Here is a 48,014-nt window from a genome sequence, read left to right as displayed (position 1 = left end):
GGGGGAGCTGGGGCGGGGGGCGTCCACGCTCACGCAGCAACTGGCCAAGAACCTATGGCTGTCCTCGGACCGCAGCCTGGTGCGCAAGCTGAAGGAGCTGGTGCTGGCGCACCGGTTGGAGGAGGCGCTGACGAAGCAGCGCATCCTGACGCTGTACCTCAACGTGGTGGAGTGGGGGAACGGCGTGTATGGGATTGAGGCGGGAGCGCGGGAGCACTTCGGCGTGTCCGCGTCCCAACTCTCCGTGGCGCAGGGCGCGGTGCTGGCCGCGATGCTGCCGTCCCCGCGCAAGCGCTCGCCGGCCAGTGGTTCCCGAGCGCTGTGGAAGCACGCGCACCACGTGGTGGACGCGCTGAAGACCTACAAGCGCATCAGCGCGGCGCAGGCGGAGAGCGCGCACGCGGAGGTGGACCAGTTGCTCGGCCGGGCTCCCGCGGACAGCGGCGGGGACGACGCGGAGGACGACGGTTCCTGAGGAGGGACCGTCGCCGCGGTACTACAGCCGGGCCCCTCCATGGGAGGGCCGCCCCATGGGGGCCCGGCTCCGGCCCTGATTTCCCCGTCAAGGACGTCCTCCTGTAGTGCGTGGGAGCGGCCGGATTGGATCCATTCCCCGTGCACTTCCACCCGGGGGCGGTGCACTTCCTCACAGCCCGTCCCTCCAGGAGGGCCTTGTCTCCTCGGGCGGCTTTGGCTGGCGGGGGTGCGCCATGGGACGTAGTTTGAACGCAAACACCATGGCCGACCCCCACCAGGACCCCGCAGGCGACCCGCGCGAGCGGGTGCTGGCGCTGCTCAAGCACCACGGCTGGAACGCGACGTCCTTCCAGGTGCTGCAGCCGGGCTTCCAGTACTGGTTCTCTCCGGAGGGGGACGGGTGCATCGCCTACGTGGACACGGGCGGCGCGTGGGTGGCGGGAGGCGGTCCCATCGCCTCGCATGAGCGCGTGCACGACGTGGTGGAGGCCTTCCACCAGGCGGCCCGGAGCGCGGGCAAGCGCGTGAGCTTCTTCGCCACGGAGTCGCGCTTCTCCCGCCTCGTCCCGTTCGAGGAGCTGCCCATTGGCGAGCAGCCGGTGTGGGACCCGACGAAATGGGAATCAGTGGTGAAGGGCAGCCGCAGCCTGCGCGAACAGCTCCGCCGCGCGCGCTCCCACGGCGTGCGCGTGCGCGAGGTGCCCGCGGAGGTGATGGAGACGGAAGGCCACCCGCTGCGAGCGGCGGTGGAGGTGCTTGCCGAGCACTGGCTCGCGTCGCGCCGCATGGCGACCATGGGTTTCCTGGTGGGACTGGCCCCTGGTGCCTTCGCTCGCGAGCGCCGCGCCTTCGTGGCGGAGGTGGAGGGCCGCGTGGTGGGCTTCCTGTCGGTGACGCCCGTGTACGCGCGCGACGGCTGGTTCCTCCAGGACCTGCTGCGCGAGCCCACCGCGCCCAACGGCACGGCGGAGACGCTGGTGGACGCCGCGATGCGCGCCGCCGCGTTGAACGGGCGCCAGTACGTGACATTGGGCCTGGCGCCGCTCGCGGGCCCGGTGCGGCCGTGGCTGCGGTTCGCGCGCAGCGCCGGGCGCCCGCTGTTCGACTTCGAGGGCCTGCGTTCCTTCAAGGCGAAGTTCCGCCCCGACGCGTGGGTGACGCTCTATCTGTCCCACCCGAAGGACGAGCCAGCGCCGTGGGCCATCTACGACGCGCTCCGGGCCTTCGCGCGAGGAAGCCTGGTGAAGTTCGGGCTCGTCACGCTGCTGCGCCGGCCACGCTTCTTCGTGCGTGCGCTGACGGCGCTGCTGGTGCCGTGGACGGTGCTGCTCGCGCTGCCCATGAGCGCGCACTGGTTCCCCTCGCCGTGGGTGCAGCACGGCTGGGTGGTGTTCGACGTGGGGCTCATCGCGGGCCTGCTGCTGCTCCTGCGCTGCTGGCGCGACGGGCTGGCCACGCTGCTGGGGCGGCTCACCACCGCGGATGCCTGTCTGACATTGGTGCAGGCGTTGGCTTTCAACGCCGCCAGGGCGCGGGGGCCGTGGGACTGGAGCATCATCATCGCGTCGGTGCTCGCCCCCGCGACGGCGTCCGCCATGTTGCTGCGCTCACGCGACCTGCGCGTTCCGGAGCCTTGAACTCGTGGGTCGGGCCGTCGCGAGCCTCGCGTGAGCCTCGGTCCGGGAGCTCCGTGCAGCATACGGCCCGGCCTCCTGGCTCCAACAGGACGGAGGGGGTTGGCCCCCAGCTCAAGACGTCCCGGTGCGGCTGGGGTGACGGAGGGGGGACGCGGTCCGAGACAGGGGGTGGCGTAGAATGGACGGAGTCCCAGTCATCCCCGTCCCCTCCGGAGATTGGATCCTCGCCACCATGCCCTTGGTTCCCAAGTCCGCCAATCCATCCTCCACGCCGCGTCCGGAAGGAGTTCGTTCCCCCGCGACCTCTCCGAGGACGCCTCCCCCCCTCTCAATCGTCGCCAGCCAGGGTATGAGCCCCGAGTCGGTGAACCCGCCGGCCAGCGCTCGCGACACCTCCCGCCCGGACGACGGGCCCCGTTCGCCCCGGGCCAGCACCCCGTCCGCCGTCCAATCCCACCAGGGCGTCAGCACCTTCACCAGTCCGGCGCCCGTCGCCACGCTGGCCGCGAGCAGCAACGGCGTCCGGTATGAGCAGGGCCGCTGCCCTGCGCTGGCCCCGGCGGATCCGAGACGTCAGACGGCCCTCAATCTGGACGACGCCGCCTGCCTCACCCATGGCATCTCCCCGGAGCACGTGCAGACCGCCCTCCTGCAGGGCCAGCTCAACTCCGCCTACACCCGGCTGGGCAAGGACGGCATCTACTCGCGGACCGCGGACAAGAACGGCGGCGGAGCGCTGGCCGTCTACACGCGCGCGGTGGGAATCGAGCAGACCTCCTGGAAGGCCCAGGGCAGCGGCGTGGGAAGCAATGACAGCAAGGTGCAGATGATCCTCAGCACCGCCGTGCTGGAGAACCCCGCCCACGGCTGGCGGGCGTCCTCCACGGACAACATGGGCAAGGTCCCGGGCTCGACCGTCGTGCATCAACGGGGCCTCCCCAGTAACGATCCCCTCGGCCGCGCTCCCCTCTGGCGCTGCCAGACCGAGTCGGCCCGCAACAGCGCCTTCAATGCGACCGTGAGCGGCAGGAGCCCCCAGGCGAACAACGAGCAACTGCACTGGCAGAGCGTCCCCCTCGAGGGAAACCTCAAGGGGATGGTGGTCACGTCCAGGTCCAGCTTCGACATGCTGATGGCGCTCCCCGGCGCTCAGTTGGACGAGGGGGCGCCGGGCAGGGGCACCGTCCGGTTCGGGGAGCAGGACATCCCCGTCCTCCTCACGGACGGCAAGAACCCGTTGCTGGCCGTGCTGAAGAGGGCTGGCATCGCGGACTCCGACGGAAGGGTCCGCTGACGCAGGCTCGGGACGCGCACGGGCGGAAAAATGAAGCCCGTGCGTGTCTTTCCTTGTCTCGGTGGGTGGAGCGTGACGTCTGACGTTCCAATCCCAGACACTCGCCCTCCCCCTGGACCGAGGGACCGTTGAACAGTTCTCACGGGTTGCGTGAAATGCCCGGACCAGCCTCGGACCCGGGCGGATGTCCCGCCGCGGCTCCAGAGAACGGGTAGGAGGCGTTCATGCGGCTGCCCTCGGGCGTCGTCACGATGCTCGCCGTGGTGCTCAACTCCGGCGTGGGACTGGCAGCACCTCCCCCTTCACAATCCGCGAACGCGACACCGCCGCAGCTGCCGCCGGGCGTCTCCGCGACGCTGTGGCGGCTGTCGGTCCCCAAGGGCATGGAGCCCACGCCGGAGCGGGTGGCGCTGGGCGAGAAGCTCTTCCGGGAAAAGCGCCTGTCGGTGGACAACACCGTGGCCTGCATGACGTGCCACGAGCCGGAGCTGGGCTTCACCGACGGCAAGCCGCTGTCAGAAGGCGTCAAGCAGCAGAAGGTGGCGCGCAACAGCCCCACCGTCCTCAACGCCCTCTTCAACGCCACCCAGTTCTGGGACGGCCGCGCGGCCACGCTGGAGGACCAGGCGAAGCTGCCCATCCTCAACCCGCGTGAGATGGGCATGCCGGACCCGGACACCGTCGTGAAGAAGGTGCGCGGCATCCCCGAGTACGTCACCGACTTCCAGAAGGTGTTCGGCCGCGAGCCCAACTTCGACGACCTGGCCGTCGCCATCGCCGCGTTCGAACGGATGCAGTTCTCCGGCGACGCGCGCTTCGACAAGTTCATCACGGGCGACAGCAAGGCGCTCACCGCGTCGGAGAAGAACGGCTGGGCGCTCTTCAACGGCAAGGCGCGCTGCAATTCCTGCCACGCGGGCAACGCCGTCTCTCCGCTGTTCAGCGACCAGAAGTTCCACAACATCGGCGTCGCCGCGCACAAGCAGGACTTCGTCACCCTGGCGCGCAAGGGCGTGCAGGTGGTCCGCACCGGCGACGAGAAGCAGATCGACGAATTGGCGCTCAACTCGGAGTTCTCCGAGCTGGGCCGCTTCCTCGTCACCAAGCAGGAGAACGACGTGGGCTCGTTCAAGACGCCCATCCTGCGCAACGTGGGCATCACCGGCCCGTACATGCATGACGGGTCGCTCACCACGCTGTGGGACGTGATGGACCACTACAACAAGGGCGGCGTGGCCAATCCCTACCTCGACGGGGGGATGCAGCGGCTGGGGCTCACGGAGCCGGAAATCGACGACCTGGTGGCGTTCCTCTTCACCCTCACGGACACGAAGTTCGACAAGCTCAACAAGGAGCAGCTGGCGAAGCAGCGCGCCCGGAAGAACACCCGGCCGGAGCGGGACAACGCCATCGCCCTGGGCAAGAAGGGCAACCTGGGCGACCTGGCTCCGAACCCGGACCTGAACGTGAAGAACCCGGCGGACCTGGGCTTCTACGGCGACGTCACCCCGGTGACGAACACCAAGCAGCGGTAACGGAGGCGCGCCATGGCAAACAAGTTCCAGAGCATCGAGACAAAGCACTACGCCGAACGCGACGCCTTCTTCGAGGGCCTGAGGAAGCTGGACCGCCGCGCCTTCATGCGCGTCGCCGGCATCTCCGCTGGCATTGTCGCGGGCATGGGCAAGCTCACGCCCAACAGCTTCCAGTTGGTCAACGTGGCGGAGGCGCAGGGAGAGAAGCCGAAGTTCTCCTTCGCGTACATCTCCGACACGCACCTGTATGAAAACAAGCTCAACGACCGCTTCGTGCGAGCCATCCTCAAGGCCGTGGATGACGTGAACGCGCTGGACCCCCAGCCGGACTTCGTCCTCTTCGGCGGAGACCTGGCGCAGCTGGGCCAGGCCGGCGAGCTCAAGCTGGGCGCCCAAATCCTCAAGTCCGTGAAGGCCCCCATCAAGATGATGGTGGGCGAGCACGACTGGTTCCTGGACATGGGCGAGCTGTGGCGCGACCTGTTCGGCGCGCCCAACTACTCCTTCGACCACAAGGGCGTGCACTTCGTGGTGCTCAACTCCATCCTGGAGAAGGACTTCTGGACGGAGCGGAAGCTCTCCCCCATGGAGCGCATGAAGATCGTCGCCGGCCTGGACAATGGCATCCAGTCCCGCTTCGAGGTCGGCGCCGAGCAGCGCCAGTGGCTCCAGAACGACCTGGCCAAGGTGGCGAAGACGACGCCCGTCATCGTCTTCAGCCACTCGCCGCTCTACAAGTACTACAAGCCCTGGAACTTCTGGACCGACGACGCGGACGAGGTGCAGGCCATCCTCAAGCCGTACGAGAAGGTCACCGTCATCCACGGACACACGCACCAACTGCTCAGCAACCGCATTGGCAACATCTCCTTCCACGGGATGCTGTCCACCGCGTGGCCGTGGCCGTACGCGCCGGAAGGCCTGCCCTCGCTCACGGTGCCCATGAACCGCGCGGATCCGTTCAGCCAGTTCGACGGCTGCGGTGACGGCCGCATGGACGTGCTGGAGTCGGGGCTCGTGGACAAGGTCTACAACCTCTGGCAGCGCGACCCCATCACCGTGCGCGCCAGCTACCTGGGCTCCGGTGGCAAGCAGTCCGCGCCCCCCAAGCCCAAGCTGCCCACCTACTAGGACCGGAAGAGGAACTCCCTCCCATGAACCTGCGAATGAAGTTGCTCGTGGTCCCGTGCGCGGCCCTGTCCTTCGCCGGCGGCGTGGCGCTCGCCACGTCCCCGGAGTCGAAGGCCGAACCGCTCCCCAAGCACGTCCTGCCCGCGTCCAAGGACGGCAACCTGGTGCTGGGCCTGTGCGACGGTGAGACGTCCATGGAAGTGCAAGGCGTGAAGGACGGCCAGAAGCTCACCCGCGCCCAGGCCATCACCGCCACCGCGCAGTTGATGGATGACTGGCGCAAGAAGAACCCGGACGCGAACTGGGACGACGTGCCCGGCCCGGTGCTGGCGCAGGCCGCGCCCCCGGCCACGAAGAAGTCCCCAACGCCCGCGCCCCAACCCAACCCCGGCTCGAAGCCCTCGGGCAACGACGTGCGCCAGGGCGGCGTGGGCGCGGAGACGGGCGCCAAGGCCGTGCCCCAGCAGCAGAAGGCCAACCTCCAGACGGGCCACACCTACGGCGCGTATTCCGAGCGCGACGAGCAGGTGTGGGCGGACTCCGTGCAGGCGGCCGTGAAGGAGGGCCACCGCGTGTTCCACGACGCGGACGCGCTGGGCGGCACGGTGGGCGTGTCGTGCGACATGTGCCATCCGGACGCGGCCAACACCCACCCGGAGACCTACCCGAAGTACCAGGTGCAGCTGGGCCGCGTGGCGCTGCTGCGCGACATGATCAACTGGTGCATCGAGAACCCGGTGCGAGGCAAGCCGCTGGCGGACGGCGATCCGAAGATGCGCGCGATGGAGGCGTACATCTATGCGCAGCGCAAGGGCGTGAAGCTGGAGTACGGCAAGCACTGAAGCCCGGGCGGGACCTCGGGCCCCGGGCGCTTCGTGCGCTCAGGGGCCCAGGTACAGGTTCAGGGCGGTGTAGGCCGCGCAGAACGGATACGCGAACAGCAGGCTGTAGGTGATTTGCAGCGGCGTCAGGTGCCGCCGGTCGATGACACCCTTCGTGGGGCCGCGTTCATCCCGGCGGCGCAGGTATGCCCCCAGCGCGAAGGACACCACCCCCGACACGAGCCACGGGTTCATGGGGGAAAGCATCAAGCGTGCTCGGGATGGGGCGCAAGCCAGCCCCCGTCACATCCGGCTGAGGAAGAAGCGGACCAGGGTGAACAGCGTCATCGCGTAGGCGTACCCCAGCAGGACTCGACCGGCGATGCGCTGCGGCGTCGGTTTGCGCGGCTCGGCCTCCGGAGGCGGCGCGCGGCGCTGGTCGCGCGTCACGAGGAAGCGCCCCAGGCCGAGCGCGACGATGACGGAGATGATCACGAGGTCGAAGGCGCCCATGGCGTGGGAGCTTCGGACAATGGCCTGACGGGATTCAAGGCAAGTGGCATGCCGCACCCCGCCAGTGGCGCACCGAACGAACCGGTCCAGCGGATTTCCACTGGCCCGATGCGGTGCTCCCCTGGCCGCGGTTGTCTCCGAACTTGTCCGACAGTCGGACAGGTTTCCTCGGCTCGGATGGCGGAGGCTCTCAGCCATCCACGGTGGCCCAAAGCTGTCCGACAGTCGGACAGGATTCCGCGCTCGGATTGAGCGGAGGCCCGCCAACCAAGATGGTCCAAAGCTGTCCGACAGTCGGACAGGTTTCCGCTGGCCGGATGGATGGAGGTCTTGGCCGCGGTTGCCCCGAACTTGTCCGACAGTCGGACAGGATTTCTCGGCTCGGGTGTCGGGGACCCTGGATGCGGTGGTCCAAAGCGGTCCGACAGTCGGACAGGTTTTGGCCGCGCGCCGCCGCCGGGGGCTCGGAAGGGCTCTTACCTGCTCATCGGTGGAGGCAGCCTTCAGGCCTTGAGGCCCGGCGCGACGATGGATGCTGGTGGCCCTCTTGAGGTCGAAGGCATTCGTGGCCTGGCCGCTTCGGGCCATGGGCTGACCGGATTCAGGGCTCGGGGGCTTGCCTTCCCCCCGCCGGGTCCCGGTTGAATGCGGGCCATGTCCCTCGTCCCTGTCACGGACCCCAGCGGTTTGCTGGAGCGCGCGCCGCGTCTGGCGGAGCTCCTGCCGGATGCCGCACTGTCGGAGGCGCTCGCGCGGGGTGATGCGTGGGCGGTGCACGCGGTGCTCTTGCGCCGGCTGGAGCACGAGCCGCCCGGGCCCACGCGAGAGCTGCTGGCTTCGCAGGTGGAGGACCGGGGCGCCTTCGTCATCGCCGCCCGTCCGCCGTCCGCGTCCTCCGTGCTGGGGACGGGTGTCCGGTGGAGGGGCGTGCCTCCTCGCGACGCCGCCCCGAACGCCCCCTTCGTCGCCGAGCGCACGGTGACGGTGCTGGGCGTTCCGGTGTGGCCCCTGGAGGGCTACCTCGTGCGCGCGGACGGCAAGGCTCCGCTCCAGGTCATCGGGCAGGTGCCGCCCTCGCCGGGCAGGTCGCGCCGCCGCGCGGTGTCCCTGGCTGGGGTGGCGCTGGGGCTCTGCGGCCTGGTGGGTCTGGGCGCGGTGTGGCTGGACGCGCGCAGCATGCGCGCCGTGACGGTCGTCAACGGTCTGTCGCGCCCCGTGGACGTGCGCATCGGCGGCGAGCACTGGGTGGTGGCGCCCGGGACGCAGGAGCAGGGGCGCGTGAGGATGGGAGATGGACCGCTCCATGCGGTGACGACCTGGCCCGGCCAGGAGTCCGTCATCGAGGACGTGACACTTCCGGTCCAGGGCGAGCACATCCTCTACAACGTGAAGGGCGCGGCGATGCTGGAGGCGGTCCCGGAGGAAGGGGTCGTCTCCGCGGGCCCCTACGCCAGGTCCCTTCCGGAGATCGCCTCGGTGCTCCAGCCGGGCGAACAGCTCTCAGTGCAGTCCGCGAAGTGGGAGTCCGCCGCGCGCCTCTACGCGGAAGAGGGGCGCTGGCAGGCCGCGGGCCGCGTGGCGTCCGCCGTGGCGGAGGTGGAGCCGGGCAATACCGTCGCGCGGGAGATGGCCGCGCGCGCATGGCTCTTCGTGGACACGCAGGTGCCTACGAACCTGCCGGCCGACCTGCGCTGGCGCAACACGCGCGACTTCGCGGCGATGCTGATGCACACCTGGCAGGAGGACCCGGCCGCGCAAGCGCTGGCGCTGTCGTTGATGCGCCACATCGGCCAGGGGGCCCAGGCCCGCGCACGCTACGCGGAGCACGCGCAGCAGCATCCGGACTCACCGCTGGCGGCCCTCTACCTGCAGCGCGCGAGCCCGCCGGACCTGGGCTCCGCGGACGCCGTCGACGCCTACTCGAAGCTGGCGGCGCGCTTCCCGGACTCGCCCGACGTGACCCGCGCGTGGTTGGAGGCGCGGTGGCGCTTCGAGCTGGAGCACCCGTCGGACGCGGGCCGGGGGAACGACGTCGGACGTCCGCCGTACGAGGTCCAGACGGCGGAGCTGTTGAAGCCCTTCGTGGAGAAGCACCCGCCGGAGACACTGGAGGCGCTGGAGCTGGACGTGCGCATCTTCTTGCGCGCGCGGCTGCGAGACGCGGCCACGGGGTTGGTGCGCCGCTACGGCCAGGACCCGCGCCGCAGGACCTGGGACTTCCTGGTGCTGGCCGGACGCACGGCGGAGGCCGCCGGGCCCGAGCACACGTCCTACGTGATGCGCGACTGGATTCCCGCCGACCTCGCGCGGCAGCCGGCGCGGATGCTGCTGCTGGACCTGCTCACCGGACAGCGCTCGCCGAAGGACGCGGAGCTCGCCGCGCTGGCGTCCCCCGAGGACCGCTCCATGCTGCGCCTCACCCGGGACGTGCTGGTGGATCCGAAGCGCGCGCTGAAAGAGGCCGACGGAGACCCCCTGGTCGTGCTGCCCCGACTGGATCCGGAGATCCTCGCGCTGCTCGCCCTGGAGTTCACGCGCACCGGCGATGCCTTTGGGAAACGGCTCTTCAGTGTCTCGCTGCCGCTGATGCTCGCGCGCGAACCGCTGCGAAACCACGTCCTGTCCGTCTCGGGCGTCCCGGGACCGGACTTCCACCGCCTGCCCCCGGGCCTGCGCGCCGCCGCCACCCTGGTCCACGCCCGGCGCGAGGCGAAGGAGGGCTATCCGGTGTTCACGGAGCGGTTGGACGGTCTTGCCCGCATGGACGCGCTGGGGGGCTTCTCGGTCCGCGCCGCCGGCCCCTGGATGCGGCGCGCGTTCGACGCCTGCATGGACACGAAGGTGGAGCAGTCCCTGCCCCAGGGCATCCTCTTGAGGGGTGACCTTGTGAAAGAGCAGGCCCGCCAGGAGGACGACCGGGAGGGTCGCCGCCCCAACTGCGAGGCGCGCATCGTCAGACCCACGGGGCTGCCGCTTCCCCGGACCGCCGCCACGACGACGCCGTAGAAACGCGAACGGCGCCGACCCCTGAAACCGGGTCCGGCGCCGTCACGGTGCAGCGGGGGAGGGGAACCTCAGCCCGGCTGGCAGACCTGGCGGAGGATGTCCAACGACTCCAGCGCCTTGCCCGCGCCAATCACCACGGCGGACAGCGGGTCCTCCGCGAGGAACACCGGCAGGCCCGTCTCCTCGCGCAGCAGCGTGTCCAGGTTCTTGAGCAGCGCGCCGCCACCGGCCAGCACGATGCCCCTGTCGGCGATGTCACCGGCCAGCTCCGGCGGCGTGCGCTCCAGCGTCAGCTTCACCGCTTCGACGATGCCGTTGACGGGCTCCGCGAGCGCGTCTCGCACCTCGTCGCTGGACACCGTCAGCGTGCGCGGCACGCCGGCCACCAGGTCGCGACCCTTGATCTCCATGGTCATGACCTCGTCGGTCGGGTACGCCGTGCCGATGCCCATCTTGATGAGCTCCGCCGTGCGCTCACCGATGAGCAGGTTGTACTTGCGCTTGACGTACTGGATGATCGCCTCGTCCAGCTTGTCGCCGCCGATGCGCACGGACTTGGCGAACACGATGCCCGCGAGGCTGATGACCGCGACGTCGGACGTGCCACCGCCGATGTCCACAATCATGTTGCCGCTGGGCTCCGTCACCGGCAGGCCCGCGCCAATCGCCGCGGCCATGGGCTGCTCGATGAGGTAGACCTCGCGCGCGCCCGCGTTGGCGGCCGCCTCACGCACCGCGCGGCGCTCCACCTCCGTGATGCCGGACGGGATGCCGATGATGATGCGCGGGTTCACCAGCGTCTTGCGGTTGTGCGCGCTCTGGATGAAGTAGCGCAGCATCGCGGCGGTGATTTCGAAGTCGGCGATGACGCCGTCCTTCATGGGCCGGATGGCCACGATGTTGCCCGGCGTCCTGCCGAGCATCTCCTTGGCCTCCTTGCCCACGGCGAGCACCTTCTTGCCGCCGCGCGAGTCCTGCTGCACCGCCACGACGGAGGGCTCGTTGGACACGATGCCCTGGCCGCGGATGTAGATGAGCGTGTTCGCCGTACCCAGGTCGATGGCGAGGTCGCGCGAAAACAGGGTGTGGAGCCAGTCGAACATACGGGGACGGAAACTTTCGGAAGGGTCGGGAAACTCTCCGCCCTTCAGACGGAGTGCGTTGTCGAAACTACTACGCGCCGCAATACGGAGGAAGAAAAGCCGGAGCCCCTCTCAGGGCGCCGCTCGCTGGACAACCAACCGCACCCGCCCGTCTGTTCCCTTGTCCGCATTCGGACCGCGCTTTTCCTGAAGGACCCCAACCCGCGTCCTCCCCAGGCCAGCAGCCGGGCGGACGTCCGGGCTTCTCAGCGCTTCAGCGAGTACTTCCCGATGGCGTAGAGGGCGCGCACGCCGTCCTTCCAGCCAATCTTCTTGCCCTCCTCGTAGGTGCGCCCATGGTAGCTGATGGGCACCTCGAAGACGCGCCAGTTGCCGCGCGCCACCTTGGCGGTGATTTCGGGCTCGAAGCCGAACCGGTCCTCTTCCACGTGCACGGAGCGGATGACCTCCGCGCGGAAGGCCTTGTAGCAGGTCTCCATGTCCGTGAGGTTCAGCCCGCTCGTCATGTTGGAGAGCGTGGTGAGCAGGTTGTTGAGCACGGTGTGCCAGTAGTACAGCACCCGACGTGGCGACCCGATGAAGCGGCTGCCGAAGACGACGTCCGCGTCGCCGTCCAGGATGGGCTGGATGACCCGGGGGATGTCCCGGGGGTCGTATTCCAGGTCCGCGTCCTGCACGAGGACGATGTCCCCCGTGGCCTCGGCGAAGCCCCGGCGCAGCGCGGCCCCCTTGCCCTGGTTGTTCTCCTGGAAGAGCACCCGGATTTCGTTCCGGTTCTTCGGCGAGCCCCCCAGGACCTCCAGGCCCTGTTCGGACAGCTGGCGCAGGAATTCGCGGCTGCCGTCCTTGGAACAGTCGTCCACCAGGACGAGCTCCTTGGGGAAGTCCACGGCGATGCAGCGCCGGAGGATTTCCGCCAGGGTGGGAATCTCGTTGTAGACGGGGATGACGAGAGAGACGAGCATGGCGGCCCCGCCCTATCGCATTTCCCCCGCCAGGGCGACTCCCTTGCACACAAAATTCAGGGCCGGGCCGCGCTCCGGAGCGCGGCCAGCAGGGCTTCCAGGTCCGCGTCCCCGGTGAGCGGGTGGATGAGCGTGGTGCGCAGGTACACGCCCCGGGGCAGCCGCGTCTGCACCAGGTAGAAATCTCCACGGGAGACCAGCGCTTCACGCAGGCGGACCTGGAGCGCGTCCCAGCCCTCCGGCGGCACGTGCGCGGGGGTGTGGCGGAAGCAGACGATGTTGCAGTCGGGCTCCAGGGCCAGCTCGAAATCCGGGGCGGCGGTGAGCATCCCCGCGAAGCGCCGGGCCTGGTCGTAGGAGGCGGTGACGGCCTCCTCGAAAACGCGCGTGCCCAGCACGGACAGGCACGCGTAGACCTTGAGGGGCATCATCTCCTTGGTGCACTCCAGCGTGCGCAGGCCCACGTCGCTGTAGGGGCGCGCGTCGTCGCCGTCGCCGTGGAAGAGGTAGTGGGCCTCCTGGGAGAAGGCGTCGAAGGAGCGCGCGCCGTCGCGGAAGAGCACGGCCGTCACCAGCGCGGGCATGAGCAGCCCCTTGTGCGCGTCCCACACCACGGAGTCCGCCCGCTCGATGCCCTTCACCTGCGCGCGGTACTTCGGGCTCAGGGACGCCGCGGCCCCGTGCGCGCCGTCCACGTGGAACCACAGGTCGTGCTTCTGCGCGAAGTCCGACACGGGCTCCAGCGGGTCGAACGCGCCGGTGGCGGTGGAGCCCGCGCTGGCCACCACGGCGATGGCCTTGCGCCCCGCGCGGGTGGCCCGGGCGAGCGCGTCCTCCAGGGCGTCCGGCCGCACGCGGAAGTGGTCGTCCACGTCCACCGGGGTGAGGCCGCCCTCGCCCCAGCCCATGATGCGGACCGCGCGGGCCAGGCAGTAGTGGGCGGAGCGGGGGACCAGCACCGTCAGGGGCGGGCCCGCGTGTGCACCGCCGTTCCACGCGTCGTAGCCGGCCTTCGCCTGACGGGCGGCGAGCAGGGCGGTGAGGTTGCCCGCGCTGCCGCCGGAGGTGAGCACGCCCCGGGCGCTGGAAGGCAGGCCCAGCTTCGACGCCATCCATGCGAGCACGTGGTGCTCCATCGCGGTGGCGACCGGGCCCATCTCGTACACGGCCATGCCGTTGTTGAGCAGCGACGACACGGCATCGCACAGCGCGGCCAGCGGTACGGGCGCCGTCACCTGATGTCCCACGTAGCGCGGGTGGTGCAGGTGGTGCGAACCCTCCAGCACGCGCGCCATCAGTGACGCGAAGGCCTGTGAAAGCTCTGGCGCCGGCTCCTCCGGGAAGGCCGTGGCGAAGCGCTCCTGGTTCACCGCGGGCGGCGCCCAGGGCAGCACCGGCATCTCGCCCCCGGCGAGCGCGGCCTTCAGGTAGTCCGCGAGCTGATCCATCAAGGCGTGGGCGGTGGCCCGGAAGGACTCCGGTTCATAGGCGGCGCGCAGCGGAGGGAAGACAGGGGTCGTCATGGCGGGCGCACGCTAACGGGAGCGCATCTTCCGGGCGCGGGAAACCGGGGCACGAGGGGCCGGACGGGCTCCCGGCCGGCCGACGGAACCCTTCCGCTCCCGGAGGGACCGGGCGGGCAGGGGCCCGGCGAAGGGGCGGGCGGCTCGCGGCGCCGCCAGGCCATCCCCACCTTTCCGGCGCACAGGAGGAGACGACCGATGGCTTTCGACGACACGCCGTCCGAACGGCGCTCCATCATCAGCGGCATGCGCGTCCGCTCGGCGGACGGGAAGCTCCTGGGGTACGTGGCCCTCATCGGCCAGGAGCACCTCTACGTCCGGCGCTCGCCCTTCGTCCGTCATCGCCACTGGAAGGAGGCCCCCCTGTCCGCCGTGGGCAGGGTGCTCCAGGGCGCCGTCATCCTGAAGGAAGGCACGGGCCCGCTGACTCACGCGGACGCCATGTTTCACGGAGAAATCCCGACACAGACCCTGCCCCTGGCGCTGGGGCTCGAACCGTCGCACGCGTGAGGCCGTCCGGCGGTGGACATTGAGGAGGGCGCGGACACCTGAAGTGTGATTCAACCCGGCGTCATGGCGACATCCCTCGAAGAGCTCTCCCAGCGGGTGTCCGCGGCGTTCGCGGACCGGGCGAAACTGAAGGACGCGGACACGGTGGCGGCGGTGCACGAGACGCTCGCGCGGCTGGACACCGGGGAGCTGCGCGTCGCGGAGAAGGGCCCGGAAGGCTGGCGGGTCAACGCCTGGGTGAAGGAGGCCATCCTCCTGTTCTTCGCCGTGTCGGAGATGAAGGTGATGGAGGTGGGCCCCTTCGAGTTCTACGACAAGGTGCCCCTGAAGAAGGGCCTGGAGGCGGCGGGCGTGCGCGTGGTGCCGCCGGGCACCGTGCGCTACGGCGCCTTCGTGGAGCGGGGCGCGGTGGTGATGCCCGGGTACGTGAACATCGGCGCGCGGGTGGGCGCGGGCACCATGGTGGACACCTGGGCCACGGTGGGCTCGTGCGCGCAGGTGGGCCGCAACGTCCACCTGTCGGGCGGCGTGGGCCTGGGCGGCGTGCTCGAGCCGCCCACCGCGTCTCCGGTCATCATCGAAGACGGCGCCTTCCTGGGCAGCCGCTCCATCGTGGTGGAGGGCGTGGTGGTGGAGGAGGAGGCGGTGCTCGGCGCCAACGTGGTGCTGACCGCGTCCACGCAGATCATCGACGTCACCGGGACCCAGGAGGTCATCCACAAGGGCCGCGTGCCGGCGCGCAGCGTGGTGATTCCGGGCATGCGGGAGAAGCAGTTCCCCGCCGGGAAGTTCATGGTCCCGTGCGCGCTCATCATCGGGCAGCGCAAGGCGTCCACCGACCAGAAGACCAGCCTCAACTCCGCCCTGCGGGACTTCGCCGTCGCGGTGTGAGCCTGCGACAAATCCGGCGCGGGCGGGGTCGCGTATAGGAGTTGTTACGCGACTTGTTACGTCCGCGTCGTTTTCAGGAGAGCATGGAACACCTCGACGACATCCTCCCCGAGTGGCTGCTCGGGACCCTGGAGCCGGCCCGGCGCGACGCCGCGGCACGGCACCTGGACGGCTGTGCGCACTGCCGGGCGGAGCTGACCCGGCTGACGCCCGCCGTGGATGCGTTGGGGGCGCTCGTGGAGCCGGTGGCGCCCCCCGCCGAATCGCTCCAGCGGCTGATGGAGCAGATGGAGGGGCCCGGCCGCTTCGCCCGCCAGGCCGGGAAGGTCGCCGCGCTCCTGGACGTGGCGGAGGCTCGGGCCCGAGAGCTGCTGGAGTCCATGTCGGAGCCGTCCAACTGGATGCCCGGCCCGGTGGAGGGCGTGGAGCTGATGCCGGTGGAGACGGGCCCGGCGCGCGAGGGGATGATGGCCGCCATCGTGCGCCTCCAGCCCGGCGCCCGCTACCCGCGTCACACGCACCTGGGCCGCGAGTGGAACCTGGTGCTGGAGGGCGGCTTCCGCGAGGACTCCGGCCACGAGGTATGGCCCGGGGACGAGCTGGAGAAGGCGGACGGCTCGCTGCACGACTTCACCGCGCTGCAGGGCCCCGCGTGCATCTGCGTCTCGGTGTTGGATGGCGTGACGTCCTTCGAGGACCTGGCGGACGGCGCCTGACGGGACGATGTCCCGGGCCCGGGCGGGGAGTATGGTGCTTCGCGCATGTCCTCCACCGACCTCGCCACCCGACTCGCCCAGACGACGCTCGAGCTGTGTCGCATTGAAAGCCCCATTGGCTACGAGGGTCCCATCGCGGACCACGTGGAAGGCTGGGCGCTGAAGCACTTCCGCCGCGAGGAGGTCTTCCGCGTCGGACACACGCTGTTGTTGGGCTCGCTGGAGGACCCCCGGCCCACGGTGGCGCTCATCGGCCACCTGGACACGGTGCCCATGCACCCCGGGGACGTAGGCCGTGTGCCGCGCATCGAAGGGGAGCGCGTGCACGGGTTGGGCGCGTCCGACATGAAGGGCGGCGTCGCGGTGATGATGGCGCTGGCGGAGGACCTCCAGCGCGACGCGCTGCCCGTCAACGTGGCCTTCCTCCTGTACGAGCGCGAGGAGGGCGCCTACGCGGAGAGCGGCCTCATCCCGCTGTACGCGAAGCGGCCGGACCTCTCCCACGTGAAGTTCGGCATCGCCATGGAGCCCACGGACGGCGTGGTGCAGGTGGGCTGCGTCGGCAGCATGCAGGTGACCGTCCGTTTCACGGGGCGCAGCGCGCACTCCGCCCGGCCGTGGCAAGGGGAGAACGCCATCCACAAGGCGGGGCCGCTGCTCACGGAGCTCTTGGGCCGCGAGCGCGTGGAGGTCAACGTCGCGGGCTTCCCCTTCTATGAAGTCATGAGCGCCACGCTGGCCAAGGGCGGCCGGGCGCGCAACGTGGTGCCGGAGGCGTTCGAGCTGAACCTCAACTACCGCTTCGCGCCGGGCAAGAGCGTGGCGCAAGCGAAGGAGGACGTGCTGGCGCTGGTGGCGGGCCGCGCGGAGGTGGAGTTCACGGACGCGTCCCCCAGCGGGCCGGTGGCCGCGGGCAACCCGCTGTTCCAGCGGCTGATGTCGCTCACGGGGCTGCCCGCCGCGTCGAAGCAGGCGTGGACGGATGTGGCCCGCTTCGGTGAGTGGGGCGTGGACGCGGTGAACTTCGGACCGGGTGAGACGGCGCAGGCGCACCAGCTCCACGAGAGCGCGCCCATCCCTCCGCTGGCCGTGGCGTACGAGAAGCTGGCCGCGTTCCTGAAGGGCGCGGCTTAGCGGCTCGCGAGCGTCGTGCGCTCCGGGGCCGGATTCTCGGCCTCGCGCATTCGTCAGGTGGCGTGCATCTGCGCAGGGGGGCATGGATGCAACTCCGGCGGTTGCGCTTACCCTTGCAGGGTCGTCATCCCTGGAGGTTGTTGATGCACGCCGAGTCGAACATGCAGGACCCGAACGAGACCCCGTCGTCCAACACGATCCTGCCGGTCGGTGAGGCGACGCCCGCCAGGACGTCGCGCCGCCGTTCCTCCGGCGCTCGCAAGGCGTCGTCCCGCCGCACGGGGGCCGCGAAGAAGGCGACCTCCAAGCGCACCACCGAGAAGAAGGCCGCGGGCAAGCGCACCGCGAAGAAGGCCACCGCGAAGCGCGGCACGGCGAAGCGCGGTACGACGAAGAAGGCCACCGCGAAGCGCGGCGCCCGCAAGGCTCCGGCCCGTCGCGCCGCCGCCGGACGTACCGCACGCAAGACGTCCGCCCGTGGCAAGTCCGCGCGCAAGACGACGGCTCGCAAGAGCCCGTCGCGCCGCTCCACGCGCCGCTAACAGCCCCCGTCGCTGGCGGAAACACCCCCCATCACCGGGTTCCCGCCAGTGACCCGGGGGCGGGTCATCTCCCATCCCCGCGCCCTCTTATTCGCCGGATTAATCCAGTTTTCCGGCAGGGTCTGATAGGCGTGGAGTTGGACACTGAACGACAGTACTAGTCGCCTGGGGTCCAACGAGGGGTGGAGATGTCCAAGGGGAAGCAGAAGCAGCCATTCCAGTTGCCGGAGTTCTACGTGCCGTGGCCGGCGCGGCTGAACCCGAACCTGGAAGCGGCCCGCGCGCACACCAAGGCGTGGTCGTACCAGATGGGCATCCTGGGACCGCCGCGGGATGGCACGGACCGCGAGGTCTGGTCCGAGCGCCGCTTCGACGGCATGGACTACGCGCTGCTCTGTGCGTACACGCACCCGGAGGCGCCGAGCCCGGAGCTGGACCTCATCACGGACTGGTACGTCTGGGTCTTCTACTTCGACGACCACTTCCTGGAGGTCTTCAAGTACTCGCGCGACGTGGCGGGTGGGCAGGCCTACCTGGATCGTCTGCCGCTGTTCATGCCGCTGGACATGTTCCCGCCGCCGGAGCCGGTCAACCCGGTGGAGCGCGCCCTCTGGGACCTGTGGCAGCGCACCGTGCCGTCCATGTCCATGGAGTGGCGCAAGCGCTTCTTCGAGAACACCAAGCACCTGCTCGATGAATCGATGTGGGAGATCGAGAACATCAGCGAGGCGCGCATCTCCAACCCCATCGAGTACATCGAGATGCGCCGCAAGGTGGGCGGCGCGCCCTGGTCGTCCGACCTGGTGGAGCACGCCGTCGCCGCGGAGATTCCGGACCGCGTCGTGAAGAGCCGCCCGATGCGCGTCTTCAAGGACACGTTCTCGGACGCGGTGCACCTGCGCAACGACCTGTTCTCCTACGAGCGCGAAATCCTGGAGGAGGGCGAGCTCTCCAACGGCGTGCTGGTGGTGGAGACGTTCCTCGACTGTGACACCCAGCGCGCGGCGGACCTGGTCAACGACCTGCTGACGTCGCGGCTCCAGCAGTTCGAGACCACGTTCGCCACGGAGCTGCCGTGGCTGTTCGCGGAGTACGGGCTCAACCCGGTGGAGCAGGCGCAGGTGCTCACGTACCTGCGCGGACTCCAGGACTGGCAGTCCGGCGGCCACGAGTGGCACATGCGCTCCAACCGCTACATGAACCAGCACTCGGAGGAGCGGCCGGCGCTGTCCATCCCCGTGCCCTCCGGTCTGGGCACCTCCGCGCTGCGGATTCCGCTGACGCCCGGCGGGCTGGGACTGGGGCCTCGCTCCCGCTCCCTGAGCCACGTGCCCCGCCAGCACGTGGGCCCCACGAAGCTGCCGAAGTTCTACATGCCGTACAGCACGTACTTGAGCCCGCACCTGGACCGCGCGCGCAAGCACTCCAAGGAGTGGGCGCGGCGGGTGGGCATGCTGGAGGTGGTTCCCGTCGTGGGGTTCTACGTCTGGGACGACCACAAGTTCGACGCGGCGGACGTGGCCCTCTGCGGCGCGTACATCCACCCGGACGCGACCCCGGAGCAGCTGGACCTGACGGCGTGCTGGCTCGTCTGGGGCACCTACGCGGACGACTACTTCCCCATGCTCTACGCGAACACGCGGGACATGGCGGGCGCGAAGATGTTCACCGCGCGGTTGGGCCAGTTCATGCCGGATGACGTGGAGGCCGCCAACGCCGCGGTGCCCACCAACCCGGTGGAGCTGGGCCTGGTGGACCTGTGGAAGCGCACCGCCGGCCCGCTGTCGGCGCGCGGCCGCACGCTGTTCCGCAAGGCCATCCAGGACATGACGGACAGCTGGGTGTGGGAGCTGAACAACCAGATCGTCAACCGCGTGCCGGACCCCGTGGACTACGTGGAGATGCGCCGCAAGACGTTCGGCTCGGACCTCACCATGAGCCTGTCGCGCCTCTCCAAGGGCGACGCGGTGCCGGAGGACGTCTTCAACACCCGCACGCTGCGCGGGCTGGAGAACTCCGCCGCGGACTACGCCTGCTTCGTCAACGACCTCTTCTCCTATCAAAAGGAGATCGAGTTCGAGGGCGAGCTCAACAACTGCGTGCTCGTGGTCCAGAAGTTCCTGGGCGTGGACAAGGACACCGCTGTCCTCACGGTCAATCAGCTGATGACCGCGCGCATGAAGCAGTTCGAGCACCTGGTGGCCAAGGAGCTGCCGGTGGTCATCCGCACCTTCGCCCTGGATGCGGAGGCGCAGGAGAAGCTGAACAAGTACGTGGAGCAGCTCCAGCAGTGGATGGCGGGCATCCCCCGGTGGCACGCGGAGGTGACCCGCTACACGGAGACCGAGCTGACCCACGACGCAGCGCCCAAGTTCAAGACCGGGAACGTCTCCGGTCTGGGCAAGTCCGCGATGCGCATCGCCGAGCTGTTCCGCACCGGCAAGCCTTGAGCTCAACCGCAGTCCGAAGCCTTTTGATTCTTCAACCTGGAAAAGGGTGATCCATGTCCAACGACATCAAGAAGTTCGACGACAACAACCAGAGCCTCGGGACGCAGGCGGCGCGTCAGCTGGCGACGACGACCAAGTCCGAGCCGCAGATGCAGGGCATCTCCTCGCGGACGCTGCTCAAGCTGCTGCCGTGGGTGCAGGTGTCTGGCGGTACGTACCGCGTCAACCGCCGCATGACCTACGCGGTGGGTGACGGCCGCGTCACCTTCACCAGCACCGGCGCCAAGGTGCAGGTGATTCCGCAGGAGCTGGGCGAGCTGCCCCTGCTGCGCGGCTACGAGGACGTGGACGCGCTCACCGCGCTGGCCAACCGCTTCGAGCAGAAGGAGTACAAGGCCGGTGAGGTCATCACCGAGGCCGGCAAGGAAGCGGACTCCATCGTCCTCATCGCCCACGGCAAGGTGAACCGCGTCGGCTCCGGCAAGTACGGTGAGCCGGTGGTGCTGGAGACGCTGGCGGACGGCGACCACTACAGCTACCAGGCGCTGCTGGAGTCGCAGGACTACTGGCAGTTCACGGCGAAGGCCGTGACGCCGGTCATCGCGCTGGTCCTGCAGCAGTCCGCCTTCGAGGCGGTCGTGGCGCAGGTGCCGTCGCTGCAGAAGCACATCGACAACTTCAAGGCCCGCTCCAAGAAGAAGCAGGACACGTCCGGCCAGAAGGCCATCGAGCTGGCCGCCGGCCACCACGGCGAGCCCGTGCTCCCCGGCACCTTCGTGGACTACGAGACGCACCCGCGCGAGTACGAGCTGGCCATCGCGCAGACCGTGCTGCAGATCCACACGCGCGTCGCGGACCTCTTCAACGACCCCATGAACCAGACCCAGCAGCAGCTGCGTCTGACGGTGGAGGCGCTGAAGGAGCGCAAGGAGCACGAGCTCATCAACAACCGTGAGTTCGGCCTGCTGCACAACGCGGACCTGAAGCAGCGCATCCACACCCGCTCCGGCGCGCCGACGCCGGACGACATGGACGAGCTGCTGGCCACGGTGTGGAAGGAGCCGTCGTTCTTCCTGGCCCACCCGCGCGCCATCGCCGCGTTCGGGCAGGAGTGCAACAAGCGCGGCATCTACCCCACCAGCACCGACATGAACGGGACCATGGTGCCCGCGTGGCGCGGCATCCCCATCGTGTCCTGCAACAAGCTGCCCATCAGCGAGTCGCGCACCACGTCCATCATGCTGATGCGCGCGGGTGAGAAGAACCAGGGCGTCGTCGGCCTGCACCAGGCGGGCATCCCGGATGAGATCGAGCCCAGCCTGAACGTCCGGTTCATGGGCATCAACGAGAAGGCCATCATGAACTACCTGGTGACGGCGTACTTCTCCGCGGCGGTGCTGACGCCGGACGCGCTGGGCATCCTGGAGAGCGTGGAGCTGGGCCGCTCGTAGTTCCTCGTCCGTCCATCACGGGAAGGCTCTTCCATGACGACTTCACAGAAGGACGTAGCGGCGCACGAGGGCACCAGCCTCAGCACGGCGGGTGCGCGCCAGCTCGCGACGACGACCAAGACGCAGCCGGTGATGCAGGGCATCTCGCCCCGCTACCTGCTGAACATCCTGCCCTGGGTGCAGGTGTCCGGCGGCACGTACCGCGTGAACCGGCGGCTGACGTACACCGTGGGCGATGACCGGCTGAACTTCAGCAACATCGGCGCCAAGGTGGAGATCATCCCCCAGGAGCTGCTCAAGCTGCCGCTGATGCGGGGCTTCCAGGACGTGGATGACCTGCTCATCCGCACCCTGGCGGGCCGCTTCACCCAGAAGCATTACAAGGCCGGGGAGAACATCGTGGAGGCGGGCAAGTCCGCCGAGCACGTGATGCTCATCGCCCACGGCAAGGCGCAGAAGCTGAAGGCCGGCAAGTACGGCGACCCCGTCGTGCTGGACACGCTGGCGGACGGCGACCACTTCGGTGACCAGGCAGTGGTGGAGTCGAACGACGTGTGGCCCTTCACCGTCAAGGCCGTCACGGCCTGCACGGTGATGGCGCTGCCGCAGGATGTGTTCGAGTCCCTCATCAACCAGTCCCCGGCGCTCAAGGCGCACGTGGCGCGCTACCAGGCGAACCTCAAGAAGCCCCAGGACAAGGCGGGCCAGTCCGCCATCGCGCTGGCCGCCGGTCACCACGGCGAGCCCGTGCTCCCCGGCACCTTCGTGGACTACGAGCTGAAGCCGCGCGAGTACGAGCTGAGCGTGGCGCAGACCATCCTGCGCGTGCACACCCGCGTGTCGGACATCTTCAACGACCCGATGAACCAGACCGCGGAGCAGCTGCGGTTGACCATCGAGGCGCTGAAGGAGCGCAAGGAGTGGGAGCTCATCAACAACCCGGAGTTCGGCCTGCTGCACAACGCCGACCTCAAGCAGCGCATCAACACCCGCTCGGGTCCGCCGACGCCGGACGACATGGATGAGCTGCTGACACGCCGCCGCAAGACGCGCTACTTCCTGGCCCACCCCCGTGCCATCGCGGCGTTCGGCCGGGAGTGCAACAAGCGCGGCCTGTACCCGACGGTCGTGGACGTAGGCGGGGCGAAGTTCCAGGCGTGGCGCGGGGTGCCCATCCTCCCGTGCGACAAGCTGCCCATCAGCCGGGAGAACACCACCTCCATCCTCGCCATGCGCATCGGTCAGGACGACCAGGGCGTGGTGGGCCTGCACAACGCGGGCATCCCCGACGAGGTGGAGCCGAGCCTCACCGTGAAGCGCATGGCCGTCAACGACCAGGCCATGACGAACTACCTGGTGAGCACCTACTACTCCGCCGCCGTGCTCGTCCCGGACGCGCTGGGCGTGCTGGAGAACGTGGCGCTCGGCGGCTGAAGCATTCTCCGCTGTGAAACATGAACGGGCCCGGTGCTTCAGCGCGCCGGGCCCGGGAAGTAGGGCGCGACGTCCAGGCTGATCCCCGGACGGAACGCTTCCGGCGACGCTGACGCCAGGACCGTGGCCATCACCGGCTTGGGCGCCGCGCCGAGCAGGACGCGCAGGGGCGCCTCCTCCATCGCGACCAGGGCCGGGGACTCCGGCACGTCCACGTCGAGCACGTAGCGGTAGAGGTTGATGTTATCGCTGTCTCGCGCGCTCGCCGCGCCCGGGGCGAGCAGGGCGCCCACCATCGACAGGCTGGCGAGCCTCCTCACGCGAGTTCCAGTCCGCGGAGATAGTCATTGGCGAAGGCCGCGCGCAGCTCTGGCGTGGGAAGCAGGGCCCGGCGCGCTTCGAGCCAGGCGTTGACGTGCGCCTCGCCGTACAGGCCGCGCACCGCCGGGCCATCCAGTTCGTGGAACTTGCCCCAGTGGTACGTGTGGGGGATGGAGGATTTGGCGAGCTGCTGCCAGACGCGACGGTTGTAGGACTTCGTGCGGGTGGACGACGCCCCGTCGATGTCCAGGATGCACGTCATGGGCGCGTGCTGGGTGAACGCCATCGTGGCTTTGGAGGGCAGGGCGTAGCGCACCCCGAACAGCCCGGGGAACGCGTGGGCGCGATTGATGGCGAGGGCCATCTCCACCGTCTCGCGCACCCGGCCGAGCGGGACTCCTACAGCGCTGCCCCAGGCCTTCCCCCGGGTGGTCGTGTCGGTGAACAGCTCGCCGTGCGTCCCGCAGACGTTTTCGTATTCCGTGTAGAAGCGATCCATCAGCCGCGACAGCAGGGGGATGGTCAGCTCCGAGACCATGTCCGTCAGCACGCCGACGATTTCGAGCGCGCTGTCCCCCTGTGTCAGCTTGCTGCCGGGGCTGGGCGGGGTCGAGCCTTCCGGACACCGCGCATGCTTGTACATCACCGTGACGAAGACGCCCCGGTCCATGTCATTGGGATTGATGACCGCCGTGAAATGATAGGGTTTGAGCCCCTGCGGCCCCGGCAGCGTGATGCCGGAGAAGTCGAGCTGGTCGAACGCGCGCCAGAGCCCCTCGGTGAGCGGCATCCGCTGGCGGTACGCCTGGAGGTAGTAGAGGTCCACCACCTCCATCAGGACGCCGTGCACCAGGCCGAAGCCGCCCAGGCCCACCAGGGCGGCGTTGAAGAGGGCGTCGTCCCGGATGAGCTCCGCGCCAAGCTTCTGGGGAGTCTCGTCGTGGATGACCGGCGCGCTGGCTCGCTCCAGCCAGACGTGGCGGTCCGGTGAGACGACGACGTGCAGGCCCACCACGAAGTCCTGCATGGCGCCGGTCTCCAGGCTGGAGCCATGCGTGCCTGTTCCGATGGCCCCGGCGATGGTCTGCCCATTGCTGGCGCCCGAGGTGGTCAGGGACTTGCCGACCTTCTTCAGGAAGTGGTTCAGCTCCGCGACGGAGACACCGCTCTGCGCGAAGAGGAGGTCCTCCCTCCGGCCCGGATGGTCGGGATGGGTGCGGGGCGCGGGGAAGAGGTAGTTCAGCGGCCGGGTGTTGACGAGGATGCCGCTGGTGGCGGGCGCCTTGGAGAAGGACCAGCCGCCCCCCAGGCCGCGGATCTCCAGGCGCTCGGTGAGCGCGCGCTGGATGAGGCCCTGCAGGCCCACGGTGGTGTCGAGGTAGCCCGGCACCGTGGACTGGGAGGCATCCGCGTTCCAGACGTCCACCAGCAGCTCCAGCCTCTGGGTGTAGCTCTGGTGCCAGTTCTGCCAGCGCTTCTGGCTGCTCTCGTGGATGACGGGGGGCATGGCTACCGCACCCCAAGGTCGCCGGGCGCCGGCTGGGCCTTGGCGCAGCGCCACTCCACCCGCTGCGGCATCGCGAGGCCGAGCGTCAGCACGCCGATGAGCGCGAAGCCCACGTTGGTGCTCTGGGTGACCTCCGCGAGCGCCTGGCCCTGGCAGTTGTCCACCCGGGGCCGCTCTTGGACGAGCCCCCAGCCCAGGGACCAGAGGACCTCGCCTTGCGGTTCGGTGGCGCTGGCCCCGGCGGCGCCGGGCGCCTGGACACGGTAGTGCGCGCAGGCCGAGCTCAGCCCCAGACACAGCAACGCCGCCGCACGCTTGGACATGCTCGAGCATGGGCCTGCCGGAGGGGTGGGACCATGCGGTCAGCGGTCGTGGACGTCTGTCTGACACTTCACGCGCACGCGCCACCGTCACGCTGTTGAAGTGTTTCCCCCACCGATGGGCGATTTATGTAGGGTGGCCCACGTGCTCTTCGCATCCCGCACCGTACTGGCCGTGGCCCTCGGGATTGCCATGGGTGTGGCGGTCGGTCTCGGCGGCTTCACCTTCGCGTACGCGAAGGGCTCGTCCTACCTGCGGGACGACCCTGCCGCCTGTGCCAACTGCCACATCATGAACGAGCAGTACGACGGCTGGCGCAAGAGCAGCCATCACGCGGTGGCCACCTGCAACGACTGCCACACGCCCGCGGGCTTTCTGCCCAAGTACTACACGAAGGCGAGCAACGGCTTCTGGCACTCCTTCTATTTCACCACCGGCACCTTCCCGGACCCCATCCGCCTGCGTCCGGGCAACCGCGTGGTGACGGAGAACGCGTGCCGCAAGTGCCATGCCTCCATCGTGGAGGCCATCGAGACGCCCCCCACGGGCCACGGGCAGGTGGCCCCCGGCGAGCAGCTCCAGTGCCTCACCTGCCACAACTCCGTGGGCCACCCCGAAGGGTCGGGGAACCCCGAGCTCATCCGTAAGGAGAATGCACGATGACCGAGCCCGAGAAGGCTCCGGAGAAGCGCCGGCGGTTCAGCGGCACCCAACTCGTGGTGGCGGTCGCGGTGGCGGCGGCGCTGGCCTCGGCGGGCGTCACCGCCCTGCTGGTCAACATCATGGAGCGCAAGCAGGAGGCGAGGAACCCCTTCTACCGGGTGGTGGAGCTCGATGACACCATCACGGACCCCGCCGTGTGGGGGAAGAACTTCCCGCTGCAATACGACGGCTACAAGCGCACGGTGGACCAGAAGCGCACCCGCTACGGTGGCAGCGAGGCGGTGGCGCGCACGCCCACCCAGGCGGACCCTCGCTCGGTGGTGGCGCAGAGCCGGCTGGAGGAGGACCCCCGCCTGGTCACCATGTGGAGCGGCTACGCCTTCGCCACCGACTTCCGCGAGGAGCGCGGCCACGCGCACATGCTGGAGGACCAGGTCTTCACCCAGCGGCAGCAGGTGACGCAGCAGCCGGGCACCTGCATCCACTGCCACGGCAGCGTGTACGTGCCCTACAAGAAGCTGGGGGACGGGGACCTCATCAAGGGCTTCGAAAAGATGAACCAGATGCCCTTCGCCGAGGCTCGCAAGCTCGTGGAGCACCCGGTGTCCTGCATCGACTGCCACGACCCCTCCACCATGCAGCTGCGCGTCACCCGCCCCGGCTTCATCGAGGGCATCGCCGCGCTCAAGGCCAGCCAGGGCGTGCCCGGCTTCAAGGTGAATGAGGACGCCACCCGCCAGGAGATGCGCACGTACGTGTGCGGGCAGTGCCACGTCGAGTACTACTTCAAGGGCAAGGAGAAGCGCCTCACGTACCCCTGGGCCAAGGGCATCAACATCGACCAGATCATGGCCTACTACGACGAGGACGGGCACGCCGACTGGACCCACGCCCTCACCGGCGCGAAGGTCCTCAAGGCGCAGCACCCTGAGTTCGAGATGTACAACCAGGGCATCCACGCGAAGAGCGGCGTGGCGTGCGCGGACTGCCACATGCCCTACCAGCGCGAGGGGGCGATGAAGATCAGCGACCACCACGTGCGCAGCCCGCTGCTCAACATCAACCGCGCCTGTCAGACGTGCCACAAGTGGAGCGAGGCGGAGCTGCTCAACCGGGCGGAGACCATCCAGACGCGCACCTTCCAGACGCGCAACATCGCCATGGACGCGCTGGTGGACCTCATCCACGACCTTGAGAGCGCACGGAAAGCGGGAGTGCCCGACGAGTCACTGGCCAAGGCGCGCGACCTGCAGAAGCGCGCCCAGTTCTACCTGGACTTCGTGGAGGCGGAGAACTCCATGGGCTTCCACGCGGACCAGGAGGCGGTGCGCATCCTGAGCAACTCCATCAACTTCTCACGCCTGGGCCAGAACGCGCTGCGGCCCGGAGGAGGCGCCTCCACCGCCCCGGATCAGCGGCCCGCGGGAGCGCCCCCGGCCACCGGAAGTGGGAGCGCTCCGCGGGGCTCGCGGTAGGCGGTCAGTACTTCACGCGCACCAGGAAGACATCGCCGCGCGTGGGCTTGAACTTGTCCACGCCGAAGTCGGTGACGCGGTCTGTGTAGCCGAACAGCACCGCGTCGCCGTCCGGCATCAACGTCACCGCTGGCACCGCCTCCACGCCGTACAGCTCGCCGCGCGCTTCCGGCGCGGTGCCCAGGAAGAGGCGCGAGGCCAGCGGTTGTCCCGTGGGGTCGAAGCGCTGGGTGAAGAGCTGCGCGGACCCCAGGCCGTCCGGGCCCGTGGCGCCGTTCTCCAGCCACGAGTACGTGTAGCCCACCACCAGCACCTCTCCGGTGGAGTGGATGGCCACGCCCTGCACGGACGCATCCACGCCCAGGTCGCGCGCCCAGCGCTCGGTGCCGTCCGCGCCCGTCACCACCACGAAGGGGCTGGGGCTGGCCGCGCCCTTCAGCGCCGCGCCCGCCCAGGAGAAGCTGCCCTGGAAGTCGCCGCCCGCTACCACGTCACCGGCGGCGTCGCGGCTCACGTCTCGGACGCTCCCCTTCACGCCAGGCCGCACCTTCGCCCAGCCGAGCGCGCCGTCCTGCCCGTACAGCGCCACGAACGGGCTCCCCGAACTGGAGCCCTGCGTGGCGTTGGTGCCGAAGCGCACGGTGCCCGTGTAGCGCCCCGCCACCGCCACGCTGCCGTCCGCGCCGGGGGCCAGGGACAGGGGCTCGGCGCCCGCGCCCTCGGACTCCGCGCTGCCCACTGCGAAGGCGCGCTCCGCCGTGCCGTCCGCCGTGAACACCGCCACGCCGGCCGAGGCCCCCTTCACCTCGTTGCCCAGGTCCACCGTGCCCGGCGCCGTATAGGCCACGTACAGCCGGCCCTGCGCATCCGCCGCCACGTCCTTCACCGTCAGCTCGCCGGGCACCCGGTGCGCCCAGAGCGTCGCGCCATCCGCGGACAGCCTCGCGATGATGGCGCCGTCGCTGAGCTTGCCCGTGCCCAGGTCCACCGTGCCCTGGATGTTGCCGGCCAGCAGCATGCCGCCAGCGCCGTCCGCCGCCACGCGGGCCCGAACGTCCGCGCGCAGCGTTTCAGGCGTGGCGTCCACGCGCACGTCGTACGCGTGCGTCCACAGCGTCTGCCCCGCGCCGGAGCGCCGCGTGAGGACCAGCTCCACGGCGTCATCCGTGGGCGTGCGCGCCTCCAGGTCGTCGTAGCCGTGCACGGCGGCGGTGAAGAAGTCGCCCGTGGCGTCCACCGCCAGGTCCAGCGCCAGGTCGTCCTGCGCGGCGCCCTCCTTCGCGAACCACAGCGTGGCCCCGGATGCGGGCGGCACGGTCCCCGGCTCCTGGACCGGAGGCGGTGGTGTCTGTGGGTTCTGATTGCCCGGCGGCGTCTGCGTGCCGCTCCCCGGAGGTGGAACCTCGCCCGGTATCGAAGGCTGCTCCGAGGGTGGGCACCCCAACTTCGAATCCTGGCAGTTGTCCGGATCGGGCTTTTCAGCCCCGCCTCCGCACCCCCACCCTCCGCCAAACGCGAAACCCAGCACCGTCGCTCCAACGACAGTCCGGCGCCACCCCCGCCCCAGATACATGGAATCCCCTCCGTGTACGGCAGGGTTCGCATGCCATCCCACACCGGCAAATACGGCACGGAAGGTTGCTCGGCCGCCCGCTGCCGGACGGCGGATGTATCGCGTGGGTGGGGTTCGCGACGCCGTGGATGGGCGACGCGAGCACCCACGAAGGTCCTCGCGTTACCCACGCAGGCGCAAAGCCAGACACTACCGCCAGAAGCCGATGGAGATGCCCCAGTTGGAGTAGCGGCTCGCCAGGTCGAACGACGCGGTGATGGACCAGTCCTCCCAGTAGCGCAGCACGAACAGCTCGAAGCCGCCGGTGAGGTGCGGCCGGGGGTTCCTGTCCCGGAAGGGGGACGGCTCCAGCCACGTGCCCGCGCGCAGACGCAACAGGCCGGGGAAGGTGTCCCATTCGGCGCCCAGGCGCGGCTGGAAGGTGGGGGTTTCGCCCACGGGCTGCGGCTCCGTGGTGATGGCGAGCGAGCGCGACGCCACCGCGTTGCTCACGCTGGAGATGAGGTCCACCTGCGCGGTGATGAGCCACCGGCCGGCCAGCGCGTCGCGAGGCTCCTCCTCCGGCACCGGCAGCGCGTCCCCGTCCACCTGGAGCTGCCGCCGGGCGGCGGGGGACAGCCGGTTGTAGCGGTGCGCGCCCTCGCCCAGCCGCCAGCTGGCGCCCAGGGACAGCACCGCGGGCGACACCACGGCCGCGTAGACCTGACGGCCAGCGATGAAGGGGCTCTGGCCGTCGTCGCGGCGCCAGCCCGCCACCACCTCCGGGCGCACCGCCACGCCAATGCGGTAGGGCCGCCCGTGCGGACGGAAGAGCATGTCCACCGCCACGCCGGTGTCGCCGTAGCGCCAGGACTGGTCGCCCATCTCGCTGAAGCTGGCCTGCGCGGAGAAGATGCCCAGCGACAGGATGAAGTCGTCCTGGCCGAAGGCGATGGAGCCCGCGAGCGTGGATTGGGTGAGGGAGACGCGCAGCTTCTCGCCCTCGCCCCGGCAGCCCAGGGTGAGGCAGTAGCCCGTGCGGCTGTTGCGCCAGAGGAAGCCGATGCCGAAGCGCTTGTATTGCAGCATCAGCGCGCCCAGCAGCTGGCGGCTGTCCACGGTTTCGTCGGCCAGGCCGTCGTTGTCCACGTCCCGGCGCTTGGTGCCGGTGAAGGGCAGGTCCAGCCAGGACAGGGTGACGCCCAGGTCCCAGTCGCGCTCCAGCGACGCGCTGCGCTGGGCCAGGGCGGCCAGGTTGCTGGACACGCCCGCGGCGCCCTCGGCGATGCCCACGTAGGCGCCGCCCAGGCCCACCACGCGCGCCGACCCCAGCAGCGCGCCGGAGTTGAAGTACAGACGTTCCGGACGGGGCTCCGTGGGAGCGTCGTCCTGGGCCAGGGCCGGGAGCGCGGCGAGGGACACCGCGCACGCCAGGGCCGCCAGGGTGCTACGCACGCCGTGAATCACCGGACAGCGGCCCCTTCGCTGAAGAGGCGGTCCGCCTCCGCCGCCAGGGCGGAGTCGCGGGACGTGAGGCCGCCCGCGTCGTGCGTCACCAGCGCCAGCGTCACCTTGCGCCACCGGATGTCGATGTCCGGGTGGTGGTCCGCGGCCTCCGCGGCCTTCGCCACGCGCTCCACGAAGGCGATGCCCTCCAGGAACGAGGGCGCGTCGTAGGTGCGGCGGATCATCCCGCCCTCGTGCTTCCATGCGGGGTGCTGGGCGAGGAAGGTCTGGAGCGCATCCGGGGAGAGCAACGTGCGGTCGTAGGCCATGGCGGCCGTTCTACCCGCTCCCTTGCCCGATGGAAGCCCCGGCGCGTTCAATGCGCCGGGCTCCTTTGTCTCATTTCACGCGCGCGAAACCGCCTGCTTCCACTTTTCCAGGTGGCGCGCGCGCACCTCCGGCTTCATCTTCGGCTTGAAGGTCCGGTCCGCCTTCCACGCGCGGCGGATGGCGTCCGGGCTGGTCCACACGCCCGCGCCCAGGCCGCCCAGGAAGGCCGCGCCCAGGGCCGTGGTCTCGAGATTTCGCGGGCGGACCACCGGCACGCCCAAGAGGTCCGCCTGGTACTGCATGAGCAGGTTGTTGGCCGCGGCGCCGCCGTCCGCCTTGAAGACGGGGATGTCCCGCCCGCTGTCGCGGCGCATGGCCTCCGCCAGGTCGTGGATTTGAAGGGCCACGCCCTCCAGCGTCGCGCGCGCCAGGTGCGCCACGGTGGTGGAGCGGTCGATGCCGGCGAACAGGCCGCGCGCCTCCGGGCGCCAGTGCGGCGCGCCCAGGCCCGCGAGCGCCGGGACGAAGACGACGTCGCCGGAGTCCTTCACGCTGGCGGCCAGCGCCTCCACGTCCGGGGCCTTCTTGATGACCTTGAGGCCGTCGCGCAGCCACTGCACGGCGGCGCCCGCGATGAAGGAGCTGCCCTCCAGCGCGTAGTGCGTGGTGTTGCCCAGCTTCCACGCCACGGTGGTGAGCAGCCCCGCGGTGGAGCGCACCGGCTGGGTGCCGGTGTTCATGAGCAGGAAGGCGCCGGTGCCGTAGGTGCACTTGGATTCGCCGGGGTTGAAGCACGCCTGCCCGAAGAGGGCCGCCTGCTGGTCGCCCGCCATGCCCGCGACGAGCACGCCGTCCGGCAGGCTGCGCATGCCGCGAGTGGTGCCGTACACCTCCGCGTTGCCGCGGATCTCCGGCAGGCACGCGCGCGGCACGCCCAGGAGCGAGCACAGCTCGTCATCCCAGTTGAGCGTGCGCAGGTCCATGAGCAGCGTGCGGCTGGCGTTGGACACGTCCGTGACGTGCGCGACGCCGCCGGTGAGCTTGTGCACGAGCCACGAGTCGATGGTGCCGAAGCACACGTCGCCGCGCTCGGCGCGCTTCTTGGCGCCCTTGAGGTGCTGGAAGAGCCAGGTGAGCTTGGTGCCGGAGAAGTAGGGGTCCAGCACCAGACCGGTGACTTCCCGCACGCGGGGCTCGACACCCTGGGCCTTGAGCTTCTGACAGATGTCCGCGGTGCGGCGGTCCTGCCAGACGATGGCGCGGGCCAGGGGCTCGGAGGTCTCGCGGTCCCACAGGCCCGTGGTCTCCCGCTGGTTGGTGATGCCCACCACTGCGATGTCGCGGCCGGTGAGGCCGGCGTCCTTGAGCGCGCGGGCGATGCACCACTCGCTGGTGTTCCAGATGTCGATCAGGTCGTGCTCCACCCACGACGGCTTGGGGAAGTGCTGGGGCAGCTCCTTGTAGGAGCGGCCCACCACCTGCAACCGGGTATCGAGGATGGAGACGTGGGTCCCCGTGGTGCCCTGGTCCAGCGCCAGGACGTATTTCGCCTTCGCCATGCGTGCGGAGCCTCTTTCGTCGGCCAATGGCCGGACACGGAAAGGGACCCTACTCCAAGAGAAGGCGCCCGCACCGACGGAGCGTGCGGGATGTCAGGCACCGGGAGATGTCCGTGGAACGCTCCCGTGCCTGCGTGGGGGTGCCGTGACGGTGCGCCTTGCCGGGGGAAGTCCACGGTACTTCCCGGCGCTGCCGTGCACGGCGGCCCGCTTTCAGTAACCCGTGGCCCTCGAGCGGTTGTTGAAATAGCGGCGCAGGCCGTAGGCGCCCAGGCCCGCGAGAATCATCCGACCCAGCGAGCCGCCCGCGCCGGAGGACCTGCGTCCCCGGTATCCATAGCCGATGGGACGCCGGCCGTAGGCGCTGCGTCCGCGGTTCCAGCCACTGCCCCTGAAGACACTCCGTTGTGACGCGCCCAGCGCGCCCAGCAGCTTGGATAGCAATGCCATGGTGTCACTCCGTGGTGAGGGATACGGGGCCCGAGCGGCCTCGACGGGGGTCGGACCCGTGAAGGACGCGTGTGCGTTGAAAGGTGGGTCTCACGCCGTGTGACGACACCCCGTGTCGAACGGGTCCGTGAAGGCCCGTGTCCCGGGCCGGAGGGCAGGCGGGCGGGTTGGAGGGCGCGACGGTGGCGGGTACGGGAGCGCGGCGGATCCGGATGCATGTCATTGGACGAAGGGGGCACTGCCTGCCTGGTCCACGAACGGAAGCCTCGGCCGGGTGAGGCGTGGCCCACCCGGTTCCCTGCCCTGGGGGGGCGTCTCCAGATTGCGGTCCAAGGGGGCGCACCTCCGGCGCCCCGGCCTCAATCACAGTCAACGCGCTGGATGCGCAGGACACACGAGATGCTCGGACTGAAGAAGACCGTCGGGATGTCGGAGCCGGCGAAGGAGTAGTCCGGCGGTAGGCAGTCACCCACTGCGTGGGGGTCCGTCATCCCTGTGGGACGGACCCCCATGTTCTTTCAGGCGCGAGGGACGAGTCCCTGGTCGCGCAGGAAGGTCACGGTGTGGGCCACGCCGTCCGCGAGCGGGGTGGGGCGGAAGGCCAGTTCCCGCTGGGCCTTGGCCGCGTTTACGCGAGCCTCCCAGCGCATGAAGGACAGCTGTCCAGGCGCGACGAGCGGCGTGAAGGGAAACACGCGCGCGAGCGGCGCGGACACGCGGGCCAGGGCCTCCATCAGGAACACGGGCGCGACGGCGGGCGGCTTGCCGGCCCCGGCGGCCTGGTGGATGGCGAGCGCGAGGTCCGCGTTGCTCGCGTACTGGTCGGCGACGAGATAGCGCTCGCCGTTGACGCCGCGCTCGGCGGCGGCGAGGTGCACGTCGGTGCAGCCGTCCACGTGGACCACGGACATGCCGCCCGGCGGGAGCAGCGGGGCCTTCTTGTTGAGCAGCTGGATGAAGAAGGAGTTGAGGCCCACGTGCACGGGGCTGGGACCGTAGACGGCGGCCGGGTTGACGAAGACGACGTCCAGGCCCTGCTGGCGGATGGCCTCCACGGCGCGCTCGGCGTCCTGCTTGGAGCGTTCGTAGACGGTGGGCTTGGGGTGCGGGTCGATGTGGGCTTCGGTCAGCTCGCCGCCCCGGGGCGCGGCGAAGACATCCATGGTGGACGTGTAGACCACGCGGCGCACCTTCGCGGCATGAGCGGCGGACAGGACGTTCACGCTGCCCTGACGGTTCACCCGGTCGAAGATGGAGTCGTCCCGATGCCACTGCTCCGGCATGCCCGCGGCGTGGAAGACGAGCTCCACGTCATGCAACGCGGCGGGCAGGGTGCCCGGCGACGTGACGTCACCCGGGACGAGTTGCACGGAGGAGGGGAGCAGCTTCGCGGCGCGGGCCGGGTCCCGCACGAGCGCGCGGACGGAGGCGCCCTGCTTCACGAGCCGATGGGCAATGGCGTTGCCGATGAGGCCAGTGGCCCCGGTGACGAGGACGTTCATGGGGCCGGCAATCTAGCCGGAGTCAGCGGTGCCGTGCTCCGCGGGGCTCGGGGCGGGAGCGCAGCCCGTCGAAGAACATCCCGGTGAGGCGGTGGATGCGCTTGGAATCCGAGGCGTCCTCCGCGGCGGCGAGGGAGATGGCCATCGCCATGCACACCACGTCATCCAGGAGGATGTCGCTTCGCACCTCGCCCGCGTGCTGGGCGGCCTTCAGCAGGCGCTCGCCTTCGGCCGTCGTCGCGTCACAGCCCTGGGTGTGGTTCTTGAGGACGATCCCCAGCGACGCCGCGAGCCCCTTGTACATCCCCGCGCAGTGCACGAGCTCCGCCAGGAAGAGGCGCAGGGCTTCGAGAGGGGGCAGTGCCTCCGAGCGTTCGAGGCTCTTCTTCGCGAGCGTCAGCAGTTGTTCGTCGCACGTCGCGGCGAGCAGCGCCTCCCGCGACTCGAAGTGACGGTAGAGCGTGCCGATGCCCACCTCCGCCCGCTTCGCCACGTCGTTGAGCGACGCGTCCGCGCCGCGCTCGGAGAACACTGCATGCGCCGCCACGAGCAGCCGCTCCCGATTGCGCCGCGCATCCGCGCGCAAGGCTCCGCCCGTCACGTCCTCCTGAGGCTTCTTCGGCTGCTTTGTCATTGCCACTTGAAAAACGGAGGATAGCTCCGCATTTAACCGGAGCAATCCTCCGCTTAGCAAGGGAAAGGCAGGACCTGATGGCGACGAAGCGCGAAACCGTGTTGGTGCTGGGAGCGACAGGGCAGCAGGGAGGCGCGACGGCGCGAGCCTTGCTCAAGGACGGCTGGCGGGTCCGCGCGCTCGTGCGGGACCCGGCGAGCGCGAAGGCCCGCGAGCTTGAAGCGGCGGGCGTGGAGTTGGTGCGTGGGGACATGGGGGACCGCGCGTCGCTCGACCGTGCGGTCGCGGGGGCCTACGGTGTTTTCAGTATCCAGCCCAGCTCGGCACAGGCGAGCTACGGCGTCACGGACGACGACGAGGTCCGCTTCGGCACATCCATCGCGGACGCGGCGAAGGCGGCAGGCGTAGAGCACTTCGTCTACACGTCGGTGCTGGGGCTGCGTCCCGGCACGGGTGTGGACCACTTCGAGACCAAGTGGCGCATCGAGGAGCACGTCCGGGCCAGTGGCCTTCGCGCGACCATCGTGCGGCCGGGGACCTTCATGGAGCTGCTGCTGGTGCCGGACTTCGGCCTGGCACGGGGGGCGCTCCAGTTCTTCATCCAGCCGGAGCAGCCCATGCAGTTCATCGCGGGGGAGGACATCGGCGTACTGACCGCGCGCGTGTTCGCGGATCCGCGCACGTACGTGGGGACCACGCTGGAGATGGCGGGAGACTCGCTCACCGGCAGTGCACTCGCGGAGAAGATCGGCCGGGCCACCGGGACGTCCATCTCCTACTCACGGTTTCCGCCAGAGATGCTTGCGGCGAGCCCGATGCTGCGCAAGCTCGTGAAGCTGTTCGAGGATGGTTTTGTGTTCGAGAGCGCGGACATCCCGGCGCTGCGGCGGCTGGCGCCAGGCCTGCTCACGTTCGATGCGTGGCTGGAGCGCGGGGGCGCCGCGGCGATCCGGGAGCGCTTCGCGGTCTAGAACGCGACGCAGGGCAGGGAGTCGATGCGCAGCACCGACTCCTGGTCGAACTGGCTCTTGTACTCCTCTCGGATGGCTTCGATGTCAGCCGAGAGTGCCGCGCTGCCATCGTGCAGCAGCACGATGACCTTGGTCTGCTCGTGAATCAGTTCGCCGGACTCCAACCGGTACTGCCCGTTGGCGTCGTACACGGTGAGCTCATCCTGGAAGCGGGGCGTGACGACCGTATCCACGAAGGCCTGGAACTCGGCCTCACTGACGGGCTCGTTGCCCACCCGGTTCCGGCCGAAGGACAGGTCCGTCTGGTACTGGGGATCGCCCACCTTGCAGTTCAGGCCGTCATCGTCGTGCCCGCCACATGCCGCGGCACTCATCCCGAACACGAGGCTCAGCCCCAACAACAGCCGTGAGGAAACGGCGGTCATCCCTGGAAGATGCATCGCGGGTCACTCCGGGAAAGTGGGAGGGGAGCATGACCGGCTGTTTCCATGCGTGATAGAGCGACTCCGGTACGACTCGGAGGAGTGCGCCATGACAGGAGCCATCAGCCTGGAAGCGCTGGCGGAGTACATCCAGGATGCGTTCAAGGACGTGCACATGGACACCTCCACGCCGGACCTCTTCTTCTTCGCGGGGGACGAGCGGAAGCACCCCTTCGCGACCATCGTCACCCGGGACACCGAGTTCGACCATCACTCGGAGCTGGACCGCGATGAGGTGTTCCGGCTGAACCTGGGCTTGAGCAAGGAGAGCTTCCAGAAGCTGTTCCCGGTGCTCGACCCGCGCGTGGACTACACGGATCTGGACGTGCTCCTACCGCACCCGGCCTATTCGCGGATGTTCTGGCTGAGCGTGCTCAACCCCAGCCACGAAACGCTCCGGCTGCTGCGCCCGTACCTGAAGGAAGCTCACGCCCTCCAGGTGAATCGGGCTGCCCGGGGCTGAGTCACGGCGTGCGGCTGCGCACGGTCTCATCGCTCCGGGGCACATCCGCGTACCCGGTCATCTCCAGGTAGCCGCGCCCCTGCACGGGCTGGCCCTCGCGCGTGCCGTCCACGGTCACCGCGCCCTCCCAGTAGCGCACCAGCACCGGCAGCTCCTGGTCCGGCAGCTTCGGCGTCACGGTCAGCTCCAGCGATACCTTGGGGACCTGGACGCGCCAGCCCGCCGGGTACTCGCCGCCGCGCGGACTCTTCCAGGTGCCCCGGGGCTCCAACTGCATGTCATCGGCGGTCAGGTGCACGGCCTCACCCGTCGCGGGGATGTACGTGCCCGCGCTGAAGGCGTCCTTCGAACCGTCCTTCTTGCGCAGCTGGTAGAGCATCAGCTCGCTGCCATCGGAGAGCTGGAGCGCGAACCAGTCCCAGCCCACCTGGTCGCCGCTCAGCGCGCTGGTGCTCCACTCGCGGTCCATCCAGCTCTCGCCCTTCACCTGCACCGTCTGCCCATCCACCGACACCGTGCCCCGCGAAGGCATGCGCGACATCGAGTAGTAGTAGGACGCGTTGCCCCGCTCCGCGCCCTTCTGGCTCAAACCCTTGTCACCCTGGAGCACCGGCGGCTTGCCCTCGTCCAGCGTCAGCTCCAGCGTCACTCCGTCGCCCTGCGCGCGCAGGTGCATGGGCCACGTGCCGCCCGTGCCTTCGCTGCGCACGTCCCAGTCCTGAAGCCAGACATGGAAGGGCGCCCCGTCCGCGCCCGCAAGCCCCTGCGCCGCGCGGCTGAAGCGCTCGGTGACGTGGAACTTCCCGGCGCTCACGTCCGTGAGCGTGAAGTGCCCCATGAACACCTGCCGCGTGCCCCAGCTGGACTCACGCTGCGGCTGCTCTGGCGACAGCGCGCTGCGGAACAGCGTGAACTGGTAGCCGAAGGCGCGCCCGTCCTGCGTCTCTAGATTTCCTGTCCAGTACCACCACTCGGTGCGGAAGTCGGGGTGGGGGCCGTGGTCCTCCGGGAAGTGGAAGGGCCGGGGCTCCATCGCGCGCGCGTAGCCCTCCGTGCCGCCGTCTCCGCCCATCGCGGACGCGACCGTCATGCCGCCTGTGTTCGCGGGCCCGGTGTCCTCCGTGTCCCGCAGCACCACGCCCACCGCCACGCCCAGCGCGGCGAGCACCAACACCACCCCGATGACGAGTCCCCGCCCCATGCCTCACTCCTCCCGCAGCGCCATGGCCGGGTTCGCGCGCGCCATGCGCCACGCCGGGTACAGTCCCGCGAGCGCCGCTGCCACCAGGGCCAGCACCAGCGCCTGTCCCACCACGCCCGGCGCCACCACCAGCTGCAACGTCCACCCGAACGAGCGCTGGTTGATGACGTGCACCAGCACGTAGGCCAATGCCAACCCCAGCGGCACGGAGAACAGCCCCGCGAGCAAGCCCAGCAGGCCCGTCTGCAACGACACCATGCCCCACAGTTGTCCCGGCGTGAGCCCCGTCGCGCGCAGCACCGCGAACTCGCGCGCCCGCTCCAACTGCAACGACATCAGCGCGCTCAGCACGCCCACGAACGCGACGCCAATCGCCAGCAAGCGCAGCACCTGCGTGATGGTGAAGGTGCGGTCGAACACCTCCATCGACGCCTGCCGCAGCGCCCGGTTCGCGCGCACGTTCAAGGCCTGCTCACCGCCCGCGCGGTCGCGCACGCGGGCCACCAGTTCGTCCACGTCCTGTCCGGGCGCGGCGAAGAGGGACAGGCCGGACACGCCCCGGTCCTCGTACCAGTGCTCATACGTGGCACGCGGCATCAGCACCGTCCCCACGTCCGAGCCATAGTCGAAGTACACGCCCGCCACGCGGAAGTCGTGCGGCCCCTTGTCGGTGGCGACTCGCAGCGTGTCGCCTGCGTGAACGCCCCGGTGGAACGCGAAGGGCTCCGACACGATGAGCGCGTCCGGTGACGCGTCCAGTTGTCGCCACACGTCCTCCGCGCGCCCTTCCTTGAAGCGGTACGTCCGCTCGTGGCCCTTCGCGAAGTCCACCGCCAGCAGGTCCGTGTCCACGTCGTTGATGCGCACGTGGATAACGCGGATGGATCCGCTCGCCTCGACGCCGGGCGTGGACCGCAGCTTCTCCGCGAGCCCCGGCACCAGCGACGAATCCCCGCGCCGCGCCACCAGTGACGGCGGTGACACGAACACGTCCGCCTGCAACGCGGACTCCAGCCACGCCGCCACCGTGCCTCGGAAGCTGGACACCATCAGGCCCACGCCCACCGTCGTCGCCACCGCGACCATCAGCGCCGCCAGCGCCACCGCCGTGCGCGACAGGCTTGCCGTCACGCCTCGGGCCGCCATGCGTCCCAGTGGACCGAACATCGCGCCCAGCGGCCGCGCCGCCGCCACCGTCAGCTTCTCCGTCACCCAAGGCACCAGCAGCGCGCTGCCCAGCAGCACGCCGAAGAGCCCCGCATACGCCGGCATCAGCGCCTGCGTGGGCCACGCGAGCACCGCCGCCGAGAGGGCCAGGATGATCAACCCCAGCACCGCCAGCCGGGGCGCCCGGTTGCGCGACACGTCCTCCACCGTCGAGCGCCGCAGCGCTGTCACCGGTGCCGCTCGCGCCGCCTCCCACGCGGGGACGAGCGCCGCCAGCACCGTCGCGCCCAGGCCCAGGCTCAGGCCCTTGATGAGCGTGAACGGTTCCAAGGACAGACGCCGCACGTTCACCACGAAGTACAGGTCGTTGATGGTGCGGGTGATGAGGCCCACCAGTCCGCTGGCCATCAGGATGCCAAGGAGCAGCCCCGCCGCGGTGCCCACCATTCCCAGGAGCAGGGCTTCGCCCAGCACCACCGCGAACAGCTCGCCTCGCGTCACGCCCACCGCGCGCAGCCGGCCCAGCATCCCGCGCCGCTGCACCACGGAGAACGTCATCGTGTTGTAGATGAGGAACATCCCCACCACGAGCGCCAGCAGCGACAGCGCGGTGAGGTTGGTTCGGAACGCCCGCGTCATCTGCTCCACCGTGCCCGCGCGCCCGGACGTCTGGACCAACTCCGCGCCCGGCGGCAGCGTGGCCTTCAGCGCCGCGGCCTGCGCCTCGCCGCCCTTCAAGCGCAGGTCCACGCGCGTCAGCCGGCCCTCCTGGCCCAGCACCTCCTGCGCGGTGGAGATGTCCGCGATGAGCAGCGATTCCAGCGCGCGCTCCGTCGTCTCCTGCGAAGGCGTCAGCAGGGCCGATACGCGCAGCTCCCGGCGAAGTCCTGTCACCATCACCGGCAGCGTGTCCCCAGCCTTCACGCCCAGGCTCCGCGCCGTCTTCGCGCCCATCACCACCGTGCCGGGCCGCGTGAGCAGCGTGCCGACGTCCCCCACCGCGCCCCCGCTGGAGAAGTCCCGGAAGGGGGCTTCCGCGAACGGATCCAGGCCGAGCAGCGTGAGCGTGCGGTGGTTGCCGCCCTCCACCTGCACGAAGCCCTGCACTACGGGCGCCGCGTCTGGTGAGTCCGGCCGCAGCTTCAGCGCCGTGTAGACGCCCTCCGGCAGACCGGAGGTTCCTCCTGCGATTTGATGCGTGGCGCGACCCGCGACGACGTCGGTGGATTGCTCGAAGGCTCGCAGCGCGCTGCCGCTCGCCAGGTCGATGGACACCACCACCGCCACGCCCATCGCGATGCCCAGGAGCGACAGCGCCGTGAGCCACGGGTGCCCGCCCAGGTGCCGCAGGCTGGAGCGTGCGAGCAGCGCCCTCATGGCGTCCCCCGGCCGCGCGCACCGCCGGGGCGCTCCACCAAGCGTCCGTTCTCCATCGTCAGCACTCGGTCCGCGCGCTCCGCCATCGCGGGCTCGTGCGTGACGATGAGCGCGCACGCGTTGCCCTGCCGGGTGAGCCCTTCCAACAGGTCCAACACCTGTCCGCCCGTCTCCTCGTCCAGGTTGCCCGTGGGCTCGTCCGCCAGCAGCAGCGGCGGGGCGTGGGCCAGGGCTCGCGCCACCGCCACGCGCTGCTGTTCTCCGCCGGAGAGCCGGTCCGGGAAGCTGTTCGCGCGCGTTCCCAATCCCACCCGTTCCAGCAACTCCCGCGCCCGCGCGCTGGCCTCGGCGCTCGAGCGGCCGAGCAGCTCCAGCGGCAGCCGCACGTTCTCCTCCACCGTCAGCGTGGGCAGGAGGTTGAACGCCTGGAAGATGAAGCCGACGCGCTCGCGGCGCAGCAGCGTGCGGTCCCGCTCCGGCATGCGCCCCAGGTCGCGGCCCTCCACCAGGATTTCGCCGTGCGTCGCCTGGTCGATGCCGCTGATGAGGTTGAGCAGCGTGGACTTGCCGGAGCCGCTGCGGCCCAGCAGCACCACGAACTCGCCCCGGTGCAGGGAGAGCGACGTGCCCGAGAGCACCTCGCGCACGGAATCGCCTTCCGCGTAGGACTTGGTGACGCCGCGCAGTTCGACGAGGGGCCGCGAATCGGGAGGAGAAGAAGGCATGCCGGGCATCCGACATAGCCGATGCCCGGCATCCGGGAGCGTTTCCCCGTCCAACCGGGAGGGATGCCCGCTACTGGACGCCAGCAGCGCCAGGGAGCGCTCAACCCATGACACCCGGCAGGTTGTCCGGGTTGCTTTTCGTGCGTGCCGACACGTCCCGGTGTTTGATGGCCACCTCTCCTCGCCGGAAGCCTTGCCTTCCGCGGGGTAGGGGGGGCCACACATGAATGAAGCCCAGGCCGGGTGGGTGGCGGCGTCCGGCAGTGTGCCCCCGCCGCTGCATGAGCTGCTTCAGCAGCTCCCTGCCTTCTTTGGCCTCTACCGCGGCCCCGGCCACCACATCGAGTTCAGCACCTCCACGCGACTGCCGCTGCTCGACACGCGAGGTCAGGTGGGCATCCCCCTGCGCGAGGCCTGCCCCCAGCTGGAGGGCCCCGGCTGGCACGAGGCCTGGGACCGCGTCTTCGCCACCGGAGAAGCCCTGCACCTGCGCGAGGCATCCGCCCGCGCATGCCCCGCCGACGAGGAGCTCTTCTTCAACCTGTCCCTGCTGCCGCGCCGCGACGCGCAGGGGAAGGTGGAGGGCGTGCTCGCCTTCGCGGTGGACGTGACGGAGCTCGTGAGCACCCGCCGCGCCGCGTGGACCACCGCGGCCTGGCGCACCGAACGCCTCCAGGCGATGACCGCCGCGCTCTCCGAAGCGCTCACCCCCGCGCAAGTGGTGGAGGTGGCCGCTCGCGAAGGCGCCCTCGCCATGGGGGCCCTCACCGGCCTGGTGGTGGTGCCAGAAGGGACGAGCCTGGACGTCTTCGAGCGCGCCGCCGCGCATGGCTTCGCTCCCGGTGAGCTGGAGGGCTGGCAGCGCTTCGAGGTCTCCGCGACCTGTCCCCTCACGGACGTGACGCGCACCCGCGAGCCCTGCGCGCTGGGCTCGTGGACGGAGTGCATGGCTCGCTACCCGAGGCTCGCGCAGCTGTCCCGCGAGCGGACCCTGTTGGCCTGGGCATCCGTGCCGCTGGTGAGCGGTGGGCGCGTGTTCGGCGCGCTCGGCCTGGGCTTCGGCGACGCGCGCGACTTCGACGCGCCGGAGCGTGCCTTCCTGCTGACGGTGGGCCGCCTGTGCGCGCAGGCGTTGGACCGCGCGCGCCTGTACGACGAGGAGCGCGCGGCCCGGAGCGTCGCGGAGGCCGCCAGCCGCGCCAAGGACGCGTTCCTCGCCACGGTGTCCCATGAGCTGCGCACGCCGCTCACGTCCATCCTCGGCTGGTCGCAGATGCTGCGGCAGGGCCTGCTGGGCGAGGACAAACGACAGCGCGCGGTGGAGGCCATCGAGCGCAACGCCCGCGCGCAAAGACAGCTCATCGAGGACCTGCTCGACATCAGCCGCATCGCCAACGGCCGTCTGCGCCTGGAGCCGGTGCCGCTGGAATTGGGCCACGTGGTGGAGGCGGCGCTGGATGCCGTCAGGCCCACGGCGCTCGCGCGCGAGCTGACGCTCGATGTCTCCGTGGACGAGGATGGCGTGCCGCTGTTCGGCGACCCGGACCGCTTGCAGCAGGTGGTGTGGAACCTGCTCTCCAACGCCATCAAGTTCACTCCGCACGGCGGCCACGTGACGGTGTCCGCGCGCACGTGCGACGAGGGCGCGGAGCTGGTGGTGCGCGACGACGGCGAGGGCATCCCCACTGACTTCCTTCCCTTCCTCTTCCAGCGCTTCCATCAGGCGGACACCGGCGTGAGCCGCCAGCACGGCGGCCTGGGCCTGGGCCTGTCCATCGTGCGGCACCTGGTGGAGCTGCACGGCGGCACCGTGACGGCCGTCAGCGAAGGGCTGGGGAGGGGCGCCACGTTCACGGTCGTGCTGCCCAACTCGCGCGTGGGCACGGCCCCGGGCTCCTTGCGCGTGCCGCGCCCCGTGGAGGGCCTGACGCTGCCGCGCTTCCCGGAGCTGGAGGGCCAGCGCGTGCTGGTGGTGGATGGCCAGCCGGACGCGCGCGAGTGGATGTCCGTGCTGCTCACCCGCGTGGGCGCGCACGTGCTCACCGCCACCAACGTCACCGACGCCATGGACGAGGTGCGCCGCTCTCCGCCCACGGTGCTGGTGACGGACGTGACGCTGGCCGGCGAGGACGGCTATTCGCTCCTGTACCGGCTGCGCGCGCTGCCCTGGGAATCCGGAGGCGGTGTGCCCGCGCTCGCCGTCACCGCCGCCGCGCGCCGCGAGGACCGCGACCGCGCCCTTCGCGCGGGCTTCAGCGCCTTCGTCACCAAGCCGCTCGACGCGGTGGAGTTGCTCACGGCGGTGGCGCGTCTTGCTCCGGCCAATCCGGTCGGCTCCTGAAGTCCTCCTCCGCACGCCACGGCTGGAGGAAGTCCCCCACCTCCCGGGCGAGCCGCGCACCGCTCACGTCGCGCGGGATGATGTGGAAGCCCTCCGGATAGGCCACGTGCCGCACCTCGGGACATGCCTTCATCCGCCGTGCGAGCCAGCGTCCGCCCTCCGGATCCACCACGTGGTCCTGCTCCGCGGTGGCCACCAGCACCGGGCAGCGCACCCTCGGCGCGTCCGCCAGAGCCAGGTCCTGAAGTCTGCACAGGTCGCGCAGCCGGGCCACCGGGAACGCGGGCAGCACCGGCGCCTTCGCCAGCACCTCCGGGTCGGAGATGTCCGTGCCGCCCTTGTCCACCCACGGCGTGGTCCATTCGAGCAGCGGCGTGCGGCACAGCTGTCTCACCAGCGCCATGCGCGCGCCCCGGAAGCGCACCGCGGGCGCCACCAGCGCGAGCGCGTGCACGGATTCCGGTTGATGCGCGGCCAACCGCAGCGCCAGGAGCGCACCCATGGACAGTCCGGCGACGAACACGCGACGGTGTCCGGAGAGCGACGCCAGCGCCTCGTCCGCGCAGGCCTGCCAGTCGCGGAAGTCCACGCCCAGCATCGCCTCCGGCGTGGTGCCGTGGCCCGGAAGCCTGGGCGCCACCACGCGCATCCCCCGCGCCGCCAGGGCCTCACCCAGGGGACGCACCTCCCAGGGACTGCCGGTGAAGCCATGCAGGAGCAGGCAGGCGTCCGGCCCCCGCCCCAGCGTGAAGGGCGCGGTGGACTCTCCGTCGATGTCGCGCCAGCGCGTGCTCACGGGGAGGACACTGGCCACGACGGGCCCCAGGCGCTATGCCGCCTGACTCATGGCCGACACTCCGACGAAGCCCCCTGAAGTGCAGCTCCAGGTGCAGATGACCGAAGAGGTGTCCAATGGCCAGTACAGCAACCTGGTCCTGACGAATCACACGGACTCGGAGTTCGTGTTGGACTTCCTCTATGTCCAACCTCAGCAGCCCCTGGCCCGCGTCCGCTCGCGCATCATCACCAGCCCACGCCACGCCAAGCGGCTCTTGAAGGCACTCCAGGAAAACGTGCAACGCTACGAAGCGCGCTTCGGCGCCATCACCCTGGGCGAGGACGAAGGCCCCAAGCACTGAAGGGCAGGAGCCGCCGGGACTTTCCCTCGCGGCCTTTCCCGGCGCACACTGAGCGGCATCGTGTTCCGAGCCCTCGTGTTCGCCGCTGCCCTGTTGTCCGCCGCCAACGCCTCCGCCCAGTGCACCGGGGACGGAGTGCAGCTGTATCCCGCGCCGGGCGGCATCGTCCCCACCAACATGCGCATCCTGCTGGAAGGCGTGGGCACCGCGAAGTCGCCGGTGCTGGGACTGGTGGGCAAGCCGCTGAAGCTGGTCTCCACCGACCACGAGGTGAAGCTCAAGGTCACCAAGGGATGGGAGAGCTCCCTGGGCCGCGCCACCATCATCCTCAAGCTGGCGGAGCCGATGCAGCCGGACAAGCGCTACTTCCTGAACCTGCAGGAGGTGCTCCCCAACATCGCCCTCCTCAACGGACAGGTGGGCGCGCAGCCTTCGTGGCTGAGCGGCAAGGGGCCGGACACCAAGGCACCCAAGTGGGTGAAGCGCCCCGCGGTCTCGGAAGGCTTCGTGCGCCGCTCGCCCCAGGGCATCGCGCGCTTCGTGAAGCTCAACCTGGCGCTACGCGAGGAGAGCCCCGCTTTCCTGGTGGTGAAGCTGTCGCCGCGCCGGCTGGGCATCTCTCCCCAGCAGTACCTGCTGCCCGTGCAAGGCAATACGGCTTATCTGGGCCATGAGGCCTGCGGTGGGGCCTTCTCTCTAGAGGACGGGCGCAGCTATCGCGCGCGCATCGAGGCCTTCGATGCAGCGGGCAACCTGGCGCCATCCACGCCTCCCGTGGACTTCGAGGCCCCGTCCGCCCAGGGCCCTTAGTAGTGTGTCTGCCCGTTCAACCCGCGACAGGGAGACAACGGGCATGACGGCGACGGTGGATGTGGAGGGTTTGAAGGGGCGCATGGCCGCCTTCATCCAGAAGCTCCAGGACGACATCTGCGGAGCGCTGGAGGAACTGGACGGCCAGGGCCGCTTCCGCGAGGACGCGTGGAGCCGCCCTGGAGGCGGTGGCGGCCGCAGCCGCGTGTTGGAGGATGGCGCCGTCCTGGAGAAGGCGGGCGTCAACATCTCCATCGTCCATGGCGAATTGGAGGAGGCCTTCGCCAGGAAGCTCCAGGGCGAGGGGCGCACCTTCTGGGCCGGTGGCCTGTCGCTGGTGCTGCACCCGAAGAGCCCGCATGTGCCCACGGTGCACGCCAACTACCGCTTCATCCACCAGGGCGGGCGCGCGTGGTTCGGCGGCGGCGCGGACCTGACGCCGTACTACCTGGACGAAGCGGACGCGGCGCACTTCCACCGCGCGCACAAGGCCGCGTGCGACGCGCACGACCCCACGTACTACCCGCGCTTCAAGGCCGCGTGCGACTCGTACTTCCACCTGCGCCACCGGGGCGAGGCGCGCGGCCTGGGCGGCATCTTCTTCGAGAACATGGGCGGTGACCTGGAGCGCGAGTTCGCGTTCGTGCAGGCGTGCGGCAACAGCTTCATCCCCGCGTACCTGCCCATCGCGCGGAAGCACAAGGACACGCCGGTGACGGAGGAGCAGCGCTACTGGCAGGAGGTGCGCCGGGGCCGCTACGTGGAGTTCAACCTCGTCTACGACCGGGGCACCATCTTCGGCCTGGAGACGCAGGGGCGCACGGAGTCCATCCTCATGTCGCTGCCGCCGCGCGTGCGCTGGCGCTACGACTACCACCCGGAGCCCGGCACGCCCGAAGGCCGGCTGGTGGAGGTGCTGCGCAATCCCCGGGAGTGGGCCTGATGTCCTCGGCTCCGGAGCCCGAGGAGCCCGGCCCCGCGCGCCCCCGCAACCTCGCGGTGCGCCTGGGCGTCGCGGTCACGGTGTTCCTCGCCGTGGCCATGAGCTGCCTGTACATCGCCTACCTGCCCATCATGGGGGCGTCGGGCCGGAGCCGCGCGTCGCCGGAGCGGGTGGCCAATGAGGCCCGCGTCCAGGTGCTGGCCCTGTGCGACGCGGTGCAGGCCTTCCGGGACGAGCACGGCGACTACGTGCCCATCGCGCCCTATCCCGCGCCCGTGCCTCGACATGGCGAGGGCGTGCCCTTCCCGCAGGACCACGAGGACTTCCACCGCATCGGCTTCGACCCGGGCCCCATCGTTCACCTCCAGTACGAGGTGCGGGCGGAGGAGAGCCCCGTGGGTGAACCCGAGGTGTCCTGCCTCGCCCGCGTGGACGAAGATGGCGACGGCCTCAACGCCGTGTACCGCGTCCGTCTGGATGCCAACGGAATGACCAGCCCCGTGGAGGTGGAGCGCGAGGGGGAGTAGCCCCCCATGCAACTCGGGGTTCTCGTTGTGAGAGAATCCTTCGTGATGGGAAACGTCGGCGACATCCGCGGCCCCCGCGCAGGAGGTCCTCCCGGCTCTGGTGGGCCCCGCTCCGGCGGTGGCTCCTCTGCGCCGACGGGCCCATCGCCGGCGTCTCCGTTCCGCGATGACGGGATGGAGACCTCCACCCCCACCACCTCGTCTGGCGACCGCACCCGCATCGGCTCCCCGCCCGTGGGGCTTCCGCCGGAAGCCGATGGTGGCGCGCCGTTGGAGTCTGGCGCGGAGCCCGGCGAGCCCGGCCTCCCCGGCGGCGAAGGGACGGAGGCCGGCGCCTCTCCGGAGGGTGGCGACGTGGGCCCCCGTTCGGTCCGCGTCGGCATTCCCAACCGGGGCCCTCGCTCCGACGGGACGGGTCGGGCCCCTCGCGCGGACGCCGGCACGGGCTTCGAGTCCTCCGGCGCGGCCACCCAGACGCCCCGGCGCAAGGGCGGCGACGGCTTCCGCACGCCCGGCTCCGTGCCCACCACCGCCAGCCCCTACCTGGGCGCGGGCGAGGCGCGCGGGCCGGTGCTGGACGTGGAGTCGCTCATCCCGTCCGACCTGAACGACCTGGAGAGCCACCTCGCGGTGGGCAAGCGCTTCGCGTCGGACGGGGCGCTCCTGTCCGCGCAGGTGCGGCCCTCGTCGCTGCCCTCGTCGGACCGGGTGGCCCGCCTGTGGGTTTTCTTCGCCGCCTACGCGGAGGCCGCCGCGGCGCACCCTCCCGCCGCGGAGGGCAAGGCCGCCTTCGAGCAGGCCCTCAAGGACCAGGGCTTCGCCCACCTCCAGGATGCCCACGCCGGGCAGAACGGCGTGGAGGCCGGGATGTGGGTGATGGACGCGCCCACCCCCGAGGAGGCCCGCGAGCGCGCGGACGCCGTCCGGCTGGAGCCCCCGCCCGACGTGCGCCACTCCGAGCAGGCCGCCCCGCTC

44 protein-coding genes and 1 pseudogene are annotated in these 48,014 nt (G+C 70.1%); 25 read left to right on the top strand and 20 right to left on the bottom strand.

The features are described 5' to 3' along the window. From D7Y11_RS12925 to D7Y11_RS43815, 6 genes are all read left to right on the top strand, one after another. On the top strand, positions 1–475 hold a 475-nt coding region (locus D7Y11_RS12925), incomplete at its 5' end, for a biosynthetic peptidoglycan transglycosylase (protein WP_199753725.1). A gap of 262 nt (positions 476–737) precedes the next feature. Then, the gene (locus tag D7Y11_RS12920; RefSeq protein WP_233607274.1) at positions 738–2,114 is read left to right on the top strand and encodes a bifunctional lysylphosphatidylglycerol flippase/synthetase MprF; all 1,377 of its coding nucleotides are present in this window, start codon (positions 738–740) and stop codon (positions 2,112–2,114) included. Positions 2,115–2,478: 364 nt separating this feature from the next. Beyond that, the gene (locus D7Y11_RS12915; protein ID WP_121754089.1) at positions 2,479–3,408 is read left to right on the top strand and encodes a hypothetical protein; all 930 of its coding nucleotides are present in this window, start codon (positions 2,479–2,481) and stop codon (positions 3,406–3,408) included. A gap of 224 nt (positions 3,409–3,632) precedes the next feature. After that, positions 3,633–4,943: a cytochrome-c peroxidase gene (locus D7Y11_RS12910; protein ID WP_120575657.1), complete on the top strand. Its 1,311-nt coding sequence runs from the start codon at positions 3,633–3,635 to the stop codon at positions 4,941–4,943. A gap of 12 nt (positions 4,944–4,955) precedes the next feature. Next, positions 4,956–6,074 (top strand): metallophosphoesterase, encoded by a 1,119-nt coding sequence (locus D7Y11_RS12905; protein ID WP_120575656.1) that lies wholly within the window; start codon positions 4,956–4,958, stop codon positions 6,072–6,074. Between the two features lie 23 nt (positions 6,075–6,097). Then, a complete protein-coding gene (locus D7Y11_RS43815; RefSeq protein ID WP_172814243.1) occupies positions 6,098–6,916 on the top strand; it encodes a c-type cytochrome in 819 nt (272 codons plus the stop codon). Between the two features lie 39 nt (positions 6,917–6,955). On the opposite strand, the gene D7Y11_RS12895 is transcribed toward D7Y11_RS43815, so the two are convergent. Then, positions 6,956–7,150: a hypothetical protein gene (locus D7Y11_RS12895; protein WP_120575655.1), complete on the bottom strand. Its 195-nt coding sequence runs from the start codon at positions 7,148–7,150 to the stop codon at positions 6,956–6,958. Between the two features lie 48 nt (positions 7,151–7,198). Continuing rightward, positions 7,199–7,408: a hypothetical protein gene (locus D7Y11_RS12890; RefSeq protein ID WP_126933843.1), complete on the bottom strand. Its 210-nt coding sequence runs from the start codon at positions 7,406–7,408 to the stop codon at positions 7,199–7,201. Positions 7,409–8,062: 654 nt separating this feature from the next. Here D7Y11_RS12890 and D7Y11_RS12885 point away from each other — a divergent pair. Continuing rightward, positions 8,063–10,414, top strand: coding sequence for a hypothetical protein (locus D7Y11_RS12885; protein WP_126933842.1), 2,352 nt, complete (start codon positions 8,063–8,065; stop codon positions 10,412–10,414). A gap of 68 nt (positions 10,415–10,482) precedes the next feature. On the opposite strand, the gene D7Y11_RS12880 is transcribed toward D7Y11_RS12885, so the two are convergent. The 3 genes from D7Y11_RS12880 to D7Y11_RS12870 all read right to left on the bottom strand — a co-directional run bounded on the left by D7Y11_RS12880 (position 10,483) and on the right by D7Y11_RS12870 (position 14,005). Continuing rightward, on the bottom strand, positions 10,483–11,517 hold the full coding sequence (locus D7Y11_RS12880) for a rod shape-determining protein (RefSeq protein WP_014400170.1): 1,035 nt from the start codon (positions 11,515–11,517) through the stop codon (positions 10,483–10,485). Between the two features lie 245 nt (positions 11,518–11,762). Beyond that, complete coding sequence (locus D7Y11_RS12875; protein ID WP_120575652.1) at positions 11,763–12,482, bottom strand: glycosyltransferase family 2 protein; 720 nt, start codon at positions 12,480–12,482, stop codon at positions 11,763–11,765. A gap of 56 nt (positions 12,483–12,538) precedes the next feature. Then, positions 12,539–14,005 carry an aminotransferase class I/II-fold pyridoxal phosphate-dependent enzyme gene (locus tag D7Y11_RS12870; RefSeq protein ID WP_120575651.1) on the bottom strand — a complete coding sequence of 489 codons (1,467 nt, stop codon included), beginning with the start codon at positions 14,003–14,005 and terminating at the stop codon, positions 12,539–12,541. Positions 14,006–14,203: 198 nt separating this feature from the next. Between D7Y11_RS12870 and D7Y11_RS12865 the strand changes: the two genes are divergently transcribed. From D7Y11_RS12865 to D7Y11_RS12830, 8 genes are all read left to right on the top strand, one after another. Next, on the top strand, positions 14,204–14,515 hold the full coding sequence (locus D7Y11_RS12865; RefSeq protein WP_121754087.1) for a hypothetical protein: 312 nt from the start codon (positions 14,204–14,206) through the stop codon (positions 14,513–14,515). 63 nt (positions 14,516–14,578) lie between these two features. Further along, positions 14,579–15,406, top strand: a complete 828-nt coding sequence (locus D7Y11_RS12860; RefSeq protein ID WP_126933841.1) for a 2,3,4,5-tetrahydropyridine-2,6-dicarboxylate N-succinyltransferase — start codon at positions 14,579–14,581, stop codon at positions 15,404–15,406. Between the two features lie 83 nt (positions 15,407–15,489). Further along, a complete protein-coding gene (locus D7Y11_RS12855) occupies positions 15,490–16,122 on the top strand; it encodes a cupin domain-containing protein (RefSeq protein ID WP_121754086.1) in 633 nt (210 codons plus the stop codon). 45 nt (positions 16,123–16,167) lie between these two features. Continuing rightward, positions 16,168–17,256, top strand: coding sequence for a succinyl-diaminopimelate desuccinylase (dapE, locus tag D7Y11_RS12850; protein WP_121754085.1), 1,089 nt, complete (start codon positions 16,168–16,170; stop codon positions 17,254–17,256). Positions 17,257–17,399: 143 nt separating this feature from the next. Beyond that, a complete protein-coding gene (locus tag D7Y11_RS12845) occupies positions 17,400–17,798 on the top strand; it encodes a cell envelope biogenesis protein TolA (protein ID WP_120575646.1) in 399 nt (132 codons plus the stop codon). Between the two features lie 188 nt (positions 17,799–17,986). Next, complete coding sequence (locus D7Y11_RS12840; protein ID WP_126933840.1) at positions 17,987–20,248, top strand: family 2 encapsulin nanocompartment cargo protein terpene cyclase; 2,262 nt, start codon at positions 17,987–17,989, stop codon at positions 20,246–20,248. A gap of 53 nt (positions 20,249–20,301) precedes the next feature. Continuing rightward, positions 20,302–21,699: a family 2B encapsulin nanocompartment shell protein gene (locus tag D7Y11_RS12835; RefSeq protein ID WP_126933839.1), complete on the top strand. Its 1,398-nt coding sequence runs from the start codon at positions 20,302–20,304 to the stop codon at positions 21,697–21,699. 33 nt (positions 21,700–21,732) lie between these two features. After that, positions 21,733–23,133: a family 2B encapsulin nanocompartment shell protein gene (locus D7Y11_RS12830; RefSeq protein ID WP_120575643.1), complete on the top strand. Its 1,401-nt coding sequence runs from the start codon at positions 21,733–21,735 to the stop codon at positions 23,131–23,133. A gap of 38 nt (positions 23,134–23,171) precedes the next feature. Here D7Y11_RS12830 and D7Y11_RS12825 read toward each other — a convergent pair whose 3' ends face one another. Genes D7Y11_RS12825 through D7Y11_RS43265 form a run of 3 tightly spaced genes read right to left on the bottom strand, consistent with a single transcriptional unit; the run spans position 23,172 to position 25,284 of the window. Next, on the bottom strand, positions 23,172–23,453 hold the full coding sequence (locus tag D7Y11_RS12825; RefSeq protein WP_126933838.1) for a hypothetical protein: 282 nt from the start codon (positions 23,451–23,453) through the stop codon (positions 23,172–23,174). Beyond that, on the bottom strand, positions 23,450–24,961 hold the full coding sequence (locus tag D7Y11_RS12820) for an FAD-binding protein (protein WP_158641932.1): 1,512 nt from the start codon (positions 24,959–24,961) through the stop codon (positions 23,450–23,452). Before D7Y11_RS12820 ends, D7Y11_RS12825 begins: the two co-directional genes overlap by 4 nt. A 2-nt stretch (positions 24,962–24,963) precedes the next feature. Beyond that, complete coding sequence (locus D7Y11_RS43265) at positions 24,964–25,284, bottom strand: hypothetical protein (RefSeq protein ID WP_158620727.1); 321 nt, start codon at positions 25,282–25,284, stop codon at positions 24,964–24,966. A gap of 142 nt (positions 25,285–25,426) precedes the next feature. Here D7Y11_RS43265 and nrfH point away from each other — a divergent pair, with 142 nt between their 5' ends. Together nrfH and D7Y11_RS12810 are read left to right on the top strand one after the other, a co-directional pair. Continuing rightward, a complete protein-coding gene (gene nrfH / locus D7Y11_RS12815; RefSeq protein WP_199753724.1) occupies positions 25,427–25,945 on the top strand; it encodes a cytochrome c nitrite reductase small subunit in 519 nt (172 codons plus the stop codon). Beyond that, a complete protein-coding gene (locus D7Y11_RS12810) occupies positions 25,942–27,420 on the top strand; it encodes an ammonia-forming cytochrome c nitrite reductase subunit c552 (RefSeq protein WP_126933835.1) in 1,479 nt (492 codons plus the stop codon). Before nrfH ends, D7Y11_RS12810 begins: the two co-directional genes overlap by 4 nt. Before the next feature lie 4 nt (positions 27,421–27,424). On the opposite strand, the gene D7Y11_RS12805 is transcribed toward D7Y11_RS12810, so the two are convergent. The 7 genes from D7Y11_RS12805 to D7Y11_RS12775 all read right to left on the bottom strand — a co-directional run bounded on the left by D7Y11_RS12805 (position 27,425) and on the right by D7Y11_RS12775 (position 34,893). Then, positions 27,425–28,735 carry a hypothetical protein gene (locus D7Y11_RS12805; protein ID WP_126933834.1) on the bottom strand — a complete coding sequence of 437 codons (1,311 nt, stop codon included), beginning with the start codon at positions 28,733–28,735 and terminating at the stop codon, positions 27,425–27,427. Between the two features lie 447 nt (positions 28,736–29,182). Beyond that, the gene (locus D7Y11_RS12800; protein WP_233596753.1) at positions 29,183–30,427 is read right to left on the bottom strand and encodes a hypothetical protein; all 1,245 of its coding nucleotides are present in this window, start codon (positions 30,425–30,427) and stop codon (positions 29,183–29,185) included. Between the two features lie 8 nt (positions 30,428–30,435). Then, complete coding sequence (locus D7Y11_RS12795) at positions 30,436–30,747, bottom strand: 4a-hydroxytetrahydrobiopterin dehydratase (RefSeq protein WP_126933833.1); 312 nt, start codon at positions 30,745–30,747, stop codon at positions 30,436–30,438. A gap of 75 nt (positions 30,748–30,822) precedes the next feature. Then, positions 30,823–32,307: a glycerol kinase GlpK gene (gene glpK / locus D7Y11_RS12790; RefSeq protein ID WP_126933832.1), complete on the bottom strand. Its 1,485-nt coding sequence runs from the start codon at positions 32,305–32,307 to the stop codon at positions 30,823–30,825. Between the two features lie 213 nt (positions 32,308–32,520). Continuing rightward, the gene (locus D7Y11_RS12785) at positions 32,521–32,757 is read right to left on the bottom strand and encodes a hypothetical protein (protein WP_120575634.1); all 237 of its coding nucleotides are present in this window, start codon (positions 32,755–32,757) and stop codon (positions 32,521–32,523) included. A gap of 518 nt (positions 32,758–33,275) precedes the next feature. Beyond that, the gene (locus D7Y11_RS12780) at positions 33,276–34,259 is read right to left on the bottom strand and encodes an SDR family NAD(P)-dependent oxidoreductase (RefSeq protein WP_126933831.1); all 984 of its coding nucleotides are present in this window, start codon (positions 34,257–34,259) and stop codon (positions 33,276–33,278) included. A 22-nt stretch (positions 34,260–34,281) separates the two neighbouring features. Then, positions 34,282–34,893 carry a TetR/AcrR family transcriptional regulator gene (locus tag D7Y11_RS12775; RefSeq protein ID WP_120575632.1) on the bottom strand — a complete coding sequence of 204 codons (612 nt, stop codon included), beginning with the start codon at positions 34,891–34,893 and terminating at the stop codon, positions 34,282–34,284. Positions 34,894–34,970: 77 nt separating this feature from the next. On the opposite strand from D7Y11_RS12775, the gene D7Y11_RS12770 reads away from it, so the two are divergent. Next, positions 34,971–35,864, top strand: coding sequence for an NmrA/HSCARG family protein (locus tag D7Y11_RS12770; RefSeq protein ID WP_126933830.1), 894 nt, complete (start codon positions 34,971–34,973; stop codon positions 35,862–35,864). On the opposite strand, the gene D7Y11_RS12765 is transcribed toward D7Y11_RS12770, so the two are convergent. Next, positions 35,861–36,289 (bottom strand): DUF3574 domain-containing protein, encoded by a 429-nt coding sequence (locus D7Y11_RS12765; protein ID WP_233607273.1) that lies wholly within the window; start codon positions 36,287–36,289, stop codon positions 35,861–35,863. The two genes, D7Y11_RS12770 and D7Y11_RS12765, sit on opposite strands and share 4 nt — an antisense overlap. A gap of 106 nt (positions 36,290–36,395) precedes the next feature. Here D7Y11_RS12765 and D7Y11_RS12760 point away from each other — a divergent pair, with 106 nt between their 5' ends. Beyond that, positions 36,396–36,809, top strand: a complete 414-nt coding sequence (locus D7Y11_RS12760) for a DUF6194 family protein (protein ID WP_120575629.1) — start codon at positions 36,396–36,398, stop codon at positions 36,807–36,809. A gap of 1 nt (position 36,810) precedes the next feature. On the opposite strand, the gene D7Y11_RS12755 is transcribed toward D7Y11_RS12760, so the two are convergent. From D7Y11_RS12755 to D7Y11_RS12745, 3 genes are read right to left on the bottom strand one after another with little or no spacing between them, the layout of a single operon-like run. Continuing rightward, positions 36,811–38,010: a lipocalin-like domain-containing protein gene (locus tag D7Y11_RS12755; RefSeq protein ID WP_126933828.1), complete on the bottom strand. Its 1,200-nt coding sequence runs from the start codon at positions 38,008–38,010 to the stop codon at positions 36,811–36,813. Positions 38,011–38,013: 3 nt separating this feature from the next. After that, entirely contained in the window at positions 38,014–40,554 is a 2,541-nt protein-coding gene (locus tag D7Y11_RS12750) for an FtsX-like permease family protein (RefSeq protein WP_126933827.1), read from the bottom strand. Next, positions 40,551–41,279, bottom strand: coding sequence for an ABC transporter ATP-binding protein (locus D7Y11_RS12745; RefSeq protein WP_120598205.1), 729 nt, complete (start codon positions 41,277–41,279; stop codon positions 40,551–40,553). Before D7Y11_RS12745 ends, D7Y11_RS12750 begins: the two co-directional genes overlap by 4 nt. Positions 41,280–41,502: 223 nt before the next feature. Here D7Y11_RS12745 and D7Y11_RS12740 point away from each other — a divergent pair, with 223 nt between their 5' ends. Beyond that, positions 41,503–43,620, top strand: coding sequence for an ATP-binding protein (locus D7Y11_RS12740; RefSeq protein ID WP_120575626.1), 2,118 nt, complete (start codon positions 41,503–41,505; stop codon positions 43,618–43,620). On the opposite strand, the gene D7Y11_RS12735 is transcribed toward D7Y11_RS12740, so the two are convergent. Beyond that, positions 43,574–44,395 (bottom strand): carboxylesterase, encoded by an 822-nt coding sequence (locus tag D7Y11_RS12735; protein WP_121755517.1) that lies wholly within the window; start codon positions 44,393–44,395, stop codon positions 43,574–43,576. The two genes, D7Y11_RS12740 and D7Y11_RS12735, sit on opposite strands and share 47 nt — an antisense overlap. 70 nt (positions 44,396–44,465) lie before the next feature. On the opposite strand from D7Y11_RS12735, the gene D7Y11_RS12730 reads away from it, so the two are divergent. From D7Y11_RS12730 to D7Y11_RS12710, 5 genes and pseudogenes are all read left to right on the top strand, one after another. Then, positions 44,466–44,759: a DUF3467 domain-containing protein gene (locus tag D7Y11_RS12730; RefSeq protein WP_120575625.1), complete on the top strand. Its 294-nt coding sequence runs from the start codon at positions 44,466–44,468 to the stop codon at positions 44,757–44,759. Between the two features lie 60 nt (positions 44,760–44,819). After that, complete coding sequence (locus D7Y11_RS12725; RefSeq protein ID WP_233605232.1) at positions 44,820–45,569, top strand: hypothetical protein; 750 nt, start codon at positions 44,820–44,822, stop codon at positions 45,567–45,569. 43 nt (positions 45,570–45,612) lie between these two features. Next, positions 45,613–46,512: an oxygen-dependent coproporphyrinogen oxidase gene (gene hemF / locus D7Y11_RS12720; protein ID WP_120575624.1), complete on the top strand. Its 900-nt coding sequence runs from the start codon at positions 45,613–45,615 to the stop codon at positions 46,510–46,512. Further along, positions 46,512–47,039: a hypothetical protein gene (locus D7Y11_RS12715; RefSeq protein ID WP_180946130.1), complete on the top strand. Its 528-nt coding sequence runs from the start codon at positions 46,512–46,514 to the stop codon at positions 47,037–47,039. The genes hemF and D7Y11_RS12715 overlap by 1 nt, the downstream gene beginning before the upstream one ends. A 174-nt stretch (positions 47,040–47,213) precedes the next feature. Then, a pseudogene (locus D7Y11_RS12710) lies at positions 47,214–48,014 on the top strand (hypothetical protein); the annotation flags it as partial.

It is taken from the genome of Corallococcus sp. AB018 (assembly GCF_003986945.1).
Taxonomy (GTDB): Bacteria; Myxococcota; Myxococcia; order Myxococcales; family Myxococcaceae; genus Corallococcus; species Corallococcus exiguus.
Note: the sequence above shows the minus strand (reverse complement) of the source record. Positions and strands in the feature narration are given on the sequence as shown.

Bases quoted from the DNA above. Each gene is read 5' to 3' on its own strand.
- D7Y11_RS12920 (WP_233607274.1), top strand. From the start codon at position 738: ATGGCCGACCCCCACCAGGACCCCGCAGGCGACCCGCGCGAGCGGGTG.
- D7Y11_RS12910 (WP_120575657.1), top strand. From the start codon at position 3,633: ATGCGGCTGCCCTCGGGCGTCGTCACGATGCTCGCCGTGGTGCTCAAC.
- D7Y11_RS12905 (WP_120575656.1), top strand. From the start codon at position 4,956: ATGGCAAACAAGTTCCAGAGCATCGAGACAAAGCACTACGCCGAACGC.
- D7Y11_RS43815 (WP_172814243.1), top strand. From the start codon at position 6,098: ATGAACCTGCGAATGAAGTTGCTCGTGGTCCCGTGCGCGGCCCTGTCC.
- D7Y11_RS12895 (WP_120575655.1), bottom strand. From the start codon at position 7,150: ATGAACCCGTGGCTCGTGTCGGGGGTGGTGTCCTTCGCGCTGGGGGCA.
- D7Y11_RS12890 (WP_126933843.1), bottom strand. From the start codon at position 7,408: ATGGGCGCCTTCGACCTCGTGATCATCTCCGTCATCGTCGCGCTCGGC.
- D7Y11_RS12885 (WP_126933842.1), top strand. From the start codon at position 8,063: ATGTCCCTCGTCCCTGTCACGGACCCCAGCGGTTTGCTGGAGCGCGCG.
- D7Y11_RS12880 (WP_014400170.1), bottom strand. From the start codon at position 11,517: ATGTTCGACTGGCTCCACACCCTGTTTTCGCGCGACCTCGCCATCGAC.
- D7Y11_RS12875 (WP_120575652.1), bottom strand. From the start codon at position 12,482: ATGCTCGTCTCTCTCGTCATCCCCGTCTACAACGAGATTCCCACCCTG.
- D7Y11_RS12870 (WP_120575651.1), bottom strand. From the start codon at position 14,005: ATGACGACCCCTGTCTTCCCTCCGCTGCGCGCCGCCTATGAACCGGAG.
- D7Y11_RS12865 (WP_121754087.1), top strand. From the start codon at position 14,204: ATGGCTTTCGACGACACGCCGTCCGAACGGCGCTCCATCATCAGCGGC.
- D7Y11_RS12860 (WP_126933841.1), top strand. From the start codon at position 14,579: ATGGCGACATCCCTCGAAGAGCTCTCCCAGCGGGTGTCCGCGGCGTTC.
- D7Y11_RS12855 (WP_121754086.1), top strand. From the start codon at position 15,490: ATGGAACACCTCGACGACATCCTCCCCGAGTGGCTGCTCGGGACCCTG.
- dapE (WP_121754085.1), top strand. From the start codon at position 16,168: ATGTCCTCCACCGACCTCGCCACCCGACTCGCCCAGACGACGCTCGAG.
- D7Y11_RS12845 (WP_120575646.1), top strand. From the start codon at position 17,400: ATGCACGCCGAGTCGAACATGCAGGACCCGAACGAGACCCCGTCGTCC.
- D7Y11_RS12840 (WP_126933840.1), top strand. From the start codon at position 17,987: ATGTCCAAGGGGAAGCAGAAGCAGCCATTCCAGTTGCCGGAGTTCTAC.
- D7Y11_RS12835 (WP_126933839.1), top strand. From the start codon at position 20,302: ATGTCCAACGACATCAAGAAGTTCGACGACAACAACCAGAGCCTCGGG.
- D7Y11_RS12830 (WP_120575643.1), top strand. From the start codon at position 21,733: ATGACGACTTCACAGAAGGACGTAGCGGCGCACGAGGGCACCAGCCTC.
- D7Y11_RS12820 (WP_158641932.1), bottom strand. From the start codon at position 24,961: ATGCCCCCCGTCATCCACGAGAGCAGCCAGAAGCGCTGGCAGAACTGG.
- D7Y11_RS43265 (WP_158620727.1), bottom strand. From the start codon at position 25,284: ATGTCCAAGCGTGCGGCGGCGTTGCTGTGTCTGGGGCTGAGCTCGGCC.
- D7Y11_RS12810 (WP_126933835.1), top strand. From the start codon at position 25,942: ATGACCGAGCCCGAGAAGGCTCCGGAGAAGCGCCGGCGGTTCAGCGGC.
- D7Y11_RS12795 (WP_126933833.1), bottom strand. From the start codon at position 30,747: ATGGCCTACGACCGCACGTTGCTCTCCCCGGATGCGCTCCAGACCTTC.
- glpK (WP_126933832.1), bottom strand. From the start codon at position 32,307: ATGGCGAAGGCGAAATACGTCCTGGCGCTGGACCAGGGCACCACGGGG.
- D7Y11_RS12785 (WP_120575634.1), bottom strand. From the start codon at position 32,757: ATGGCATTGCTATCCAAGCTGCTGGGCGCGCTGGGCGCGTCACAACGG.
- D7Y11_RS12780 (WP_126933831.1), bottom strand. From the start codon at position 34,259: ATGAACGTCCTCGTCACCGGGGCCACTGGCCTCATCGGCAACGCCATT.
- D7Y11_RS12775 (WP_120575632.1), bottom strand. From the start codon at position 34,893: ATGACAAAGCAGCCGAAGAAGCCTCAGGAGGACGTGACGGGCGGAGCC.
- D7Y11_RS12770 (WP_126933830.1), top strand. From the start codon at position 34,971: ATGGCGACGAAGCGCGAAACCGTGTTGGTGCTGGGAGCGACAGGGCAG.
- D7Y11_RS12765 (WP_233607273.1), bottom strand. From the start codon at position 36,289: ATGACCGCCGTTTCCTCACGGCTGTTGTTGGGGCTGAGCCTCGTGTTC.
- D7Y11_RS12760 (WP_120575629.1), top strand. From the start codon at position 36,396: ATGACAGGAGCCATCAGCCTGGAAGCGCTGGCGGAGTACATCCAGGAT.
- D7Y11_RS12755 (WP_126933828.1), bottom strand. From the start codon at position 38,010: ATGGGGCGGGGACTCGTCATCGGGGTGGTGTTGGTGCTCGCCGCGCTG.
- D7Y11_RS12750 (WP_126933827.1), bottom strand. From the start codon at position 40,554: ATGAGGGCGCTGCTCGCACGCTCCAGCCTGCGGCACCTGGGCGGGCAC.
- D7Y11_RS12745 (WP_120598205.1), bottom strand. From the start codon at position 41,279: ATGCCTTCTTCTCCTCCCGATTCGCGGCCCCTCGTCGAACTGCGCGGC.
- D7Y11_RS12740 (WP_120575626.1), top strand. From the start codon at position 41,503: ATGAATGAAGCCCAGGCCGGGTGGGTGGCGGCGTCCGGCAGTGTGCCC.
- D7Y11_RS12730 (WP_120575625.1), top strand. From the start codon at position 44,466: ATGGCCGACACTCCGACGAAGCCCCCTGAAGTGCAGCTCCAGGTGCAG.
- hemF (WP_120575624.1), top strand. From the start codon at position 45,613: ATGACGGCGACGGTGGATGTGGAGGGTTTGAAGGGGCGCATGGCCGCC.
- D7Y11_RS12715 (WP_180946130.1), top strand. From the start codon at position 46,512: ATGTCCTCGGCTCCGGAGCCCGAGGAGCCCGGCCCCGCGCGCCCCCGC.